The sequence below is a fragment of the Cellvibrio sp. ARAG 10.3 genome, from assembly GCF_051846955.1.
Classification (GTDB): domain Bacteria; phylum Pseudomonadota; class Gammaproteobacteria; order Pseudomonadales; family Cellvibrionaceae; genus Cellvibrio.
The window spans coordinates 1-57,671 of the sequence record NZ_JBPYCU010000006.1 but is presented as its reverse complement, the minus strand read 5'-3'; the positions used below and the strand labels follow the sequence as shown (position 1 = coordinate 57,671).

Annotated in this window: 47 protein-coding genes (1 of these 47 running past the window's edge); 23 read left to right on the top strand and 24 right to left on the bottom strand. The window is 51.2% G+C overall.

Annotation, left to right across the window (positions count from 1 at the left end; genetic code table 11):
- Window positions 1-452: the 3' portion of a LytR/AlgR family response regulator transcription factor gene (locus ACSV5M_RS09610; protein WP_439175825.1), read on the top strand. The gene continues 298 nt to the left of window position 1, outside the view; only the last 452 of its 750 coding nucleotides appear in the window; the start codon falls outside the window, past its left edge; it ends in the stop codon at window positions 450-452.
- 551 nt (window positions 453-1,003) lie between these two features.
- Here the strand turns inward: ACSV5M_RS09610 and ACSV5M_RS09605 are convergent.
- From ACSV5M_RS09605 to ACSV5M_RS09595, 3 genes are all read right to left on the bottom strand, one after another.
- Window positions 1,004-2,377, bottom strand: a complete 1,374-nt coding sequence (locus ACSV5M_RS09605) for a DUF3482 domain-containing protein (RefSeq protein WP_439175824.1) — start codon at window positions 2,375-2,377, stop codon at window positions 1,004-1,006.
- Window positions 2,377-3,426 carry a DUF2868 domain-containing protein gene (locus tag ACSV5M_RS09600; protein WP_439175823.1) on the bottom strand — a complete coding sequence of 350 codons (1,050 nt, stop codon included), beginning with the start codon at window positions 3,424-3,426 and terminating at the stop codon, window positions 2,377-2,379. Before ACSV5M_RS09600 ends, ACSV5M_RS09605 begins: the two co-directional genes overlap by 1 nt.
- Window positions 3,427-3,603: 177 nt before the next feature.
- Window positions 3,604-4,842 (bottom strand): glycoside hydrolase family 26 protein, encoded by a 1,239-nt coding sequence (locus ACSV5M_RS09595; protein WP_439175821.1) that lies wholly within the window; start codon window positions 4,840-4,842, stop codon window positions 3,604-3,606.
- Between the two features lie 244 nt (window positions 4,843-5,086).
- Between ACSV5M_RS09595 and tsaA the strand changes: the two genes are divergently transcribed.
- Complete coding sequence (gene tsaA / locus ACSV5M_RS09590; protein ID WP_439175819.1) at window positions 5,087-5,803, top strand: tRNA (N6-threonylcarbamoyladenosine(37)-N6)-methyltransferase TrmO; 717 nt, start codon at window positions 5,087-5,089, stop codon at window positions 5,801-5,803.
- An 8-nt stretch (window positions 5,804-5,811) separates the two neighbouring features.
- Here tsaA and fabF read toward each other — a convergent pair whose 3' ends face one another.
- On the bottom strand, window positions 5,812-7,086 hold the full coding sequence (gene fabF / locus ACSV5M_RS09585) for a beta-ketoacyl-ACP synthase II (protein WP_439175818.1): 1,275 nt from the start codon (window positions 7,084-7,086) through the stop codon (window positions 5,812-5,814).
- A 108-nt stretch (window positions 7,087-7,194) separates the two neighbouring features.
- On the opposite strand from fabF, the gene ACSV5M_RS09580 reads away from it, so the two are divergent.
- From ACSV5M_RS09580 to serA, 3 genes are all read left to right on the top strand, one after another.
- Window positions 7,195-7,812, top strand: a complete 618-nt coding sequence (locus ACSV5M_RS09580; RefSeq protein ID WP_439175816.1) for a TetR/AcrR family transcriptional regulator — start codon at window positions 7,195-7,197, stop codon at window positions 7,810-7,812.
- A gap of 69 nt (window positions 7,813-7,881) precedes the next feature.
- A complete protein-coding gene (locus ACSV5M_RS09575; protein ID WP_439175815.1) occupies window positions 7,882-8,598 on the top strand; it encodes a DUF4197 domain-containing protein in 717 nt (238 codons plus the stop codon).
- A gap of 149 nt (window positions 8,599-8,747) precedes the next feature.
- Window positions 8,748-9,977, top strand: coding sequence for a phosphoglycerate dehydrogenase (serA, locus tag ACSV5M_RS09570; RefSeq protein ID WP_439175813.1), 1,230 nt, complete (start codon window positions 8,748-8,750; stop codon window positions 9,975-9,977).
- Window positions 9,978-10,172: 195 nt separating this feature from the next.
- Here serA and ACSV5M_RS09565 read toward each other — a convergent pair whose 3' ends face one another.
- Window positions 10,173-11,117, bottom strand: a complete 945-nt coding sequence (locus ACSV5M_RS09565; RefSeq protein ID WP_439175812.1) for a DUF368 domain-containing protein — start codon at window positions 11,115-11,117, stop codon at window positions 10,173-10,175.
- Window positions 11,118-11,194: 77 nt separating this feature from the next.
- Complete coding sequence (locus ACSV5M_RS09560) at window positions 11,195-12,169, bottom strand: alpha/beta hydrolase (protein ID WP_439175811.1); 975 nt, start codon at window positions 12,167-12,169, stop codon at window positions 11,195-11,197.
- Between the two features lie 318 nt (window positions 12,170-12,487).
- Between ACSV5M_RS09560 and ACSV5M_RS09555 the strand changes: the two genes are divergently transcribed.
- Both ACSV5M_RS09555 and ACSV5M_RS09550 read left to right on the top strand, forming a co-directional pair.
- Window positions 12,488-13,651, top strand: coding sequence for a helix-turn-helix domain-containing protein (locus ACSV5M_RS09555; RefSeq protein ID WP_439175809.1), 1,164 nt, complete (start codon window positions 12,488-12,490; stop codon window positions 13,649-13,651).
- Window positions 13,652-13,725: 74 nt separating this feature from the next.
- Entirely contained in the window at window positions 13,726-14,310 is a 585-nt protein-coding gene (locus ACSV5M_RS09550) for a GNAT family N-acetyltransferase (RefSeq protein ID WP_439175808.1), read from the top strand.
- 156 nt (window positions 14,311-14,466) lie between these two features.
- Here the strand turns inward: ACSV5M_RS09550 and ACSV5M_RS09545 are convergent, their stop codons facing one another.
- The 12 genes from ACSV5M_RS09545 to ACSV5M_RS09490 form a co-directional block, all read right to left on the bottom strand.
- Entirely contained in the window at window positions 14,467-17,232 is a 2,766-nt protein-coding gene (locus ACSV5M_RS09545) for a putative glycoside hydrolase (protein WP_439175807.1), read from the bottom strand.
- 88 nt (window positions 17,233-17,320) lie between these two features.
- Complete coding sequence (locus tag ACSV5M_RS09540; protein WP_439175805.1) at window positions 17,321-19,852, bottom strand: glycoside hydrolase family 3 protein; 2,532 nt, start codon at window positions 19,850-19,852, stop codon at window positions 17,321-17,323.
- A gap of 767 nt (window positions 19,853-20,619) precedes the next feature.
- Entirely contained in the window at window positions 20,620-21,405 is a 786-nt protein-coding gene (locus ACSV5M_RS09535) for a cupin-like domain-containing protein (RefSeq protein ID WP_439175804.1), read from the bottom strand.
- Window positions 21,406-21,411: 6 nt separating this feature from the next.
- Complete coding sequence (locus ACSV5M_RS09530; protein ID WP_439175802.1) at window positions 21,412-22,116, bottom strand: SapC family protein; 705 nt, start codon at window positions 22,114-22,116, stop codon at window positions 21,412-21,414.
- Window positions 22,117-22,157: 41 nt separating this feature from the next.
- The gene (locus tag ACSV5M_RS09525; RefSeq protein ID WP_439175800.1) at window positions 22,158-22,883 is read right to left on the bottom strand and encodes a DUF6445 family protein; all 726 of its coding nucleotides are present in this window, start codon (window positions 22,881-22,883) and stop codon (window positions 22,158-22,160) included.
- Window positions 22,883-24,376: a tryptophan halogenase family protein gene (locus ACSV5M_RS09520; RefSeq protein WP_439175799.1), complete on the bottom strand. Its 1,494-nt coding sequence runs from the start codon at window positions 24,374-24,376 to the stop codon at window positions 22,883-22,885. Before ACSV5M_RS09520 ends, ACSV5M_RS09525 begins: the two co-directional genes overlap by 1 nt.
- Window positions 24,377-24,419: 43 nt before the next feature.
- On the bottom strand, window positions 24,420-25,433 hold the full coding sequence (locus ACSV5M_RS09515) for a cupin-like domain-containing protein (protein ID WP_439175797.1): 1,014 nt from the start codon (window positions 25,431-25,433) through the stop codon (window positions 24,420-24,422).
- Between the two features lie 5 nt (window positions 25,434-25,438).
- Window positions 25,439-26,167, bottom strand: a complete 729-nt coding sequence (locus ACSV5M_RS09510; RefSeq protein ID WP_439175795.1) for a SapC family protein — start codon at window positions 26,165-26,167, stop codon at window positions 25,439-25,441.
- Window positions 26,168-26,178: 11 nt separating this feature from the next.
- Window positions 26,179-27,756, bottom strand: coding sequence for a tryptophan halogenase family protein (locus tag ACSV5M_RS09505; protein WP_439175793.1), 1,578 nt, complete (start codon window positions 27,754-27,756; stop codon window positions 26,179-26,181).
- Window positions 27,757-27,924: 168 nt separating this feature from the next.
- Window positions 27,925-30,984, bottom strand: coding sequence for a TonB-dependent receptor (locus tag ACSV5M_RS09500; protein ID WP_439175792.1), 3,060 nt, complete (start codon window positions 30,982-30,984; stop codon window positions 27,925-27,927).
- 618 nt (window positions 30,985-31,602) lie between these two features.
- Window positions 31,603-32,493, bottom strand: a complete 891-nt coding sequence (locus tag ACSV5M_RS09495) for a hypothetical protein (RefSeq protein WP_439175791.1) — start codon at window positions 32,491-32,493, stop codon at window positions 31,603-31,605.
- A 36-nt stretch (window positions 32,494-32,529) separates the two neighbouring features.
- A complete protein-coding gene (locus ACSV5M_RS09490; RefSeq protein ID WP_439175789.1) occupies window positions 32,530-34,998 on the bottom strand; it encodes a glycosyl hydrolase in 2,469 nt (822 codons plus the stop codon).
- 547 nt (window positions 34,999-35,545) lie between these two features.
- On the opposite strand from ACSV5M_RS09490, the gene ACSV5M_RS09485 reads away from it, so the two are divergent.
- On the top strand, window positions 35,546-38,737 hold the full coding sequence (locus tag ACSV5M_RS09485) for a di-heme oxidoredictase family protein (RefSeq protein ID WP_439175788.1): 3,192 nt from the start codon (window positions 35,546-35,548) through the stop codon (window positions 38,735-38,737).
- A gap of 76 nt (window positions 38,738-38,813) precedes the next feature.
- Here the strand turns inward: ACSV5M_RS09485 and ACSV5M_RS09480 are convergent, their stop codons facing one another.
- Window positions 38,814-40,433: an autotransporter domain-containing protein gene (locus ACSV5M_RS09480; RefSeq protein ID WP_439175787.1), complete on the bottom strand. Its 1,620-nt coding sequence runs from the start codon at window positions 40,431-40,433 to the stop codon at window positions 38,814-38,816.
- Between the two features lie 59 nt (window positions 40,434-40,492).
- On the opposite strand from ACSV5M_RS09480, the gene ACSV5M_RS09475 reads away from it, so the two are divergent.
- From ACSV5M_RS09475 to ACSV5M_RS09460, 4 genes are all read left to right on the top strand, one after another.
- Window positions 40,493-41,698, top strand: coding sequence for a hypothetical protein (locus ACSV5M_RS09475; RefSeq protein ID WP_439175785.1), 1,206 nt, complete (start codon window positions 40,493-40,495; stop codon window positions 41,696-41,698).
- A 139-nt stretch (window positions 41,699-41,837) separates the two neighbouring features.
- Entirely contained in the window at window positions 41,838-42,608 is a 771-nt protein-coding gene (locus ACSV5M_RS09470) for a hypothetical protein (RefSeq protein ID WP_439175784.1), read from the top strand.
- On the top strand, window positions 42,598-43,029 hold the full coding sequence (locus ACSV5M_RS09465) for a hypothetical protein (protein ID WP_439175782.1): 432 nt from the start codon (window positions 42,598-42,600) through the stop codon (window positions 43,027-43,029). Before ACSV5M_RS09470 ends, ACSV5M_RS09465 begins: the two co-directional genes overlap by 11 nt.
- Window positions 43,030-43,150: 121 nt before the next feature.
- A complete protein-coding gene (locus tag ACSV5M_RS09460; protein ID WP_439175781.1) occupies window positions 43,151-43,540 on the top strand; it encodes a hypothetical protein in 390 nt (129 codons plus the stop codon).
- An 80-nt stretch (window positions 43,541-43,620) separates the two neighbouring features.
- Here the strand turns inward: ACSV5M_RS09460 and ACSV5M_RS09455 are convergent, their stop codons facing one another.
- On the bottom strand, window positions 43,621-43,914 hold the full coding sequence (locus ACSV5M_RS09455; protein ID WP_439175780.1) for a YciI family protein: 294 nt from the start codon (window positions 43,912-43,914) through the stop codon (window positions 43,621-43,623).
- Window positions 43,915-43,944: 30 nt separating this feature from the next.
- Window positions 43,945-44,520: a TetR/AcrR family transcriptional regulator gene (locus tag ACSV5M_RS09450; RefSeq protein WP_439175779.1), complete on the bottom strand. Its 576-nt coding sequence runs from the start codon at window positions 44,518-44,520 to the stop codon at window positions 43,945-43,947.
- Window positions 44,521-44,820: 300 nt separating this feature from the next.
- Between ACSV5M_RS09450 and ACSV5M_RS09445 the strand changes: the two genes are divergently transcribed.
- The 4 genes from ACSV5M_RS09445 to ACSV5M_RS09430 all read left to right on the top strand — a co-directional run bounded on the left by ACSV5M_RS09445 (window position 44,821) and on the right by ACSV5M_RS09430 (window position 49,222).
- Entirely contained in the window at window positions 44,821-45,207 is a 387-nt protein-coding gene (locus ACSV5M_RS09445; RefSeq protein ID WP_439175777.1) for a BRCT domain-containing protein, read from the top strand.
- 146 nt (window positions 45,208-45,353) lie between these two features.
- Window positions 45,354-46,229 (top strand): HamA C-terminal domain-containing protein, encoded by an 876-nt coding sequence (locus ACSV5M_RS09440; protein ID WP_439175776.1) that lies wholly within the window; start codon window positions 45,354-45,356, stop codon window positions 46,227-46,229.
- Window positions 46,219-48,738, top strand: a complete 2,520-nt coding sequence (locus tag ACSV5M_RS09435; RefSeq protein WP_439175775.1) for a DEAD/DEAH box helicase — start codon at window positions 46,219-46,221, stop codon at window positions 48,736-48,738. Before ACSV5M_RS09440 ends, ACSV5M_RS09435 begins: the two co-directional genes overlap by 11 nt.
- A gap of 160 nt (window positions 48,739-48,898) precedes the next feature.
- The gene (locus ACSV5M_RS09430) at window positions 48,899-49,222 is read left to right on the top strand and encodes a hypothetical protein (RefSeq protein ID WP_439175774.1); all 324 of its coding nucleotides are present in this window, start codon (window positions 48,899-48,901) and stop codon (window positions 49,220-49,222) included.
- 22 nt (window positions 49,223-49,244) lie between these two features.
- Here the strand turns inward: ACSV5M_RS09430 and ACSV5M_RS09425 are convergent, their stop codons facing one another.
- A complete protein-coding gene (locus ACSV5M_RS09425) occupies window positions 49,245-50,663 on the bottom strand; it encodes a heavy metal sensor histidine kinase (protein ID WP_439175773.1) in 1,419 nt (472 codons plus the stop codon).
- The gene (locus ACSV5M_RS09420) at window positions 50,660-51,340 is read right to left on the bottom strand and encodes a heavy metal response regulator transcription factor (protein WP_439175772.1); all 681 of its coding nucleotides are present in this window, start codon (window positions 51,338-51,340) and stop codon (window positions 50,660-50,662) included. The genes ACSV5M_RS09425 and ACSV5M_RS09420 overlap by 4 nt, the downstream gene beginning before the upstream one ends.
- Window positions 51,341-51,540: 200 nt before the next feature.
- Between ACSV5M_RS09420 and ACSV5M_RS09415 the strand changes: the two genes are divergently transcribed.
- From ACSV5M_RS09415 to ACSV5M_RS09385, 7 genes are all read left to right on the top strand, one after another.
- Window positions 51,541-52,653, top strand: a complete 1,113-nt coding sequence (locus tag ACSV5M_RS09415; RefSeq protein WP_439175770.1) for a catalase family peroxidase — start codon at window positions 51,541-51,543, stop codon at window positions 52,651-52,653.
- Window positions 52,650-53,246: a cytochrome b gene (locus tag ACSV5M_RS09410; protein ID WP_439175768.1), complete on the top strand. Its 597-nt coding sequence runs from the start codon at window positions 52,650-52,652 to the stop codon at window positions 53,244-53,246. Before ACSV5M_RS09415 ends, ACSV5M_RS09410 begins: the two co-directional genes overlap by 4 nt.
- Before the next feature lie 189 nt (window positions 53,247-53,435).
- Entirely contained in the window at window positions 53,436-53,912 is a 477-nt protein-coding gene (locus ACSV5M_RS09405) for a carboxymuconolactone decarboxylase family protein (RefSeq protein WP_439175767.1), read from the top strand.
- The gene (locus tag ACSV5M_RS09400) at window positions 53,909-54,394 is read left to right on the top strand and encodes an RrF2 family transcriptional regulator (RefSeq protein ID WP_439175766.1); all 486 of its coding nucleotides are present in this window, start codon (window positions 53,909-53,911) and stop codon (window positions 54,392-54,394) included. Before ACSV5M_RS09405 ends, ACSV5M_RS09400 begins: the two co-directional genes overlap by 4 nt.
- Window positions 54,395-54,653: 259 nt before the next feature.
- Entirely contained in the window at window positions 54,654-55,172 is a 519-nt protein-coding gene (locus tag ACSV5M_RS09395; RefSeq protein ID WP_439175765.1) for a YdeI/OmpD-associated family protein, read from the top strand.
- A gap of 87 nt (window positions 55,173-55,259) precedes the next feature.
- The gene (locus ACSV5M_RS09390) at window positions 55,260-55,790 is read left to right on the top strand and encodes a hypothetical protein (protein WP_439175764.1); all 531 of its coding nucleotides are present in this window, start codon (window positions 55,260-55,262) and stop codon (window positions 55,788-55,790) included.
- A complete protein-coding gene (locus ACSV5M_RS09385) occupies window positions 55,783-56,013 on the top strand; it encodes a hypothetical protein (protein WP_439175763.1) in 231 nt (76 codons plus the stop codon). Before ACSV5M_RS09390 ends, ACSV5M_RS09385 begins: the two co-directional genes overlap by 8 nt.
- Before the next feature lie 73 nt (window positions 56,014-56,086).
- Here the strand turns inward: ACSV5M_RS09385 and ACSV5M_RS09380 are convergent, their stop codons facing one another.
- Window positions 56,087-57,385, bottom strand: coding sequence for a peptidoglycan DD-metalloendopeptidase family protein (locus tag ACSV5M_RS09380; RefSeq protein ID WP_439175762.1), 1,299 nt, complete (start codon window positions 57,383-57,385; stop codon window positions 56,087-56,089).
- Window positions 57,386-57,671 lie beyond the last annotated feature (286 nt).

The following is a 57,671-nucleotide window of genomic DNA, read 5'->3' as shown; positions in this document are numbered from 1 at the left end:
AACCGGTAGACGACGAGCGCTTGCGTCTCACTTGCGAGCGCTTAAACGCGCGCTTGCAGAGCCAACCGGAAAATATCGAAGCCCTGTTAAAAAACCTGCTGCAGTTTGAAGAAGGCCAAACGCCGAATTACCTGCGCTGGATTCAGGCCAGCGTGGGTAATAGCTTGCGCATGATCAGCACCCAGGAAATTTTATTTTTTCGCGCGGATGATAAGTACACCCGGGTGCAAACCGAGAAAGCCGAATTCCTGATTCGCAAGCCGTTAAAAGAGTTGGCATTGGAGCTGGACCCGCAGGAATTCTGGCGGATTCATCGCGGGATTCTGGTGCGCGTTGATGCAATTAGCGAAGTCACCCGCGATTACCGCGGGCGACAGATTGTGCATGTGCGCAATCATCCGGAGCACCTTGAGGTGAGCCGCAACCATTCGCATTTGTTTCAGCAGATGTAGCGGATTTTCTAGCGAGAGCGGAGTTGCGAAGTATCGGGCGAGACTCGCCGTACATACATCCCTGTAGGCTCATCACCGACATCCGTGTCGGTGATGGTCTCGCCCGATACTTCGCAACTCCTCATGTGCTATTCGGACAGATGTGGTGGTACTTTTTTAACGACTAGTCCGGTATCTAGCTCCGCAACCCCTGAATCGCACGACGAACAACGTGAAAAGCTCTTCATTCCATTGTTCTTCGTATCCAGCTCGCTCCAGATAACCGCCAAACGAGTTATAAAGCTTTTCTGCCCAGTACTGTGAGCTACCTTCGCAGGGAAGAACCAAACCACCTTCAGCTGATCGATTAACCATTGCCCAGAAAAACTTACTCAGATGGATTACTGCCTGCGCCCATTTCAGTTCCAATCTACCAGCACTCGATAAAGCGGATTGCGGAGTGCGATGTGGGCCCATCACCGACATGGATGTCGGTGATGGGCCTACACGGACGTATCTACGGCGTGTCCCGCATCGCACTCCGCAATCCAGCCAATGGCACGTTCAGAAATTCACTCCCTCTCCCCCACAACCTTCTGCAACTCCCCCATCACCCACTTCACCAACGCATCCTGCTGCTTCGCTTTCCATTGATCCTGTTGCAAGAATTTTGCCCATTGCAACAACTGCACTTGTTCCTGGCGCGACCAATCGGTGGCGCTGGTGCGGAGGGTAAGTGCGCCGCGTTCGGCGTGAGGGCGGTGCCAGAGTTGGCGGGTGACGGTGAGCGCGCGAGCCATGACGACGAGGGGGAAATTGGGATGCTGCACCGGGCCGGCGAATTCTTTTTGTTGTGCCAGCGGTAACCAGCCGAGGCGCTTTCCGGGGAGTTGCCGTGCGGCGAGCCAGCCGCCGACGGAGCCGATAACGCCACCGGATAATGCACCTAATAAAAATGAACTACCGCCTAAACCGGCGTCCACAATCAAACCAGTTGCCGCGCCGGCGGCGCCGCTGACCAATAATAATTCGCGTTGTTTTAAGCCCCATAAATACCAGGTTTCGGTATTCATTAGCGTATCGCTGCCGAGATCCCACTGTGCGTCATTTTCAAACACGAAATGATTGTGACCCCAGGCGCTGCTGATGTGTTTGAAAAATTGTTTTTCCTGTTCATCCAATGCGCGTCGTAAACGTTCTTCGGCCTGGCTCAATCCACTTTTATCTAACAGCGTTACCGGTTCACGCCGATTGATTTGTTCGCACCAATAATTGGCGAGATTAAAACCGACATCCTGCAAACGTTGCTGATCGCGCTCGGCGAGGCCCGTGCATAATTCGCTGATGGATTTGCTCCACTCCGGCAACAGTTCGCCCATGGCACGAAATAACGTTAAACGTTCCGGCACACTGGCGGTAAGCGGATTGAATACGCGTACCCACTGGAAAAATTGCGTGAGCGTGCGCTGCCATTCATCCAGTGCGCGCGGCTCGCCCATGGGGTTGATCACGGCCATGCGCGGCTGGCCAGTCCAGCGCAGGATTTCCATCTCCGCTTCATCGGCGGGGCTGACCGCTTGCGCGCCGTCGACAACATACAAGATGCCCGCGCCGGCCATGATGGGCGTGAGCAAGGCGACTTCATCCGGAAATTTTTGTGCGTGGCCCGGTTCGCGCAGAAATTGTTTGACACGTTCGGGGCGATTGGCGGAGCTGACCTCCGCGCTTTGCAACCAACTCAGCACCTGGCGCGCGCGTTGAAAACCGGGCGTATCCGTTAATTTGAGCAACACGCGTTGGTCGAGCAAAAATTCAAAGGTGTCGGCGCTGGTGGTGGTGCCCGATTCGGCACCGATGCGCACGCTGTCGTTTTCAGTGAGCGTGGAGACGATGGAGGATTTGCCCTTGTTGGGATGGCCCACCACACATAAATGAGGAATAGTCATCAGGTGGTTTCCTTAAGCCAGACAAGTTGTTGTTGAGTGGCGAAGGCGCGCCAGCTGGCAAGATGACGCGCCGGGTCCGTGGTGGCATCACACACGGCTTGCAATGCCTGTCGGGTGATGCCGGCGGTGCGCGCCAGTTGAATCAGGTCGCTCAGTTCTCCCACCGGCGAGCGGCTGGCGTTGACCCGCCATAACAGGCTGTGCGGTTTGTCGGCGAGCAGCGCTTTGAACGCGGCCTCATCGTGTTGCCAATCGGCGACGCCTAACACGGTGCCGGCATCGCTGCGGATTTCCCATTGAACAACCATCGCGTTTTGCCAATCGGTCGGTGACGCTTCACTGACAGCACTTGCTGGTGTTGTCGTTACTGTCAATTGCGGCGCTCGAACGTTCACTTCGTGGCCACGCAAGTGACGCAGCCGCATGGCCAGTAATCCACGCAACACCAAACGCGGCAACAGGTTGTAACACAACAGGCTCGCCATCAAAAACGGCCACCACTCACCGGCGGCGGTGATGTTGTCATTCGGCGCGATTCTGATATAGCGGGTTGATTCAATAACGCTCGCATCCGGCACTGCCGCCGGCCACAGCCACTGCCAGGGTGTCGCAATCGTTTCAGTCAGCGCGAGGACCGTCTGTTGCTCATCAATCAGCGTCGAACTCCAGCCAAACGCCAGGTCCGTAAACAGCAACAACAACCAATAACCGACAAGCATGCCCACGCCGATCAGCAACCAGAAACTTTGCAACAGCGCCAACATCTCCAACCGCTGGCGTTTTGACGGATGCCAATGCACCGTGCGATTGCGCCATTGGAATAACCAGGGTCGGCCACTCCCAAAGAACATCGCCCACAAGGACGCAACAGAACCCAACAAGGGCAAACCCGCCCACAGCAACCAGATCCACAACACATTGATTCGCCCGCTCGGGCTGTAACTGAGCGAACCGGCCGCAATGCCCATTCCCAACAACAGGGCGACGAGCCACAACAACCAGGAAACCTGTGGCGGCAGTGTGAGGGATGGGGTGTTGGTCAATTGCATATCCGGGCCAGTCAGCAAAAGAGGCGATAGTAGCAGTATTAACGGGTGAGAAAACCTTGGCCGTGCCACAGCCCTTGAGGGAACGAGGGGTTGAAAACGCGGTGAATACATCCCTGTAGCTCCCTCACGTCGTCCTTGACGTGAGGGTTTCAACCCCTCGTTCCCTCAAGGGCTCTACTAGAGTGGTGCCACATACATATCTGGCAATTCGTTCTCAAACAACACCAGCGCATGACGGGAAAAATGCAGGAAATCCGCTGCGCCTTCGTGGCCTTCGTAAGGCACATAAAAATGATCGCGCCCTTCACGCTCGCGGTTGGCGTTGCGCCAGACCATCATGTAGGCCAGTTGTCGCGTGGTGGCGTTGGCTTTGATCGCCGGTAAGACGGTGTCTGTCCAAAACTTCGGATTGGGCAATTTATCCTGGCCGCCTTCGGTCAATGCGGCGATTTTGCCTTTCTCGTTGGCGATCTCAACAATCGCTTGCAGGCTGCGCGCGAAATCCTGTTTTTGTTGTTCTGCCGGGGCCTCGTTGGCGGGGTGGCCGAGATCCCAGTAGTTGTCCAGGCCGATGATGTCGACATAGTCGTCGCCGGGGTAGCCGTAGAGATAGTCGCGTTTGAAGTGGTTGATGTCCGTGCGGCTGCGGTCGGGCGAGAAGGCGTAGATCAGGTTGTGCACCTTGTTGTCATCGCGCAGGTATTCCACAGTGAAGCGCCAGAGCGCGATGTAATCTGCTTCGCTGGCGTGGCCCTTGCCCCACCAGAACCAGTCGCCGTTGTGCTCGTGCCAGGGGCGGAAGATGAGCGGAATGTAATGCTTTTCGCCCTGCTCATCGGTCAGCGCCAACTGCTCGTTAAAGACGATAAATGCATCCAGATACGCCTTGAGCTGTTCATGTTTGCTGCCGCCGGGAATGATCTCGGCCACAGTGGGCCGGGTATCCCAGGCATTGCCGCCGGTGGCCGGGCTGTTCATGTGCCAACTGATGGTGGTCACTCCGCCGCGCTGGTAGGCCGCCTGAATCCAGCGGCGCATGCGCTCGAAGTTAACCTTGTCGAGATTTTCCGGCGCACCCAGTTCCAGATTGCCGATCTCCCAACCATAGAGCGCAGGGTGGGAGCCGGTCACATCGCGGGCGTCGGAGCGATCTTCGTCGCCCTCCCACAGCACGCCATAGGCCAGCGCATCCTGATGGCCGAATAACACATGTTCGGGGCTTAATCGATGCAAATTCTGGTAGAGCGCGCGGGTTTGTACGGTAGCTTTTGCGTCTACGAGAGACACAGTGTTAGCCGCGTGCTCTGGATCGGACTCCGCGCAGGAGATAAGAATAGACAGGCTCGCCAGGGCGAGAAAGCAACGGATGAAAAAACAGGGTAGCCATTTAGCAGTAGCAGTGTGGGTTTTGATCATGGGCAAACTCACGCAGATAGTTATGTTTAATGTTCTCCAAAGATGTGCTTTATGATTTTTTCCAGGGACGCGCACAATAATTCCCCGGATTTGCCTGCTGTTGGACGCCCATACTACCAGCAAGGCCGAGGTGCGGCGCCAACCAAATTGCTAAAAGTTTTTTCCTTTACCCGTTGCGTATTTTTCACTTGAGCGGGCTCGGTGAATTCCGTAGCCTTGCGGCTTTCACCCTGCGGATAACCCCATGGAATTTACCTTCCCCGCCATCGGAATCGTCCATTCCTGCTTCAAGGAAAAGTTTGGCATCCCCCGTCAACCGGGATTGGTGCCGCTGGCGCGCGCGCAACTGGAATTGCTCCCGCCCTTTGATGATCCCGCCGCGCTGGACGGCCTGGAAACTTGCAGCCACCTGTGGATTCAATTTGTCTTCCACGCCAACCGCCGCGAAGAGTGGAAACCCAGGGTTAAACCGCCGCGCCTCGGCGGCAACAAAAGCCTCGGCGTCTTCGCCACCCGCTCGCCGGTTCGGCCGTCACCGATCGGTTTATCGGTGGTGCGACTGGAAGGTATTCATCAGGAAAAGGGCAAGCTGTGGCTGGCGTTATCGGGGGTTGATCTGCTCGACGGCACGCCGGTGCTGGATATCAAACCCTACGTGCCGTATGTGGATTGTGTGGCGGATGCGGTGAACGGGTTTGCGGCGGAAGCACCCTCACAAATGGCGGTACGTTTTTCTGCAACGGCACTGGATTTCTGCGCGGATTATCTCCGCAGCAAAGGGCTGGATCTTCAATCATTGCTGACGCAAATCCTGCAACAGGATCCGCGCCCTTCGTACCAGGCGCTCGACCCCGACCGGGTGTATGGCATGCGTCTGCTGGACCTGGATATACGCTGGTATTACGCAGCCCAGAACGCAGAATCCTTCGCCCTCGTAACGGACATCGTCGTCACCGGCTGATCAGCTTGTTATTCATTGGGCCACTTGCTTACCAGCAACGCCGCATTCACACCACCAAAACCAAAGCCGTTGCAAAGCGCATGCAAAACACGCTGCTTTCTGCTGTGCAGCGGGATGAAGTCCAGATTCTGAAAATCGTCATCCACCTGTTCTAGGTTCAGCGTCGCAGGTAACCGATCTTCTATCGTCGCCATCACCGTAAAGATACTCTCCACTCCACCGGCGGCTCCCAGCAAATGCCCGGTAGCTGATTTGGTGGAGGACACCGGCACCTGCGGCAAATGCTCGCCAAACACCGCGCGCAAACTGGCCACTTCAGCACGGTCGCCCACCGGGGTGGAAGTTGCGTGAGCATTCACGTAATGAATATCTGCCGGCTGCAAATTGGCCATCGCCAGGGCGCGCCGCATGGCCGCTGCCGCACCGGCACCGTCTTCGGGTCCCGAGGTAATATGGTGTGCATCGCTGCTGGTACCATAACCACTCAGTATCGCCAGCGGTGTCGCACCGCGAGCCAGTGCATGCTCCTGGGTTTCGATCACCAATAACCCGGCGCCCTCGCCCATCACAAAACCATTGCGCTGTGCATCAAAGGGGCGCGATGCGGTGTGTGGCGCGTCGGCTTCTGTCGACAGCGCTTTCAATGCATGAAAGCCGGCCAGGGACAGCGGATCAACACAGGCTTCTGTGCCACCGACCAAAGCCACCCGGGCTTCACCGCTGCGAATCAGCCGCATGCCATCGCCAATCGCCTGAACACCGGCGGCGCACGCGGTTACCGGCGTGCCCAAGGGGCCTTTAAAACCATAACGAATAGAGACATTGCCCGCCGCCAGGTTGGCGAGGAATGCCGGTACGGTAAATGGCGACAGCTTACGATAACCCCGTTCATCCAGGGTTTTTTGTGCCTGGGTAATGATGGAAAAGCCGCCGATGCCGGTGCCGATAACGGTGGCTGTGGCCTCCTGGTCCGCCAGACTTTGCGGATGCCAGCCGGCCTGGGCCAAGGCTTCCTGCGCCGCTGCCAGGGCATAAAGTGAAAACCGATCCAGCTTTTTACGCTCTTTCGGCTCAATGACCGCATCGGCATCGAACCCGGCTTCAGCATCCCGGGTAATGTCCGGCACCAGACCGGCGATGCGGATGGGGAAGTCGCTGGTGTCGAACCGATCAATAAAACCGATACCTGACTGACCGGCAATCAACCGCTGCCAGACCAGCTTGACACTACAACCGAGAGGGCTGACCATGCCCATACCGGTGACTACGATGGGTGAATTCATGAAATACCTCTTGTCTCGCTATCCGCTGTGGTGTTGCGCAAAAACCAGACGGATCACTCTACTAACCACCACCTTATGATCAAGATCATATTCAGACACTGATATCCCATGCCCTACCCCAAAGACCAGAAAATCAAATCCCGCGCCCGTATCCTTAAATCGGCCACGGAGCTGTTTTTTCGCTATGGTTTTCAGAAGGTGTCCATCAACCAGATCATGAAAGAAGCGCGCATGACCCACGGGGCGTTTTATGCGCACTTTGAATCCAAGGAGGCGCTGTTTTCTGCGTCTTTTCTGGAAACCCTGAAAGATCGTGGACGGGCGCGATTGGTCAAGGCGCCGCTGCCGGTGAAAAAATTGATCGCACTGGCAACCAGCTACCTCAACCTGCGTCAACAGGAAAACCTGGAACCGGCGCCGGAAACCCTGCTATTCAATGAAATTGGTCAGCACGACGAACGTATCCGCCCGCTGTTACAAAATTCCTACGATCACCTGCGCAAACTGCTCGAGAATCGTATTACCGCCATCAGCCGTCTGCAAAAACTCGAGATTAACCCAAGCCTGATCAGCGACCGCGCCCGCGCGGTGCTCGCCTCACTGGTCGGCGCCATTACCCTCGCCCGTATGCTCCCGGACGAAACCGAACGCTGCGCCATATTAAACGCTGCACAAACGCAGATTCTGGCGTTGATGGGTGTGCAGCCACGGCAGCTTGAACGTTAACGACATACCGGCAGGCGCTTTTATCACTTTCTCAATTCCATCGACCCGTTCCATCACAAGGACACCCTTATGAAAGCCCTGAAAATCCTGTTACTCGCCGTGCCCCTGTCCCTCGCCGCCTGCAATGCCAGCATGCCGGAAATCCTGCAAACCAGTGCCGACGTGGCCAGTGCCAGTGGTTACGGCAACCAGGCGCAATTGGTACGCGGCATCAAGGACGCGCTGGAACTGAGCAGCGGGCGCGCCGCCACTAGCCTGTCGCAAACCGGCGGCTACAGTAATAATCCACTGTACCGCATAGAATTGCCGCAATCAGTCCAGCCTATCGCCAGCACCCTGCGCCAGTTCGGCTTGGGCGGACAATTGGATAAGGTCGAAGCACTGATGAATCAGGGCGCGGAAAAAGCAGCGGTTGAAGCGAAGGATGTCTTTATCAGTGCCGTGCGTAATATGACGGTGACCGATGCGCTGGGTATTGTTCGCGGTCACGACACGGCGGCCACGGATTATTTCCGCCAGCAAACCGAGTCCACCCTGCGCCAGCGCTACCTGCCCATCATCCAGCAGAACCTGCGGCAGGTCGGATTTTATAACCAGTATCAACAGCTGCTTGGTACCTATAAACAACTCCCCATCGCCAACAAGCCGGACCTGGATCTGGAACAGCATGTGTTGAACCAGAGCCTGACGGCGTTATTCAAGGAAGTGGCTACTCAGGAAAAACTGATTCGTAAAGATCCGGTGGAGCGCGGCAGCGCCATCATCGGTGCCGTCTTCAGCAAGTAGCGGTATTCAGGACGTAATTGGCGCCGGGCGGCGCGCAGCCACAGGCTGAGCTGTGCTATCATGCCGCCCGTTTTTATCCCCCCGTTTCCACTCCCGATCAGAGATTCCCGTCAGGCGCGGGCCACAGTATTGCCAGAGGTCAGACTTTCATGAGCAAGACGTCGTTAGACAAAAGCAAGATCAAATTCCTGTTGCTGGAAGGCGTTCATCAGTCAGCGGTTAATACGCTCAACGCCGCCGGTTACACCAACATTGAATATCTGAAGACCGCGCTGGGCGAAGACGAGTTGATCGAGCGGATTCAGGATGCCCATTTTGTCGGCCTGCGTTCGCGCACCCAACTGACCCGCCGCGTGTTCGAAAACGCGCCCAAGCTGATCGCCGCCGGTTGTTTCTGCATCGGTACCAATCAGGTCGATCTGAAAGCGGCGCAGGAACACGGCGTTGCGGTATTCAATGCGCCCTACTCCAACACCCGTTCCGTCGCCGAACTGGTGATCGCCGAAGCCATCCTGTTGCTGCGCAACATTCCCGCCAAGAATGCCGTGTGTCATCGCGGCGGCTGGGATAAATCGGCTATCGGCTCTTACGAAATTCGCGGTAAAACCCTGGGCCTGATCGGTTACGGCTCTATCGGCAGCCAGACCAGCGTATTGGCCGAAGGCTTGGGCATGAATGTGTGCTTTTACGACGTGATTACCAAGTTGCCCCTGGGTAATGCGACCCAAATGCGCAGCCTGGATGAGCTCCTGAGCACGGCTGATATCGTCAGCCTGCATGTGCCGGAAACACATGCCACACAAAACATGATCGGCGCGCGGGAAATCGGTTTGATGAAGAAAGGCGCGATCCTGATCAATGCGTCGCGCGGTACCGTGGTGGATATTGATGCACTGGCCCAGGCAATCCGCATCGGTCACTTGTCGGGCGCCGCCATTGACGTCTTCCCGGAAGAACCCAAAGCCAATGATGATGAGTTTGTCAGCCCCTTGCGCGGCCTGGACAACGTCATCCTTACCCCGCATATCGGCGGTTCTACCATGGAAGCCCAGGCGAATATCGGGGTGGAAGTGGCAGAGAAGTTAATTAAATACTCCGATAACGGTACCACCACCAGCTCGGTTAACTTCCCAGAAGTGGCTTTGCCCGGTCACCCGGATGCGCATCGCTTGCTGCACGTTCATGCCAACGTGCCGGGGGTGATGTCGTCTATCAATAAGATCTTCTCCGATTTCAACATCAACATCGTCGCGCAATATCTGCAAACTAACGAGAAGGTTGGTTATGTGGTGGTGGATATTAATTCACCGTACAGCGAGGAAGCGCTGGAAAAATTGCGTAACGTAGAAGGGACAATTCGGTGTCGGGTGCTGTTTTAACTTAAGCACTACCCACATCGACGCCGGCACAGCTTGAGTTTGGCGTTAGGGTGTATGTTTCGAAACCCTCAATTCAGGGATGAATTGAGGGAGCTACAGGGATGTATTCATGCGTTTTCGAAACATACACCCTAATGACAAACGGATTACGGAGTACACCTCAATCACCTGCAGACAAGTAAATAAAAAGCCGCGTTACCTCTTCAACCGATGCGCCACGTACTCGGTTACCACCACCAATAAAATTCCTGCCAAAGCACTTAAACACGCCGCAACTAGCATCGGCTCGACGCCTGTTACCGAGAGGTATTCAAATGGGCTCAGGTTGGCTTGCTGAAGGACGACTGTGTTGCCATCGCTATCTACCGTGGTGGTCAGCACCTGCTTCCAGGGCCAGGTGACGTAGAGCGAGCCCACGAGAAAGCCGATCAGGGTAGCCAGGGTCGCGCTGTGGTAGCTCGCCAGAAGCCAGGAGAGGAAGCGGGAGAAGATGATCAGGCCGCAGATACAGCCTAGGCCGAAGGCGAGGAGTTTGCCGATTTCGAGGTTGTGGATGGCGTTGAGGAAGACCGGGTATAGGCCGACGAGTAAGAGGATAAAGCTGCCGGAGATGCCGGGTAATATCATTGCGCAGATAGCCACAAACCCGCCGAGGAACAAGATCCATGCGTAGCCTGGCAGCTGCGCGGGGGCGAGGTTGGAGATGGCATAGATAAAAGCAGCGCCGAGCAACAGGGCAATCCAGTGGGACAAGCGCCAACTGGTTTGGGATTTACCGAGCAGGTAAATTGAAGCTAACACCAGGCCGGAGAAGAATGCCCATACCAGGATGGGATAGGTTTCCATGGCAATCAATACGATGGCGGCGAAGGTCTTCAGGCTGACGAGGATGCCGCCGAAGAGGGCGACGAGGAAGTTGCCGTTGATGTAGCGCCAGGTGTTGGCGAGGCCGTCTTTCTTGAGCATCAGTAAAACGGCGGGGGTGCAGCGCTTGAGGGAGTTTAACCATTCATCGTAAACGCCGGTGATAAAGGCGATGGTGCCGCCGGAAACGCCCGGTACAACATCCGCAGCCCCCATGCACATGCCTTTCAAAAAGATAACCAGATAATCCTTGATACTGCGCTGTTCTTGCGTCAAAACAGTTTCCTCACGTCAGTGAATTCAAGCGGCAGATGCCCCCGCTGGACTCGCAGAGTCAAGGCATTCTACCGGTTTCACTCGTTGAAGAAATAGCTTTGGAGATAGGTGAAGAGCTGCGCGCGATATTCTGTGCTCTCGTTAACTAAATGGTGCCCCGCATCGGCGATCAATTTGATCTCGGCGTTGGGTAATTTTTCACGTAATTGTTCCAGGTTGTAGCGCCATTCCACAGTTCGATCACCGGTTCCCTGTACAATCAGCATCGCTTTATCCAGCGGTTCGAAATGGCGGAAACCTTCGGCCCAGGCTTTCATCGCAGTAATCCAGACCACCGACAGGTATTGAGACTGCAGTGGGTCGCGGCGCGCGATGAAGTCGGCAAATTCCGGGTCGTGGGAGCTGGGGGTAAAGCGGCGCGGCACATGGCTGACGAAGCCTTTGAGCAGCCGATAGAGCATACGGCCGGAGCGCCAGCCACGCGGTAAAATCAGCGGCGCACAGAGCGCGAATTTGGCGAAATCATCCGGTGAGTAGCGCCAGCAATAGTTGAGTAATACCGCACCGCCCATGCTCTGCCCCAGAGCAAAACGGTGTTGCGGTAAAAGATCCCGGGTGCGCTTTAACAGATCGGCCAATACATCGGCGTAGTGGTCAAAGGAATCAATCGACGCGATCATGCCGCTGCTAAGCCCGTGGCCGGGTAAATCAAAGGCCAGTACGGCATAACCTTGCTGCAGGGCCAGTTGGATGGGGTGGTGATACACACCGACGTGGTCGTAATAACCGTGGACAATGACGACGGTGCCTTTGGGATTTGCCGGTAACCAGTAGTGAGTAGCCACCCGGAAGCCACCGCTATCGACCCGACCGAAGCCGTGGATCACCTCGGGAAATTCCCTGGCAAAGTTGATGCGATAGTAGTTGAGGTAGGTTTGTGGGTCAGCCTCCAGCGGCCACCGACTATCCTGCTCGGCCACGAACTGAAGTGGCGGTAACTCCTCTGCCAAACGAAACAGCAGTTCTTTATCGAGTATCATGGAATCGGACACTCAGGCCTCTCTGGGTAAAGTAGTGTTAAACAAAATCACAGGCCCGGGCTTCCGCGTAAGACTTGATCCTTTGGATGCAATTCTGTGGAGGCAAAGGGCTTTGGCAAAAATTCCCCCGTGTCGGGGATAACAATGATTACCTGACTATGCCCCGCGATAATGCAGCGCATACTGTAACCGGTTCATAAACATAACGCGACCTGAGCAGTCAGCTTGTGTCGCTTCGGTACCGTGATGACACTGACGACAGTCAAACGCGCTTGATCTATAATTCGCGGAGTATAACTATAACGATCACTGACAAGCTGTGGGACTCTCATGAAAGCGCAAATTTTTAATATCCACGACGTCGTCTTGTTGATGACTGTGGCAGAGTGTTTCTTGTTGGCAATCTTCCAGGCAGTACTACCGGTAACCAATCGACTCGCCAGTATTCTCCTCAGTTGCTTTCTGCTCTGCGTCGCCGTCGGCTCAGCGTGCGTCCTGATATTGTGGAACGGTGATGTACATATCCACCCGGTCTTTGATCGTCATTTCCTGCCCTACTTTCTGGTCACAGCACTGATTCTTAAAGGACCGGCGCTGTACCTTTATGTCGCATCGCTAACGCGCGAGTCGTTTCACCTGCAGCCGCGCCACCTGTGGCATTTAACCCCGGTGGTCGGCGCAATGTTGTGGCTGGCAATATTCCGCATCGACAGCCTTGACTTGAGTTTCCGCTCCATTGACTCCACCGAACTCTCACGCAGCCTGGTGGATTGCGTATGGCACGTGGTAAAAGCCCTGCCGTTTATCTACGGCATTGCGGCAGTATTACTCACCAAAAAATATCAATCGCAACTGAAAGATCAATATTCTGATTTTTCCACCACCGAACCCGGCTGGCTAAAGGTATTAACTATCGGCTTTCTGGTGAGCTGGAGTCTGAGCGGCATCGCACACATTATCGCGCAAACCGCTTCACCGGATGTCTCCGACAGCTTCGGTATTGCCGACAATTACGTGACGTTTATTTTAATCAATGCATTGTTCACCTACAGCCTGGTGTACGCCCATAAATTGCTGACCACCAAGCACGAACCCATCAAAGATAAACACGACGAAAAGCTGACCGACAGCGCGATTGAAAAAGTGCAACAAGGCATGGAAATTCAAAAGCTTTACCTCAAGCACAACCTGAATATTGAAGAATTTTCCAAACGTATTGATTTACCGGTGAAGGAAGTGTCTGCGGTCATCAATAAACACTACGGTACCAACTTCTTCGAATTTATGAACACTTATCGGGTAGAAGAAGCCAAGCGATTGTTAAGTGATGAGAAGCATGCGGATATGACGGTACTGGATGTGTTATTGCAATCCGGTTTTAACAGTAAGTCTGCATTTCATCGGTTTTTTAATCGCTTAGTGGGTGTATCGCCGACCGAGTTTCGCAAGAACGGAGCGCCGGATGCGACGTTGAAGAAGGCGGCGAATGAGTAATTCTTCGCCATAATGATTTGTCGGATTACGCCTTTGGCTAATCCGACCTACGGTGGATATAGGGACTTGTGAAGATGGGATTTGACAGGATTGTTTTGGACGGGGAATTTGTTCGGCTTGAACCGCTTACTCGGGAGCATCTTTCTGGATTATGTGATGCCATCAGGGACGGTGCCTTATGGAACCTCAATTTAACCCTGGTCCCCCATCCCAACAATATCGCGCAATTTTTTGATTTTGCTGAAACCTCTTTTTGCCACGGCGATGGTATCGCTTACGCCATCATTGACAAGCAAACCGATAAGATCGCCGGCTCAACACGATTTATGAAGGCCAACCTTGCCTACAAACGTGTGGAGATTGGTTATACCTTTCTCGGCCAATCCTGGCAGCGTACACGTACCAATACCGAAGCAAAATTTTTAATGCTGAGTCATGCATTTGAGCAAATGCGCATGAACCGCGTGGAGCTATTGACTGATTATTTAAACAATACATCACGCCAGGCTATCTTGCGTTTGGGTGCAAAAGAAGAAGGGATTTTACGCAGCCATATGGTAATGCCAGACGGGCGTGTGCGGGATTCGGTGATCTACAGCATTATTCAACATGAGTGGCCGGGAATAAAACAGCACCTGGCGTTTTTACTTAATCGATAACTTGTCGGATTACGCCTTCGGCTAATTCGACCTACGGGGATGCCGCTTTTGTAGGTCGGATTAGCGCAAGCGTAATCCGACAAAGCAATTCAGCACTCAGCATATCCTCAAAAAAAATGCCGGGAAAACCCGGCATTTTTGTCTATTTCACTGATGTTATTCAACTACAAATCGAATATTGTCAAAAGACACGTCCATTGGGCCAGACGGTTCTATAACAAAAATATTAACAATCGATGAGATGTTCGCCATGCCCGGACAACAGGGAACAGAGTTGCCATTGTCAATCAAGTCTGCAATGCCTATACGAAACTCACTCCATACACCTTCAACATCAACGGGAACAGGAGCATCGCTAACATTCGGCCACTCACTATCCATTTTAATCAACAGTGTACTGCCGGCATCTTTGCTGCTGACTTTGTAGTCAAAAACAATCTCACCTTCTGCAGACCAGGCACTAAGATCTACCGGACCTGCTGGCACATTGAAGTAGGCATTACCACTTGCGGCAGTTTTGACAACGTTGAACACATTACCACGATCTACCTCAGCAATTGCTGACGTGGTGATATTGGCACCATCAAAAACACCAACCTGAACACCTGCGACCACAGCATCCTCGAAGATGTTGAACAATGGCAACGGAGCAAATTCATCACCGCCGCCAGCATCACCGATTTCCAAACGGATGTTATCAAACAATACGTCCATCGGACCTGTTGGTTCTATAACAAACATGTTGGTGATAGCGCTCAGGTTAGCGATGCCCGCCTCCAAAGAGTTTCCGCTAGCTATCAGTGCGGCGACACTAATACGAACTTCTGACCATTCACCGATTTCACCGAGGGTGGCTGTTACATCACTGGTTTGAGGCCAGCCGCTATCCATCTTCACTAGCAGATTAGCAGCAGCATCTTTGCTATTTACTTTCACATCAAAAACTAACTCTCCGCCTGCTGCCCAAGCACTTAAATCGGTAGCACCGTTAACTATATTGAATGATATGTTCCCTGCACCAGCGCCTTTAACCACACTAAACACGTCGCCTCGACCCGCTTCAGCAAGTTCTGATGATGTGATTGCGCCCGCTGGATTGTAACTTTGGATCTGAAGTCCCTCGGCAACAGAATCATCAAAGAGAGTGAAGAGTGGTGGTGCGGCAAATTCGCCTTCGTTCTCCGTACCTTCAATACGAATATTGTCAAAAGATACATCCATGGCACCGGAGGAATCGATAACAAATATATTGGTAATATTGGCGAGGCTTGCCTTACCACCAGCCTGCAAAGAGTTACCGTTGTCTATCAGATCAGCCAGGGTGATTTCAAACGATTGCCATGAACCAACTGTGGCAGTGGGCAAGCCGACATCGCTCACGCTTGGCCAACCACTGTCCAGCTTAACAAGCAAGGTGCTGTCATCAGCAATGCTGTTGATCTTGTAATCAAACATTAATTTGCTGTCTGGTGACCAGTTGCGCAAATCCGCCGGATCACCATCTACATTGATGTAGGCATTACCAGTGTTGCCGGTTTTAACCACGTTGATCACATCACCACGACCGTCTTCTTCAATTTCCGCGTAAGTCACAATACCTTGCGGGTCGTAACTGCGCAATTTCAAACCTTCGAACAGGTCATCCCCAAAAATGGTAAGCAACGGTGGGCCGTCCAAGTTAACCGGGCCAATGCCAGGGCGTTCGTTACCGGCAATCAATTCTGCTCCTTCGTCAATCGTGGCACAGCCTGTACCGGTTGACGGGGACGAGCCGCTGCACTCATAAACGCGCACGTAATCCACTTGCATGGTTTGCGGGAAGGCTGTCGCATCAACGCCACCTTCATTGGTGTTGGCAGCCCAGGAGCCGCCTACAGCCAGATTGAGCAACAAATGGAATTCCGAATGCTCATCAAAGGGCGCGCCGATAGGAGCATCGGTCAACACGCCGTCAACCATGTATTGGGAATACCAGCCGTCCTGACGATGGGTGGCGTAGTGAACACCGTCTACATACCAGCGAATTTCGCCCGCTTCCCATTCCAATGCGTATTCATGGAAATCGTCGGCCGGATTCAGCCCATCCGGTAATTTATAGGAAGCACCGGAATTCACGTTACCTGGCCATGCGCGGCCGTAATGCAAGGTGCCATGTACGCGAGCTTCGGGTGTTCCTTCGGGAACGCCAGCTTCATCTGAATCGGCTTTCAGGTTGACCGCTTCCATGATGTCGATCTCGCCACCACCGGCCCAACCGCCGTAGGGTGAGTTTGTGGGCAACATCCAGATGGCTGGCCAGGTGCCTTGACCCGCAGGTAATTTCGCGCGGATTTCAAAACGACCGAAAGTCCACTCTGCCAAGTTTTTGGTACGCAAGCGTGCGGAGGTGTAAGGTAAGGTGGCCGTTCCGGCGCCTGCACCCTCAGGATCATTCGGACCGGTAAAGTCTTCACGTTGTGCAACGATTGTTAACACGCCGTCTTCAACATAAGAGTTAACCGGACGATCGGTATAGCATTGCTGCTCGTTGTTACCGCCACCCCAACAATTGACTTCGTGATCCCATTTGCCTGGATCAATCGTGTCACCGTCGAAGTTGTCTTCCCATATCAATGCCCAACCAACTGAACTACTGGAGCTGGACTCACTCGATGATTCAGAACTGGAAGACTCAGAACTGGAAGACTCAGAGCTCGCGACCTCAGAACTTGAAGCCTCACTGGATGCTTCAGAACTAACGGCAATACTCGATTCTGAAGAGCTGCTGGACGCAGGCTCACTTGACGCAACAACACTGGAGCTGCTTGAGCTGCTCGGTGTGGAGGAACTGGAGCGATTGTTATTGGAATCGCTGCCGCCACAACCGGCCAGCGTCAGACAAAGCACGCTAAAGCAGGTGACTAAAGGAAATGTTATTTTCATGATTACCTCGTTATATAGTTATCGGTAATAGCCCGTCGACACCGAATCGACGGGCCGGGTCACTCTGTGGATACAGATTTAGCTCCGATTACTCGCAGCTAATCGCCGCATCCACGTTTTTCTCGATACGCAAGTTGTAGAGTGATAAATCCAACTTGCCTTCTGTCACCAGGTAGAACGGTGACAAAATCATGTCCATTTTTGCGCGATCTGTTGCAAGGCAATTCAATGCAACCGATAGCGTGGTCCATTCTTTTTGCGGCAGGGCTTGCAGGTTTTCTGTGATGGATTTTTCGGCCATACAATCCTGGCCGCAGAAAATACCGAGGCGCACCTCTGCGGTGGGTTTTTCATCCACTTTTACATCAAACACCAGCGCGGCATTGGCTTCGACGTAAGAAGAAAGATCGGTGCGCGACTGCGCAAAGAAACCGGCGCTACCGCGGCCTGTACCGTTCCACTGCATACGACGGGAATCTTCCTGCACATTGCGATCCACAGCGCGCAAGGTAATGGTGTCGAGGCTTGCGGTACTGCCAGTGACATTCATCTGATTGTTGCGGCCATCAGCAATCACCAATTGCCAGGGCTCCAACGGACGGTTGTCAAAAATTTTCAGCACCGCATCGGTTTGCATACTGAGGTTGGCTTCTTCAGACAAATCATCACCCAGATCGTCTTTATCTTTGTAGGTCAGGCCATAGCCATACGCGAAGAGCGGTGCGTAATTTTTCTCACCCACGTTTAAAGGTGACTGCGCCGGTGTTGCCGGCCAGGAGAAAGAGAGTTTGCCTTTGAAGTCGTGCTGAACTTTTCCGGCTTTATCGGTAAAGAGCACATCGGCAACACCCGCACCTTCAGAGCCGGGATGCCAGATGGCGACGAAAGCATCGGATGCATTTAATTCACGATTGACCCACAAGGGACGACCGGTAATAAACAGGGACACCACGGGAATGCCATCTGCTTTCAGTTTTTTAAGTAACGTCAGATCGTCGGTATTGTTGTAGGCGAGATTTTTTACATCGCCTTGCATCTCGGCGTAAGGATCTTCACCAAAGACCACAATCGCCACATCGGGCTTGCGGGTGTAGTCACCGTTTTCGCTGAGTGTCGCTGTGCCGCCCGCGGCTTCAACAGATTGAGCAATGCCCTGATATACCGAACTGCCACCGGGGAAATCCGCGTTGGTGTTACCGGTACCTTGCCAGGAAATTGTCCAGCCGCCGGATTGTTTGCCGATGTTGTCGGCACCATCACCTGCTACCAGTACATTGATGCCCGGATTTAACGGCAGAAGTTGATTGTTATTTTTCAACAGCACGAGGGATTCACGCACAGCCTGACGGGCAACCGCGCGATGCGCGGGTGCGCCAATCAGCTCTTGCCTGGCCGCAAAGGCGCGCGTAGACGGCGCACCTTTTTCAAATAAGCCAGCACGGATTTTTACCCGCAGGATGCGACGCACAGCATCGTTTAAACGCGCTTCGCTGATCTCGCCGCTTTTCACTTGCTCAAGGGTATTGGCATAGAGCACTTTCCAATCCGCATCGGGCGCCATAAAGATATCGAGGCCCGCGTTGATGGCTTGCGGGCAGCTGACTTTGGTACAACCGGGCACAAACTCATGACCGTTCCAGTCGCCGACCACCAGACCGTCAAAACCCATGCGGTTTTTCAGGATATCGGTCAACAGGTATTCATGGCCGTGCATTTTTTTGCCTTGCCAACTGTTGAACGATGCCATTACCGTTTGTGTGCCGGCTTCTATCGCTGTGACATAACCTTGTGCATGCACCGCGATGAGTTCCGCCTCGCTGATGTCCGCATCGCCGCGATCTACACCGGCCAAGGTGCCGCCATCAGCGATAAAATGTTTGGCGGTAGCAATCACGCGATCTTCCGCCATGAATTCACCGGTATTAGCGCGGCCCTGCAGCCCCTCTACCATCTTGCCGCCGTAGGATTTCACAATCGCAGGATCTTCCGAGTAGGACTCGTAAGCACGTCCCCAGCGGTCATCACGTGCCACAGCTACGGTAGGCGCGAAGTTCCAATCGATACCGGTAGCGGAAATTTCCCGTGCCGTGACTTCACCGATTTGACGAATCAACTCCGGATTGCGCATTGCGCCCAGTCCAATGTTGTGCGGGAAGATGGTTGCACCGATCACGTTGTTATGACCGTGCACCGCGTCTGTACCCCACATGATGGGGATAGCAATACCACCATTGCTGTCGTCCATGGAGGCGTTGTAATAGGTATCCGCCAACGCAACCCAGTCTTTCACGGTTGCGTATTTGTTGTCCCCGGGGAAAGCGCCACCACCATTGAGCACGGCGCCGACGTGGTACTTCTTGATATCTTCCGGCGTGATCTGACGCAGCTCCGGCTGCATCAATTGACCGACCTTATGCTCTAGCGTCATCTTCGCAAGCAATGCGTCAATTCTGGCTTCAACCGCCGGATCTTTAGCAACAGCACTGGTTACTACCGGCCACTGTGCGGCTGCTTTTTGCGCTGCGGCGGGCTTATCGACCGACTCTGTCTTGGTACACCCCATCAGCGCGGTTAGAACAATCACACTGCCACTGACCATGACCTTTAACTGCTGCTTCATAAGCTTCTCTCTTTTCTGAATCATCTTGATAACGATAACGGCGCGCACCTGACAAAAATTGCCCCCGGGGCAGTTCCCCGGGGGCCAAGCAAGGAGAGCTAACAAGATCGCATGGGGTTGGCATAATCCCAGCCTCACCTGTTAACACCCGAAGGTGACCTGACATCACCTCAAGGTTTGGGTACAGCTCCGCCCGGATAAAAGCGGTAGCTGGAGATTCTCATTACTGATTCGCCATGGATTGCTTAAAAAGTGATATGTCGGTTCCGATTACACGCGTTATGTTTTTTATGTGTCACATTGATGGAGACTTGATAGGGAGATGATTGCAGCGGCACTCTTGAGTGTCGTCCCACTTTGTGAAAGCCCATCAACATGGGCGCTTCACTTTTCCCGGATAAAAATGGGAACCGGATCAAGCTGGGGACAGGTCTGCGTTCGACGTAAATCAGTACGCGGATGAATAAAAGCCAACCAACCCTACCACTGGCTTTTAAACAACCTGTGCAACGGTTGCGTGCTTGTTGACTGGAACAGTCAAACCAATGGATATAAGCAAGATGAGCGAATAGAGGCAGAGTTGGGCAGTTACGTCGCGCGCTTGCGTAGTGAGGCAGCAAATTTTTATCACGTGCCAGCCATTTTCATCAAAGTGGGAAACGCTGGATATCAATACTTACCACCTTGATCGCACAATGGGAATGGTGAACAGTTATAAGAGGTAAAGTATTCGGGTCCGTATTTTTCGTTTCGTTATAACGAGGTTATTAATTAGACAGTTCAGGCGGATCGCCTTTCCACCAGAAATTTACCAGCACGTTGATTGGCTCCAGCGCTTCAACGTGATGCCACCAATGGGTGGGTATATACAGCGCGTCGCCTGGCCCCAATTCCGCTACTTGCACCTGCTCAAGGGCGTGGTGAAACAAAGGAAACTTCTCAAAATCCGGCGAATGCAAATCCACCAGACTGATGGGCCGGCCAGCGGGTGTCATATCCGCCGGCCCCATGTACAGGTTGGCTTCCTGATCGGGTGGAAACAATGTGAATCGGCGACGCCCGGCTGCCACGCATGCAATATTTTCTGAATCATCGTTGTGGGTTGCCACCGTGACGGCATTGCCGATCCAGATTGTTGGCTCAATGGTACCATCCAGAAAATCCATGCGCGTTTCAGCTTCCAATCCCGGCAGATATTCCGGCACGACTTTGGAGCCAATGTAAAAACCGGGACACGGGGCCCTGGTCGACAACGCCGCTAAAATATTCAAGGCTTCGCGAAGTTCGCCGTTCATGCGATCAAAGTTAAAGCCGCTCATATCTGCCTTGTAAAATAATCGGCCTTTTGCGGACACGGGCGCGATCATCGCCTGAAAGGCTTTTCCCTGGTCGAATTGCAGCAGGTATTCGGACAACGCCGCCATTCCCTGCAAACCGGCTTGCACCAGAGGCCAGTTTCCTACCAGGTTACGCAATATAACAGGCTGTTGCCCCGCCCGTATTTTCTCGCGAAGCGCTTCATCGGCGATCTCGTTCCACACTGGCACCAGCATAGCGGGTTATCTCATTGCCTTGGCCATGCGTTTTAAGATTTCATTCACCGAACCGATAGAATGAATATGGGCATAAGTCCATGCCGTCCAGCCTTTATAAAACCAGTCGACGATTTCCTCTTCTGTCAGCGCCTCGTGAAATTCCTTTTCGTTCACAACAAAAAAGCTGTCGAGCTTGACTTCTTTATCTGCCAGCTGCACAACGGCTTGCGAGCGGCTTAATAAACCTTTTACCTTTAATGCGCGGGTATAATCCAGTGTCATCCGGTGGGCTTGATCCAGGGTATCAAGATACTTCAGGGTATCCAGCAGTAAGGGCGTAGGCTCACCGGCATCGTCAAATAAATGCTCACCGCCAGCCGCATTAAAATGCGGTGCGGTTTCATCAATCATCACCACGCCTTTGTTTTCCGCCAACGCAAAGGGATAGCGTTTAACAAAAGAAGGAATATAAGCTCCCTCCCAATGATCACCCAATTGATGGCTTTGGGTTGTCAGCGACAACAGCGCAACGGGTAAAAAGCCACCGTTACCCGTTTCTGCGAACATCACCGGGTGACTGCGACTGCAAGGAAAAAATTCCGGACCAGACACGGGTACCGTGTTGACTTTGGACGCAAAGGGATAACTGTCTGATTTTTTATAGGTCAACCCACGGTGTTTTTCTTTATCAAGCGGAACGGGTTTTTCGTAGAATAATAATTCGGCCATAATTGGTGCCCTGGTTGAGTATTGAAAATCTTCTGCCGTAATCAGTGAAAATCGATAAAGATATTCGCCGTTAATCGGCCATGTTCCGGGTCGCTGCAAACGTCCACCGCTTCAGTCACCAATCCGCTGTGAAGCAAATTACCGGGATAAATCACCAGCCGGTTGGCTTTATAAGCTACACCGGTAATCAGCTCGTAATGGTTTGTACTGCCATTGATATATTTTTCTTCCGGCAAACCTCTGACTGCCATAAAGGCAGAGGCGGACTGTTTATAAATGTCGATACGATCATTGGTAATACGTTCAAATCCGGTCGGACGATGGCGAAAAAAACCTGTGCCGCCGAAGTCGCCCTCATTAAGGTAGTGCAGTACGGCATAGTAATGTGGATTGTGCGTGTCAAAGTGAGGTAATCGCTGCAACGGGTTTAGCTCTCGCGCCGGTGTAGTCAACAACGAATAATAAGCGAGCTCCACATGAGGATTCAGCGCTTCGGGAATGACATAGTGTTTATAAAGCAACGGCGTGACCGCAGCCATCACCGCATCAACATATGCTACTGGCAATGCTGTGCGAATACCGGGATACCCGGTTTTGCCGTCCTCGGCGTAATTCGTAACATCGCAAGCTGCACGTTTAATTGATGCAACATCACCTGCGAAGTTATCAATAACAAGCACGCGTGTCTGCTCGTGACCCACGACAAACGCGTCTTGGGTTTCCACGCTGAACGCAGCGTATTGCACATCAGGAACCAGAGGTTGCATTACATCACTTTTGATTTGCAATAATAATCAATAAATTCATGGTGCGCAGGCAGCCGCTCCACCTTTTGCTCGGTAGACTGCTTCAACTCCATCAGGAAATCGCGCAGGGCATCATCCGTCATGGAATCAACAACCGGGTGATAGGTTTCCGGTGTGACGCCCTGGCCCAGCATGACCTGGACCCAGGATTCCTCGGCGAACAGATCCATTTCTTTTTTGAACACTTTGCCGGTTTCACGGAAAAGCCGAATGCGATGAGTCAGTGACTCGGGTACATCCATATACTTGCAATAGCGCCAGAAAGGCGTGTCTTCACGGTCGGTGACATGATAGTGGAGAATAATGAAATCGCGGATATTCTGGACTTCTTCGCGCGTCTGGCGATTGAACTCGTCGACTTCTGATTGTTTGATACCGTCGTAAGGAAACAATTGAATAAACCGGGTGATGCTTTTTTGAATCAGATGAATACTGGTAGATTCAAGGGGTTCAAGGAATCCGCTCGACAAACCGACCGCCACACAGTTTTTTGTCCAATGCTGCTTGCGCGTTCCGGTGGTAAATTTAATGACGCGCGGGTCGTTCAACAGTTTTCCTTCCAGATTCTTTACCAATAATTGCTTTGCGTCCTCGTCGGAGCCATAGTCACTGGAAAATACCAGACCATTACCCACACGGCTTTGCAAAGGAATTCGCCACTGCCAGCCAAACTCGCGCGCAATAGAGCGCGTGTAGGGCAAGGGTGGACGTACGGTTTCAGTCTGGACAGCAATAGCACTGTTGCACGGCAACCAATGGGACCAATCTTCGTATTCGGTTTTTAGTGCATCGCCGATTAACAAGCCACGAAAACCACTGCAATCAATAAAGATATCGCCTTCTACCGTCTCTCCGGATTCCAGCGATAGTGATTCTATATAGCCGGTATCGGGATGAAGATTAACGCCGGTTATCTTGCCTTCCTTGCGCGTCGCACCGAATTTTTCGCTCACCTCGCGCAGGAATTTCGCATATAAACCAGCATCAAGATGGTAAGCGTAGTTGACGCCATTCTTGGGCATGACAGCGAATTTTTCTTTGCGGCACGCCAGATGTTCAGCACAATAGTTGCCGTATTCCGTCGCATCTATGCCGCGCTTTTGTCCCGCCAGCCAAAAGTGCTGGAAGCCTGCTGCCCAATTGCTTTTGCCGGCAAAACCAAACGAGTGCACATAGTTTTTGCCCACATCGCGCCAGTTTTCAAATGAAATACCCAGCTTGAAGGTGCCATTTACGCGCGCCATAAATTCTTTTTCGCTCAACTCCAACACCTTGTGGAGATTGATGATGGGCGGAATAGTGGCTTCACCCACGCCCACAGTAGGGATTGCATCGGATTCAATCAGCGTTAAATCAATGCTTTTGCCAAAGGATTTTGCCAGTAAGGCAGCAGAGATCCATCCGGCAGTACCACCACCGGCTATTACCACTTTTTTCAAGGCTAATTCTTTCAAGGCTACACCTGTCGTCGTTACATTATTTATTGGGCAGATGGCACTATCGCTTCAAAAGCGCCGCCAGATGGGATCTTATTTTGCGAGCGACCAGCTCATCTGTGGGTGCCAGAATCCCCTTGATTTGCGGGGGTAAATGTTGACTGACCGTTTCTGGTTCATCAAACACGTAGTAATCAAACATTTTTTTCCAGATATCCCGTTGTTCTTTGGGTAAACCGCGCAACCCGAGCAATGCGTGATGCAACACATTTTCGGGATTGCCCATGTAATCCGGCACATTACGCCACCAGTAATTAACCAACACATTCAAACTGGTGTGCGCTTGCACGTGATGCCACCACATACTCGGGATGTAAACCGCATCCCCGGCATCAAGTTCTGCCACCACACTGGCGGCCAACGCCTGTTTAAAACGCGGGTATTTTTCGAAGTCCGGTTGCAACAGATCAACCATGCTGATAGCTCGCCCTGATGGCGTAATGTCCAGCGGCCCCACGTACAGGTTTTCCAGTTGTTCGGGTGGAAATAACGTGAAGGTCCGTTTACCCACCACATTACACGCAATGTTATCGGGGCAATCATAATGCGCCGCGATAACGCTTCGATTGCCCAACCAGATACTGACCAGTGGATCAATATGATTTAACCCGAGGTCATTTTCCGCGCGAAAGCCCGGCAGCCATTCATCGACACGGGTAGAACCAATATAAAACATCGGCGCATCAGGTTGATCATGGTGCTGCTCAAGCAACGCCAGGACATTGTTCAGGTTGGCTTCAGAGCGCTGGAAATTAAATCCGCTATAGTCTTTATTAAAGAATATTTTTCCTTGTATCTCCGGCTCGCCATAGTAATAAGTGACCGGCCTGCCGCTGTAGAAACCACGCAAATATTCACTGACCTGGCGATCCGATTGCTGCGCTTTTTTGACTATAGGCCAATCAGCTACAATGCCTTTTAACAGCAGCGGTTCCCGGGATTGAAAAATCCAATCCGGAATCTGTTGAGGACTGCAACCCTCAATGGCTTTTACTGTGTTTGAACCATCAGTCATAGGTTCTATTCAGCTTCCCGTTGGCTTTTCAATTTAATCAGTTTATTCATGTTGGCAATCGAGGCAACAGCCATATAAATAGGCAAGAGATAACCCTGCTCATTTAACTTGCCCAGCACGTCGCCACTCAATTTATTCAGCACATCTTGATTGATGGTATAAAAACCCAAAAGCTGTGCCTGCCGGCCCGTGGTCAGAGTAATATCAAACGTAACCGGCTCCAGCAGGTTGTGCTCAAGCAACACCTTATCAAACCCTTTACCCTGTTCATTCCAGACATGGATAGTCTCCAATAAGGACGCCATGTACTCCAGGTACTCGCTGTTGCCGCCTTGCTCAAGGAACAGTCGCTCGCCTTCAATCTCGCTGACTCGCGGACTGTCCATGTTGATATGCATAACACGGTTTTTCTCGGCTTCGCTACCGGCAGGATTGCGCTGAAAACCGATAAGGAAAGGATGTCGCTGCATCATCAAGGGAATATAGCTTGCATCCCAGCCCCGCTCACTCAGAAAGAGATTTTCCCCTTCTTCAAACCCAAATAACGCCACGGCGTTATAGCCATCGTTTTCTTTACTTTTTTGAAACAGGATCGGGTAGTGCGCCTGAATAAAATGAAATTCCATGGGGAAGGTGTTCGTCAGCATAACGCCATCGCCCAAGGCTTCATCTTTGCGGGTAATAACACGGGTGTTCTTATGTTTGACGCTATTAACCAGTTCAATATTCTTCATAGGAGATCATCTTAATTTATGTGTTGTTTAATCGAATCAACCGGCTGGTTCATCTTCGAGAGATGCATCAACAGCTCGCGATGCCCTGGCAACCGGCCAAGCAAGCGACGCGTTTGCCGGGCATTTTTCTCAAAGTATTGCTGTGCCAGATGCAGTTCTTTCTGGCCAGGTTTTTGGTACCCGGCGACAAGGTCCTGCGAGAAGTCCATACCATACAGCACATACTGAAAACTTGCCGAGGAAAACAATTCTTCACGCTGCGGGCAATCGTATGCCCAAGGCGGCTGATAACGCCATAGACACAATAAGTCTTGCAGGCTGTCCGGTATGCTCGCCGGATTTTTATTTTCCTGCCAGTAAGCGGAGTCCGTTCTTGATGATAGTACATAGTGGAGTTTCAGAAACTCAATTACACGCTGCCAATGGTAGCTGAATTTATCGTTATAGCGCTTCGCCAAGGGTAACATCATCTCGAGAGTTGCCGGCATTTGTTCCGCCAGCATTTTAGCCGCCAGCTCGATCATCACCAGCGCAGAGGCTTCCAAAGGTTCGATGAAACCCGCTGATACGCCAACGGCAACACAATTTTTTACCCAAAACTTTTCCCGATGACCCGGTGCGAAAGAGATCTTGCGAATATCGGTTTGCGCTGCCGGACTATCGGTGGCTTGCAGGTAGGCCATCAGCTCTCGTTCGGCATCGGCGTCGCTGGTAAAACGTGAGGAATAAACGTGACCTATTCCGCGACGGCTCTGCAAACCGATATCCCATATCCAGCCAGAGGACTGCGCCGTCGACTGCGTGTAACTTTTTATCGGGCTTGCATTATCTTTATACGGAACCTGAACGGCGAGCGCCGTATTGTTAAACAGGATGTCACGTTTATTTACAAAGGGAACACCATAATGCTGCCCCAGCAACAAGGCCGCGAAGCCGGAACAATCGACAAATAAATCGCCACTGATATCACCGGCTTCCCGGGTTTTCAATGCGGTAATAAACCCTTCGCTATCCGACTCCACGGCGGCTACATCCGCTGAAATATAGCGCACACCCAAGACATCACAGCAGTGCTGCTTAAGAAAAGCAGCAAACTTTCCCGCGTCCAGGTGATACCCATAATTCAGCAGATAATCGTATTCCGGCGTGCTCGCTTCTTTGGGCGCCAGTTGGCTGTCACATACCAGGCTCTGCGGACACACGGCTTCTGCAAAAGCGACCTGATCACGGAATGCGGGCCAGATTCGCGCCAGGTTCATTTCACCCCAGGCTTCCGGCAAGGTAAAGGGATGGTAGTAGGATTCCCGCTTGCCCGACTGCCATCCGACAAAGCGGGAACCCTGTTTAAAACTTGCATCACAGCAGCGAATAAAACCTGCCTCTGCAATGCCCATGGTTTTTAAGGTATCGCGCATTGAAGGCCAGGTACCTTCACCGACCCCGAGAATATTTACGGTGGGCGACTCAACCAGCGTAATCGATACATTCCGCCCACGCCCCTGGGCATGCGCAGCTGCCAGAGTACCCGCCGTCAGCCAACCGGCGGTGCCGCCTCCGACAATGACAATCGATGTTACTGGCTTACCCATACAACTCTTCCTGCCTGCGAATCGCTTTTTACTAAGGATAGGCGCTTATTTACGCAAGCGTTTGAATTTATTCTGATTAAAGTTATGCCTTGGCACGGTAAAAAAAAGCCGCTGAATATTCAGCGGCTTTTTCGAGCCTGAAAGGCATCCCTGTACATCAACTACACGTTAGAAGGTATAACGCGCACCGATGTTGTAGCGTGGACCGCTGGTGTAAACACCGGTGGTGTACAGGTCATGACGACCGTAGGTACGACGATATTCATCCGTAATGTTGATACCCTCAAAGAATATCGTGAAGTTATCATTGATGTCGTAGCTGGCATTGAGGTCGATTTGTTGATAATTCTCAACATAAGTCGGGTTAGCACCTGTGCCATCAGCGGTTCCATTCAGGTAGTCATCACGCCAGTTGTAGCTCAAGCGCACTTGTATACCATTCTTTTCATAGAAGGCGATAAAGTTGGCGCTGTCGCTCAAACCGGTCAATGCAAATTGCGGATCGACGATATTGCCGTCGTCATATTCGGTATCGGAATCAGTGATGGTGTAATTAGCAACAACACCAAAACCGGTATCCCAGAAGTTATGCTGAACAGCAAATTCCCAACCATCAAAGGTCGCTTCCTGCTCATTCAGGAACTCTGTGATGTTGAAGATCACATCTGGATCACCTTCCACACCATATACCCACGCCGGGTTTTTGGTCAGGTCTACACTAGGGTCGCCATCAGGTGTGTTGGCAACGATGTAGTCCTTAACGGCAGCAGTACTCCACTGATTGTTAGGATCAGCAGCAACAGCTGCGTCACGACGGCTACCTTGCGATGGGTCCGGCGCATTAAAGATCACTTCCGGCGATACAGTTGTACCGATAAAATTCTTAACATCTTTTCTGTAGTAACCGACCGACACATAGCTAGCTTCGTCGTAGTACCACTCCACAGACAAGTCGAAGTTATCGGAGATAATCGGCTTCAGATTCACATCGCCACGTGTACCACTACCACCTGCACTACCGGGGAACATGGATTGAGGTGCAACACCACGACCAATAGACAGGGCGCTCATCTGATTCCACAGCGGACGACCAAGGCTGCGACCATAAGATGTGCGAACCACCACGTCATCGGTCACGTCGAATGCCAGGTCAATACTTGGCAGGAAGTAGTCGTAGCCACCCTCACCTTGCTTGACCGGCGTAACTTCGTAATCGTCAGCAGCGAGCAGATACATCTCGTTACCGCCAATCCACACAACTTCACCGGTATATTGCAACTCAATGGGTGTTGCGAAAGAACGAGTTTCTGTGTCTTCCCAACGAATGCCCAATGCACCACGTACCGGGATACCGATATCGTATTCTGCATTCAATTGAACCCAGGCACTGGTGGAGTCTTCTTCAATTAAACGAACATCATCAGGCGTGGGGTTCATACAGTAGTAAGTGCTACCGTTGGAGCAGTTAGCAAAACCACCGCCATCATCCAGGTTAGCTGCAGCATATTCGACCACTTTATTGAAATCAGCGACGAAACGCTGACCCAGCAATTGATCATGGCCATTACCACTGACATTGTCGAAGTAGCTGGCAATGTCTGAAACTTTGTAGCCATCGAGCGGTACGTCACCTTCATCACCCAGCCCACCCCAAGTATCACGCTGGTTGTTTGCAAAGGTGGAGCGGTTGGTTTGCTCGATCCGAGACACGCCGAAATCAAGGCTCAGGCTGTCAACGAATTCAAAGTTACCTTTGAACTGGAATTGATCGATTTCGTGCAGCATGCGTGCGTTGCGGAAAGAACTACCGGTAATCTGGAGGTCTTCGAGACGCGCGGTATTACCACCATCACTATTCAAAATACCAACATTCAGCACCGGCAGATCTGAACCAAGATAAACAGCAGAGCTATCGCGAACAAACGCAGACGTGGTGATTACGTTGCTGTTACCGTATTCGCTGTCTGGTTTGGATTCAGCATCTGAGCTGTGAATATCAAATTCAAGCGTTAAACGATCTGTTACTGACCACTCAACATTCAAACCGATAGACTCATTCTCATTAACGCTGGAGTTAAAGCCGGCACCGAAGGTTAAGTCAGCGCCTCTGTCCCCAGTCAAACCAAACTCTTCGTACATCAACGGTACTTCGACTACGCCATCACCGTTATCGGTCCAGGAGGTCCGACGGTTTCCACCGAAGTTAAACCAGGCGCCTACATCAGAGAATTTAGAAGACTCTTCTTTCTTGGAATAGGTGTAATCCAGAGTAGAAGTAATATTTTCGGTTGGTGCAAACTGCAGTACCAACTGTCCGTTCAGACGCTTGCGCTCGTATTCGTTGAAGTTGTAACCCGCTTGTTGCGGCACACCGTAAACATCAGCAGGAACAACAACTTCCTCACCATCCATAACCGCTGGGCTTGGGGGATTGGTATGGAAGTTAGTGTCTTGCAGGTTGGTGATTGCACCCCAGCCATCAGAGCCAGCCGGGAAATAACGCCAACCGGTACCGATTTGTGCATTGGCGTTACCACCTTCACGCTCCTGGTAGCTCATGGACAAGCCAACACCGAAGGTGTCATCGGCAAAGGTGTTGCTATAGATACCGGAAATTTCCGGCGTCAATGACGGATCTTCTGCTGAATCGTCGTAAACACCTTTGACGCCCGCAGAGAACTGCTGGCCAGGATTATCCAATGGGCGCGCAGTCTTGATGTTAATGGTCGCACCCACACCACCGGCCGGATTTTCGGCGCGAACCGTTTTAAACACTTCAACGCCGCTGATGCCTTCAGACGCCAGGTTAGAGAAGTCAAAGGAGCGCGAACCCGATACGCTGGTTGCTTCGATAGTGGTACCGGGCATCTGGCGACCGTTCAAAGTCACCAGGTTATAGTCGGGGCCGAAACCACGCACGGTGACTTTGGAGCCTTCACCATTGCTACGGTCAATCGACACACCGGTAATACGTTGGAGGGATTCTGCCAGGTTGGTATCAGGGAATTTACCGATATCTTCAGCGGAGATCGCATCTACCACACCTTGCGATCCGCGTTTGATATCCATAGAACGCTGCAAACTACCCCGAATACCGGTAACGACGATTTCTTCAACCATCTCGCCGCTTTCTTGCGCGATAGTGGTACCACTTAGCCCCACAAGGGCATAAGAAGCCACTGCCGTCGCAATAAGTTTCTTCTTGAAGCCTACTGTTTTTTTGTTCATGAAATTCTCCGGTTTCTTATTCGTCTGGAATTATTTACCCGGTACTGCCGCACACCCCTACGAGAAGGGAACCTTGGTTGCAGAGGTATGGACGCCTTTGGGAATAGAGGCGATTTTTTTATTTAACAATCCATAACAACCGAGTTACTACTGAGTAAAGTTATTGCGTGTTGGTTGTTTATTAGACGTTAACTAAACCAACCCCACTCTAACGCTAGGCGATGTTTCCACTCCCTGCCAGCAGCGTCGTCCCACTTTGGCGGCTAATACCAACATGAACTATCTCACTTTTACTTTTTTAAAGTGGGAAAACAGATTTTTTCTTAATAATCAATAACTTAAAATAGTCACAAACCTGCGCCAAAATAAAAGTGGGAAGTGTAAAGATAAATTTTTTTCGCCTTTTTCAGCATTAATTCCCGTTATTTTCTTTTTCAGGGACAGCACTATCAGCGCGTTACAGGTGTGAAATTTCTCTGCGCAATGACGAGGCAAAAGCAAAACGTTTTTTAACATCGCGCACCAATTGTTTTCATTTGCACTGTACAGAAATCGTGCACCACGCCGTGGCATGCAACCTGATAATGCAGGCGGCCCTTACTGTCACGAAGACAAAAACTAATCGCTCAACAGATCGGATTCGTAGTCAGCCAGTGCGTCCGGCAACAGCGGATTTTCCAAGGTAATGAGTTGGCGATTTTTTAACTGTAAACGCTCCGCCAGATTGCCGTAGTGACGCTGAAAAATTTTATCCAGCTCGCCATTTTTAATAATGATTTGCATTCCCTGATCAATGCGCCGCGCCAGCTCTTTGTTTTCCGGGTTGACGTAAAACACCAGCGGGAAAGGGTAGTAGAGCAAAAGTTGTTCATCGGTTTGCAAACCCTCGGGAATGGCGGCCCGCTCCTGATAAACACCCTCTACTTCGTTTGCACCGAACGAAACATAATCAAATTGCTTGTCGCGCAGGCGAGTGAACAGATCATCAAAGGTGCCTTCCTCTACCACGGGATATTTGTTATGGCGGAACAGCGCCGCATCGGCCCAGCCGAAGGGAATACCCAAGCGCTGCTGTTGCAATTGTTCGGCGGTGCGGATGCCGGCAAAGGTATCGCGATCAGCGGTGCGGATGATCAACAGGCGATAACCCAGCAAGCCTTTCATCATGGGATGGGGAATCAGGATCTTGTCCTCCTTGGCCAGCTTGGGATTGCCCGCCACCGTACCGAAGACATCGAAACCCTTGGTGCGAAATATCGCTGCTTCATCCGCCGGGTCGGGATAATCGGTCACATCCTCCACCACCGGGATTTCGCCGTAGCCCTTGCGGGTAACCTCCAGCGCCGCGTGCAATACATCGCGCTCGTAGGCCTGGCGGGAGCTGGTTTTATTGCCATTCCAGAATTTAATGACAGTGCCCTGGGAATTTGAGCTGGTGTAATGCCATAAAAACAGCAGCGGCGAACAAATCAGCAAGACAGAGACGATATAAAGGGGACGAATGCTCATGGTTTTCCTCTCACCAAACGCTTTTTAATAAACATGTCATTGACCTGATACCGCACAGGTTGCGGGGGCAGGCGCTGAGTCCGGAGCCTGATCACTGGTTTTGATCCGAAAACTGTTGCCGGGCACGGTCAATACCATGCCATCGGAAAAGGTGACTTGCGTGGGTGCGCAGTGGACGTTGTAGGCGATGTAGGTCATCAAGCCGTCTTTATCAAAGGCCACCGCCGTCGGACTCGATGCCGTTAGTTCATCGGTGCCGGTAGCCACATGACCCAACTGTTTGTAAGTGTGAATCCAGTGGTAGGTATGGGCCTTGGTTTCGCCATCTTCCGGGTGATAGTCAAAGGCCCGGCTGGCGAAGTCAGCGGCTGCAGCGGCGCCGTCCGTCATGGCCCAGATATTCCACCAGACATCCGGCCACTGGTTGGCAGGCAACCCGGACGGCTTGCCGTTGCTCGACTCGGACAACCCCAGGGTCACGTAATCTTTCAGGTAATCCGCGTGCTGCCCGATATGCAGCACCAGCGGACTCAACGGCAAGCCCTGGATGCCCAGGATGTGGGCGTAAGCCTCACTGAACCAGGTGGTGAACACATGGCCGTTGCCCCAGATAATCGAGGTGGTGGGCTTGGTATATTCCGGCGGGAAGTTGTCGTAGTCCGCCCCCTTGCCGGTGTGACGATCAATATTGTTCCAATATTCCCAGTAGGTCGCGGTCGATGAGGCATGCAAGTAAATGCCGCGATCTACCAGCGCTTGCTGCCCGGTTATCAAGCCGTAAAGAATGATAGCCCCGTAAGCGTTAGCCGCCTCGGATGTGGATTCGTTGTTGTTGCCGAGCACAAAGTTGGCGTTGCCCGAGGCCCAGGAAAAGCCATAAGCGGGGTCGAAGTTGCGCAGGTAGGGAAACAGGGGATCGTCGCGCCCGGCCGCGTAGTCGCGGATCAGCAATTCCACCATCGGGCCATATTGCCTGGCGCTGCACCAGTCAGGCTCCACGCGGCATACCTCGGCGGCGGCGCGGACAAAATAACCGTAGTGGAAATGGTGGTCATTCAACTGCTGGTGCGCAAAGAAGGATTCGTTAAAGCCCAGCAGGGTGTTCCAGTCCTGGTCATACACAAAGTATTTACTGCTATCCAGCTCGCCGCTGGTGTCCGCGCGAAACCAGTCTTCCATCTCCCGCTTTAGCCAGTCGATCAGTTGGTCTGCCTCCGCCACCATGTCGTGATCGCGGGCGATAGCAGCCAGCTCTGCGGCTCGGCCGAGCATCTTTCCGGTCCAGTAGGTGTCCTTGTGGGTATTCCATTGTGCCGGCCCCTGATTAACAAACCCGGTAATCAATGCGCGCAATTGCGCCGGATCGTAATCGCCGATTCCGGCAGGGAAGAAGGGCAGCACCCCCACAAAAGGCAGGGTGTAGCTGAACTGGTCGGTGGCAGCAAAGCGGGTCAGGCCGCGTGCGCTGCGTACCTGGTAATCGGTAGCGGTCTGGGTGGAGTTTTTCCAATGGAGGGGCAGCATCCCTGCCAATGTAGTGACCGAATCTCCATTAAAGCGGTACTGATGTGTCACGGTAACCTGGTTATTGCGGCGATTGACGGCATAGTCGATGCGCACTTCATCCACCCGTTGCCGGCCGTGATCCGTAAACGTCCTGATCATGGCCTCGTCCGGCGTGCCCTTGCTCAACGGCAGGAGCGCAACGGTCAACTGCTTGCCGTGGCCAGCCCGGATTTCGTTACCCGCCACACCACTGAAACGGGTGCTCTCATCACCCACCAGCAGAAAATAGTGGCGGTTGCCCGCCACGTCGGTCCAGAGCCCCAGGGTGTTTTCGCCACGGTGGAAGATGCCCTTCTGATCGCCGTTGGCGGCATGGGTCCGCAGGATAAGTTCACCGTCCAGCGCGGTGAAGTACACGTAAGGTGAGCCGTGGACAAAGGTGGCTTCCATCACCGGTGTGGCGTCGCTGCGCCACTGCACGGTCACCGAGCCATCGCTGAAATCTTTGAGATACGCCTGGAGTTGATTGCCCGCCGAGTTACCCACCGCCATGCCGTCGAAGACCTCGCGATAAGGTTCGGGAATGCGGTAAGCATATTCTTTGTCGCCAGTGCGTAAGCCGCTGGGAATACCGAGGAGGCGCGCACCGCGCTCGCTGATCCGCGCGGTGATGGGGTCCGGTGTAATGTAACCCGCCTGAGCGGTATTACCGGTGGTCATTTCGCCGTGAAAGGCCACCGAACCCCACCAACGGTGGGTCATAGTGGGTCGGTCGGCAGCAGGGGACACCAACTGGGGATACAGGCGGGTGGGCGCAGCGCAATCGCGCACCTGGGGCTCTACCACCCCGGCATTGAGGATTTGACCTCCATCACATTGGTAACTGGCCGGATTGATCACGCGGCTGACATTGCCCGCCCCATAAGATGTAAATACGGACTGACAGCCTTGCGTGAGCATCAACGCACTCAGCAGGAGTGCCGCTCGTATCTTTATCACTACATACGCCCTGATTGTTATGCGTTATTAATATGGCAATTGACCGTTACCGGGGAACATCCTGTCCTGGCATGTGAATTCTTGTTGTCTGTTGAACTATTTTTAACGGCGCGCGAATAAACGTCGTCCCAGATTGACTTTTTTCTGCAACATGGGCTGTCTCACTTTTCGACAAAAAAAGGCGGGAAAGACCGTCTAACGCAAGCGTGGTGTGGGTTTGCGCAGAAAGCAGGACTTTCCTCTTTTATTGCTGCATGGCATTCGCCAATCATAGAGTCCACTTTACCCAGAGAGCCTAGTGGGACGACGGCGCATTTTTTGCCCGTTAGGCTGGTTGCAGGAGTGGAGTTAACTCCCATCGGTCTATCCCCGCCCAGGATGTATCTGGAGGTATCGGCGGGGCCCAGAGTTAAGCGACGGGCACAGCAATGAAGCTGACGATAAGAGGTAAATGACGCCTGGACGCGAAGAACGTGCGCACCCCGACAAGCTTTCGGTCGTCGGGTATTAACTCGAAATAATAATGTCTAACAACGAGGAACATCAGATGTGTCTAAAGAGACTAGGCAGCCGTGCCTTCTACTTGCTCATCCTGTTTGCCTGCGCCAGTGTTAACGCTCAGACAAATCTGGCTCTCAACGCTCCTGCCTCTGGCAGTACCAATCTCCAACCAGGCAACTATGCCACTGACGGTAACGCCAGCACCCGCTGGGAATCCGCTCACGGTATCGACCCGACCTGGCTTACGGTAGATCTGGGATCACAAAAAAGCCTGGCCTCAGCCCAAGTGGTCTGGGAAGCAGCCAACGCCGAAAACTACCTGATTCAGGGCTCCAATAACAATGCGGATTGGACCACCTTGAGTATCTTTACCGGTGGGGCTTTCGGTAATCGTACGGATAACCACACGATCAGCGGCAGCTACCGCTGGGTGCGCATGCACGGCACCCACCGTAGTGTCGGTAATAATTGGGGTTATTCCATTTATGAGTTCCGCGTGTTCGGTGCGACAGCATCCAGCTCGTCGTCCAGCAGCACCGCCGGTAACTGCAACCTGGGCTGCGTGAATACGCTCAACGGCAACACAATGCGCGCCACCGTTAGTGCCGGCAACATCGTGGATATCCACTACCGCGTGAATGGCGGCTCACAACAGAATTTCGGTATGACGCTGAATAATGGTGTGTGGACTTACGACATCACCAACTTGCCGGCAGGGGCAAGCGTCAGCGTGAGCTTCACCATCATCACCAATGGTGTGGGCAATACCACCGCATGGAATACCTACACCCTGGGCAGCACACCTTCATCGTCCAGCAGCTCTTCATCCAGCAGCAGCTCATCCAGCTCGACCAGCACACCGAGTGGTACCAACATCACCGGTCTGGGCGGCACCATTACCGCGCAGTACAACAACTCACCGGCCGGTGAAGGCGTTGCCAACCTGATCGATAACAATGTGAACACCAAGTTCCTGACCGTGGCCAGCTCGTCCTGGGTACGCTACCAGGCACCGGCGTCTTATATTGTCACCGGCTACACGCTGACCTCGGCGAACGATGCACCGGAGCGCGACCCGCTGAGCTGGACCCTGCAAGGTTCCAACAACGGCAACACCTGGACCACCATCGACAGCCGCTCGGCGCAGGACTTCCCCAGCCGCCTCCAGACCCGTGCGTTTACCTTTAACAACAGCACCGGTTACACCTACTTCCGGTTCAACTTCAGCAACAACAGCGGCACCATGACGCAACTGGCCGAGATGAAGCTGTACGGCACCCCGGGTGGCGGCAACAATAACTCTTCATCAAGCTCATCCAGCAGCAGCGTACCGCTAGGCAACATCGTGCCCTTGTATAACTCGTCCACCCCGCTGGAGCCGGCGATCAAGGTACAACAGGGCAATCAGTTGATTACCCGCATCGCTGACCGCGCGCGTGACCGCCATGCCAAGGAAAGCCACTTCCAGGCCTATGATCACTGGTTGAGCTTTTACTGGGAGCACCGCACCGCGTCGATCGAGATCATCGAAACCCAGTTTCCGGATGATACTGCCACCATTCGTATGAATGTCAGAACCCAGTGGCGCCTGAACGATACCGAAGCAGAAAACCGTTGGTTCTACCGCGGTATCGGCACCGTGGCGGAATACTGTGATAACGGCACTATGGTGGTGGTTAATGACCTGAACTACTACAAAGAAAGAACCGGCAACTGCCGCACCGGCCAGCCGATCCGCAAAGGCGACAAACTGGAGTTTGAACTGAGCCAGTTCCTTGATCCGAGCGTACCGCGCGGCCGTGCGCCTTACTATGGCACCACCTACCTGTACATCGTCGGTGAAGGCATTGTGCCCTGGGATATCCTGCCCGGCACCTTCAATACCCCGATGTTCGGCGGCGGCACCAAAGATTCAGTGAAGATTCCTGCGCAAGCCTGGCTGGGCGGCGGCACCACCCTGCCCTACGACCATTCCAACGAGCCGGATAACCACTACATCCAGATGGCCACCAACCTCGGCTACAACAACGGCCAGCCGTTCGTTCTGGGTCGCCGTGTACACCACACCTCGTTCGTTGATGGTACCCATGACGAGCACCTGGAAAACGGTGTGTTCGATGGTATGCCCGGCAAAGCCGGCCCGCATTATGTGAACGACCGCTGTACCGCATGTCACGTGCGCAATGGTCGCGCCGCACCGGCCAACCTGGGTGAGCCGTTAGATAAGTGGGTATTCAAAGTCGGTGACGCCAACGGTAATCCGCATCCGCAATTGGGCCGCACCTTACAGCCCAAATCGTCCGGCGGTGCCGCGAGTGAAGGCGTCGCGTCTTTGCAAAGCTGGAGTAACGTGGGCGGTTTGCGCGCACCTAACTACAGCTTCAGCGGTGTACAACCTGCGACCTTCTCCGCACGCATTGCACCCTCGCTGGTCGGTATTGGCTTGCTGGAAGCGATTCCGGAATCCGCCATCCTCGCGAAAGAAGACCCGAACGATGCCAACGGTGACGGAATCTCTGGCCGCGCTAACCGCGTGATTGACCCGGTTACCGGTCAAACCCGTTTAGGTCGCTTCGGCTACAAAGCCGGTACCAGCAGCGTTAAACATCAGGTGGCGAGCGCACTGAACAACGATATGGGTGTGCGCACCTCTGTGCTGCCCAACCCGGATTGTGGTTCTGCCCAAAGCGATTGTGGCCCAAGCGGTTCCGAGTTGTCTGACACCCACCTGAACAACCTGGTGAAATACAACTCGCTGCTCGGTGTGCGTCCGCAACGCAACATCAACGATGCAGCAGTACAACGCGGCAAGACCCAGTTCACCAACATCGGTTGTGCCGGTTGTCACACGGCGTCAACCTACCAAACCAGCGCCAACCATCCGCTGGCCGAGCTGCGTAGCCAGACTATCCAGCCCTATACCGACCTGTTGTTGCACGATATGGGTCCGGGCCTGGCAGACAATCTGGGTGAAGGTCAGGCGTCCGGTTCCGAATGGCGTACCGCGCCGCTGTGGGGCCTGGGCTTGTCAGCTTGCGTCACCGGTGGTGTAACCAACGCCGGCCAGGGCCAGCAAGTCTGTACACCGGTTCACAGCTACCTGCATGACGGCCGCGCCAGAACCATCGAAGAAGCCATCCTGTGGCACGGTGGTGAAGGTGAAGCCTCCAAAAATGCCTACCAGGCATTGGGCAGCTCACAAAAACAAGACGTACTGCGTTTCCTGGAATCCCTGTAATCCCCGTGCGACGGTGCCCCTGCGCCGTCCACAACTCGTCTCGCCCGGGCAGCAATGCCCGGGCTTTTTTATGGAATTAAAACTCCCAGTTAACCCCACCGGTAATCTGATACGCACTCGTATTCGCATAACTGCTCACGACCTTACCGGAGATAAATGTCGATACGCCGTTAGGTAACACGAACGCGGTACTGACATCCCATTGATAAAACAGGCTGTCCGCCGAATCTCCGCGCAACTCAAAATTACCCAGCGCATCAGCGTCCGTCAGATTAAACCTGATGTAGTCATTACTCAGATACGCCTGATTCACCGCGCTGAAACGTACGCTCGGGATCATCACCCCCCAATCCATCGCAAAGGTATAGCTGGTATCCAGACCGAGACTGGTGTTGAGCTGTTCGTGGGTTTGGTCTTCGGCAGACGTTAGCCAGGGTGAATCACCGGTTTCCGCAAAAGCATCCACCTGCGTGTTGAGGTAATCCAGACGCACAAACGGTTTGAGCGCCCAGGCACCGGGTTGCCAGTTGTATTCAAACTGCGTGCTCACACTGAACTGATCGCTGCCGTAATCGCTGTTGGCGACCGAGACATCCGGGAAGCGGATGATGCGCTGTGCTTCGGTATCGCCAGAGGCATAACCCATCTGCAGGTCGAGGCTGAGCGGGCCGCTGTACCAGGACAGAAAGCCGGTGAGGCTGATGACATCGGAATCCAGTGTGCCGCCGTCGTTAGCGAAGTCGACATCGTAAGAGGCCCAATCCACCGCCGCACCCAGATTCAGGTTGCTGTTAACGCGATAGCCCAAACCGAGCAACACACCTACAGCTTCGGATTCATAACCCGCTTCACGCCAGGTCTGCTTGCGTTCAAAGCTTTCCATCTGGACCGAGGTCAGCACCGTCCAGGGCGAATCAAAACCATCGCCCGCTGCACCGCCGGAGGACAGTATATGGTCATTAAAACCGACCACGGCACCGCCACTGCCGCTACGCATCTGCGCCATACCCTGGTAAATGCGCGAGGTTTTATTGCGGCTGTTTTCTGCCAGCAACCGGCTCTGAATCAAGGCTTCATCCGGTGCGATTTCAGCCATGATGGCATTAAGATCGCCCTCCGCCGCCTGGGCATACAACAGATCGCAATTGCTATCCAGCCGCGTGGACAACTCACCGGCATTACAGGCATCTTCCAACATACTGGCCACGGCCTTGTTACGCGCACCGTCTACATACAACTCGAAGGCAAAACTCGGTTCTGGTTCTGGTTGCGGCTCCGGCTCTGGTTCGGGTTCGGGCTCCGGCTCAGGTTCTGGCTCGGGTTCCTGCTCAGTGACCTCTACGGTCACGACAGTCGAGCCACCGTAACCGGAATCGTCCACCACAAAATACGTAAAGGTATCGGTGCCGACGAAATCTTCGCTGGGCGGGGTATAAACAAGCTGATTGGTTTCACTATCAAAAATCACCGAGCCGTAGCCGGTGGATGTGGAATCAAAACTGTCGATAAAGAGATTGTTGTTCTCACTGTTATCCGAGGTATCGTTGGCCAATACATCAATGGCAATCGAGCCGGTGCCCTGTATCATGGTCGCCGTGTCGGGATTGGCAATAGCCGTTGCGTTAGCCTGCTGCACCGCCGAGGCTAACAGTAGTAACGGGATGGAATGAAGTGGATTTGTACTGCGTTGCTTCATACAAAATGTCCTTTTGTCGAATGAATTGAAATAAAAAAAACGAGGAGCGAGTACCGCAGATGGCCACACAACATCAAGGAAAAACCATATTGTGCACCTGGGAAATCGGGGGCGAATTGGGACATATTTCACGCTATTCTGCAATAGTCAAAGCGCTGGAATCAGACGGGCACCACGTTGTGCTTGCGTTAAAAGATCTGTCGCGCGCTTACCCGTTTTTTTGCACCACCAAAGCCACGCTGATGCAAGCGCCGGTGTGGCTGCCCAAGGTCACCATGCAACGCCCTATCGCCTGCCTTGCCGACACCTTATTGTGCCTGGGCTACCTGGAAACCGATCCACTCGACTGCCTGGTGCAAGCCTGGGAAAGCATTGTTAATAGCGTTAAACCGGACCTGATGATTTTCGATTACGCGCCCACCGCGATGATCGCACTGCGCCACACCCGAATTCCCAAAATATTAATCGGCACCGGTTTTGCCGACCCCATTCCCGGCCGGCCTATTGTGGATTGGCGACCCTACCCACAAGACGATGGCCTTATCGCGCGACAGGAAGAGCGCGTGTTACAGCAAGTGAACGCTGTACTCGCACGTCGCCACCAACCCACGCTCGCGCAACTCACCGACTTATTTGCGGTAGATCGCGTAGTCATCAGCACTTTTCCGGAACTCGATTTGTATAGTGAACGCGACAACGCCGACTACTGCACCGGCCCCACCGCGAAATTGGTCGACACACCGGTGAAATTTGCCAGCGACGCACGCCCGCGCATCCTCGCCTATTTAAAACCGGCGCACCCGAATATCGAATTGCTGGTCACCGCCCTCGCCCGCTGTAAAGCCAACGTATTTATCGCCTGCCCCAAAGGCCCGGCAAATTTATTTACGCCCCATGTCAGCGAACGCTTTCAATTCAGCAACGAACTGGTGGACCTGCAAGGTGCCATGAGTGAGGTTGATGTCTTTGTCGGCCACGGCAATGCATCATCCGTGAAAGAAAGCCTCGTGGCCGGAAACCCCACGGTGGTGTTACCGATTCAACTCGAACAATTACTCACCGGCAGAAAAGTGCAGCAAGCCGGCTTCGGTGTGCTGGTAGAAAAAATACCGGGGCTGGATGAGATGGTAAAACTCCTGAATGACGTGTTGATGAATGGTGATGCTTACCGGGCGAATATTCAGGGATTATTGGAACGGCACCCGGCGCCGCGGTTGTGTGTGGCGGAGGCGGTGGAAAACGCGGTGACGCAGTTACTGCGGTAATACGGCAAATAAGTAGCAAGAAGTAGATGTACAACACAAAGTTACCCACAAACAGCTAAGGGAATTGCGCGCAGTACATCAACGCTCTAGTATTTCACCTTAAAATAATTTCCAGGCACCCGCTGAAAAGGATTCTCTAATGCTTGATTATCACTCCTCGACTAAACAGCCATTATCGATTCCCTTGTCTTTGCTCTCACATCCTGTTGAAGGCAATCCAGAGCGGCCTGTAAATATAGATTTACCCGCATCTGATCTGATACATGAAATATTGCATTTCATGCAGATCGGAGAAGGAGTCGCGATTATTGTCAGCAGAGATGAAGACGAAAAGAAGGAGCCCTGCAAACGTATTTACCTACACGCCTTTACAGGCGCGCGCGACGAGGCATCGGTGAAAGCATTTAAGCAGTCCATGGCTGCCCATAAAAAAGCAGGCACCATGGGTCCGAGTGGTGAAGAATGCCTGCTTTACACAGGCCATGTCGGCATTTCTTTCCAATCCAAAAGCCCCGTCTATGGCTTTAACCCCGACACTGGCGACCTGCCGGGCTGGTTAGTAATAGAAAGACTGAAGGAAAAATCGAGCTCATTCGATCCCTATCCAGGCGTCGTCACCGATGACAGTGCCGTATTTAATATGGCTAAAGCTCGTGGCCTGAATTATAAAATTCTTGAATATGTCTTTCCTGAATCGGCTTACAATGAAATCTATGAAGCCTTTAATAAATCCAAAAGCAACACGGGGTTAACCTATAGCTTTCCCGGTCAGGGTGGTGATTGCAATTGCGCTACCTGGCCTCAGGAAATCGGGTTGCCAATTCCTTGTAGCAGGGGGCAAATGAAGGAATATATTGCCAGCTTTGATGATAATGAAATTCGGAAAATGGGAGAATGTTGTGATAAATAATCAATTTGATACAGAGATTAAGGCACTGGCTGATGCCGCCAGAAAAATTCACGGTGCGCCTGAAAATCAACAAGCGGCCTTGATTCAGGATTACGTCAAGCAATTGCAAGCCCTCCTCAAGCAAGGCTGGAACTATGCATTGGGAAAAGAAAATGAAATTCGGGAAGACTTGCTGCCACCACAATATGTAGCGCAACGCAACCAGGTCATCGAAAACCTCCAGATCAAACTGGGCCGTTGCGCTGAAAAATACCGTGCAGCAATACCCAACTCCCCATCCGACAAACAAGCCCTGGCGGACTATTACGAAACCTACAATGAGTTGATTCGCGTTAACGGCGGTATCATTGCACTGGACCCGGATGCCGAGCTACCTGATGACCTGATGCCAAAGGACTATGTGGACTACTGGCTCACCTGATGCAACCAGAAGCTTTTTCAGCAGTGGCGCACATCACATACACTTTTATGCTGGCCGTGCCATAATCAGCGCTGTCGTACAGTCAAGCTTTTCCAACCATAACTACATAGGAGCTAATAAGATGCAACGCAAGACCTCTACCCTATCCGCCGCTGTCATTGCTTTATTCACGCTGTTGATCATCGCCCCGCTGTCGTTTGCGGAATCCAACGCGATTGCCACCATGGCGCGTATTCTTACCGAGTTGAATCACTACCCGTCCGCTGAGCAAAAAGCAACCCTGGCGGCGATCAGCAAAGATGAAAGCAACAGCGAAGCCACGCGCGCGATTGCTGAAGCGATTCATAACGTTGAACACAAAGCCAAAGCTGATGATGTTGCTACACTGAAAATCGTCAGTGAAACAGAATCCACTACTGAAGAAGAAAAACAGCTGGCGGAAATTGTGATGAACCTGAACCACAGCGTTAATGCAGAAACCAAGAAAGCACTGGAAGCTTTAGCGAAGTAAAAAATGATACGAACCGAGATGGTGTGAAGTACACCATCTCGTTGCAGTTCCTCAGTTACCCTTCTTATAAACGCTTTTATCTAAGCAACCTGCGCAACAAACTCAAGCCGTGGATCAATTCTGGATGGTGTGATCTCAATGATTTCCGCGCTGACAATATCTTCAATGACAAACGGATCTTCATCCACACGCGCTTGCAGCGCCGCCAGGTTGGTGTTATGCGCCAGAATTCCACCCCCCAACGCTAATTGAAGGCTACCGGCCATTAAAAACACCCCTTCATCGAAACCGCGCTTGATCCATGCCTTGTGGGCTTCCATATGCTGGCCTGCTTGTGATTTATTGGCAGAAAATTTTAACAACACGATGAACATAGTATTCCCTCCTGGGTTTATAACAACGATCTAATTATTTGCTTGCACGGATTCCGCTATCCAAGCGCACATTTGCTCGACCTCCCGCTCAATAAATTTTTTATCAGGAAACGCATTCGCCAGTGTCGCAACGCCTTGGCTGCGGGCCAGAATATGCATCGACATATCATCCGCCTTTTTTCCAAACCCCAGCTGCGCAAACTGCTTACCCAGCCAGGAACGAAACAAGGTAAACAATTTATTCGCCTCATCTTTGGAAGCATGATCAAGCTTGGCCAGCTCGGAGCATAAAGTGCCCACCGGGCAACCGTAACGCTCGATTTTGGTTCTGTTCATCATAAGGATGTGAATAAAACAGCGGATGCGCTCCTCCGGCGACTCGGCTTCACGCTCCCATTGCTCCAGCAACGCCTGCGTATTCGCCATGCGCCTATCGATCACAGCCGCAAGAATTTCATCTTTGGTTTTAAAGTGATAGTAAAAATTGCCACGCGAGATCTGCACAGCGTCCGCAATATGCGCGAACGACGTATGCTCGTAACCCTGTTGATAAAATAATTGATCCGCCGCTGCGACAATTTGATCGCGCGTTTTTTTATCTCGCATGGATACCCCTTTATAGATCCCTACATAAGCCTTTTGCCGACAGACCACCCCGCCAAAAAATAGGACAACCGTCTTACAAGGAATAAATTAGGACGGTCGACCTAGAATGTCAACCATCAATTGCCCAGTATGTGTAATTCCGTGTAATTGCTTTTTTCAATAAGCGGATCGGCAATATAAAAACCGGAAAAGCCATAACAAATTGTTATGTAAAGCCGTGCTTCACTACTGGCATGTAAAGCAGCAATAAGCTTTACTATTTGGCAGTACGATATTGGGATTCAGACAAGGCGTGTTGTTATGGACATCTTCACTCGGTTTAACCGCAAAGCTATCCAAGACCGGCAGACAGATATGCTGGGCGAACTGACCAACCCCACCACACTACCCATCAATAAACCGCAACCTGCCATCACCTTTCCCGGTATCACATTCCAGTTCACAGGAACCTGCGCTTTTGGTACGCGTAGCCAATGCCAAGCCGCTATTGAAACGCTCGGCTGCATTAACTCCGACAGCGTAACTAAATCATTAAATTATCTGGTGCCGGGCACCTATGTGACAGATAGCTGGGCGCATGAAACATTCGGGCGGAAGATAGAAAAGGCCATGGCGCATCGGGATAGTGGGGTGCCGTTGGTGATTGTTACGGAAGAGCATTGGATTGGAGAGGCTGGTCTTGCTTGAAAGATGGTACCGCTGTGTGCCCAAAGCGGACATATCATTGAATTATTCAAACGTATACGTTTAGAAAAAGAACCGAAATTTAGCAGTTTCGATAATCTATGGCGGCTGCTATCTGCTTTTTGAGCGTGCCAAATTTGGATGGGAAAATGAAATACGACCATTTGTTGTCAAATACTAATTCAATGATGAATCAAGTCTATTGGTTTCAACAGGACATCAAGCTTCCAAAAGCAGCCTCGCACAGAGGCGTCTCGATACGTCACGTCGATATAAAGGAGATGCGCTCAAGTTTTATTAGAGAATTAAAAAGCACTGCTTTGAACTGGGTTTACTCTAGCAATAAGTATAAGACTTTATTTGAAGAAGAAATGTTATCTAGAAACGGAGATGCTCAGAACGCATGCTCATACCTAATGCAAGTAGCAGATCAGAAATTTCGTAAAGGAAACCCTCAAGGGCAATATGGGGAACTACTTTTATTTAACTTTATTCAGCATTTTTTCCGAGCCCCTCCGTTGTTACGCAAGATGCCCATTACAACAAATCCAAGCTTGGAGAGAAATGGAGCTGATGCGATCCACTACAGAGAAGATGCGGCGGAACAATGCTTTATACTTGGAGAATCAAAGTGCTACGAATCAAAATACAGATTCAACGAAGCTTTACAAGTATCTATAGATAGCATTGTAACGTCATTCGAGAATCTAGAGAACGAACTAATATTATACCAATTTGATGATTTTATTGACCCAGAACTTATAGATGTGGCAAAAAATCTGAAGGATGGAAAGCTTACCTCTCCAAAATTTGAATTGGTCTGCCTCATTATTTATGAGGAAAACAGGGATATCTCCGCGAATAGCCAAACTGAAATACAGAATAAAATTGAAGAATGTTTGAAATATCGTTGGGCGAATACACATAAAGACTTATACAAAAACGTAGGTGATCCAATAGTAAGTCGTATCCATTATGTTGTTTTTCCAAACTGGTCGTTGAGAGAGCTATTAGATGAATTCTAAGAAAAACATGGAAATGGCAAACAGAACTGTATTGCGGCATTTACTGGAAATCGAGCTTGAAAACTATGCGATAAAACTGAAACTAACAAATTCGCCAAAGAAAGTAATTTCATACGAGTTAATGCTTGATACTCTAAATCTTCTAAATCAAATTACCACTGGTGATCAGTCAGATTTCAATCGTCAGGTAGCCATAACGGCAGTTGCATTGCTTTGGACACACTCCGACCAAGCGATCAAAGAGAATTTGCGTAAAATATTAACTCCTATATTAGCGACTATTGGATTCTCTCCAAGCAACATTATGCTGGATGAAAGCTTACGTGAAAATGGTATTTATTCTTCCTTTGATAGCTACATCAGCAAACTTAAAATACTTGTAAATGATCGAAAAAATCAGATATACGTTGGTGAAAAATGTTATACCTTGACCTCCTTTCAGTCAGGGCTATGGAGATCTATTGAGAACCATAAATTACTTGGGATTTCTGCCCCAACGTCAGCAGGAAAATCTTTTTTAATATATTTAAAAATTATAGATTTGCTACATAAAGGTGCGGAAAGAATAGTCTATGTCGTACCGACATTAAGCTTGATTAGTCAGGTCACATCCGACATATCGAAACTAATGCATGAACATCGAGTATTAGGGATAGATGTTTTGAATTCCTTTGAGGAAAATTTAAATAGCTTTATATACGTTGTAACTCAAGAAAGGGCTATTTCAATTTTTTCTGAGGGTCACGTATCTGATTTAGATCTTTTGGTGGTCGATGAAATTCAAAATCTTGAAAAGGTTTCGTATGAAGGCAGCGACCGCTCGAAAATATTATATGACGTCCTGATTGACATAAAAAATGATGCCAATGTGGCGAAAATTATTCTGAGCGGGCCTAGACTTAAGAACATCGGGAGCCTAGGCTTTCGTGTTTTTGGTGAAGTTTCGCGCGAAGAGCAAACGGACTCACCTCCCGTTCTGAGTTTGACCTACTCAATATCAGAGAACAAGAAAAAGTATTTTCTTAATTTGTATTCGGTGCTTTTTGATGCACCACTACAAGTTTTGATAGAAAACAGTTTCCATATTAATGGTCTTGGAAAGTCGCTGTACAATGTAAATTTTAACAATTACCTGAATCAAGTTCTAGATTGCCTCAAAAACGATGTGAACGTTGTGTTCTCTCCAACCTCAAATCAAGCGAGAAAGTCTGCTAGTGATTTTTCAAAATTTAAAGGGAAATCAAATAACAAATGGTTAAAGAGCCTTTCTGAATACTTTAAAGGATCTGTTCATCCTAAGTATGAATTGGCAAAAATTGTAGAGTCGGGTGTGGCTTATCATACCGGAAAGACACCCATGCATGTTAGAAAGAGCATTGAATATGCTACATCTAAGCAGTTAATTAAGTGTCTATTTTGCACTACAACTTTGATGCAAGGAATGAACCTGCCCGCTAAAAATGTTGTTATTCGCAATCCCCATCTTTTCATAGCAAAAAAGAAGGGTAGCGCGTCACTTTCCGCATATGAATTTGCAAACCTCAGAGGTAGGGCAGGCAGGTTATTAACAGATTTTATTGGTAGAACAATAGTGCTGGACGAGGGTTCTTTTGAACCCAGCGATACGAGCTCAGAAGCATCCAATCTCTTTCCTGAAGAGCACAAAGATATAAAAACGGGATACCAAGATATATACGATCAGAATTCTGAATACATTCAAGAAAAACTTGCAAATAATGAAGTGGCAGAAGATGGTTCATCTAAACACTTAATTACTCACATAAGACAAATGCTTTACCGCTATGGTAAAGAACATGGCATGTCTCGACTGAAGGATGTTGGGCTAAGTCTAACCTCGTCTCTGTTAAATACTGCGATTAAAGGATTGAATGAGTTGACGGTGGATCGGGAAGTAGTCCTCGCAAACCGGTATTGGGACCCTATAGATATTAACCGGCTTTCCGATAAATATAATGCGGTTAATCAGCCATTAGTTGCAAGCGTATATGAGCAAGGAATGTGTCAAAATTTTCTAATCTGGATGATGTTTTTACGAGAAAATTTTCCATATTACTTCAACCGCTATTTGGCGGGTGTAGAAAGCGATACTTATCTTTATGGTGTAGCAAAAAGTGCAGAAAGCTGGGCAAGGGAGACCCCTTTAATTGAAATATTACAATCAAGGTTCAACGCTAATGAGGCAGCTATTGACGATAAAATTGATTCGGAAATCGAAAAGCTGAGTAAGTATGTTAGTTATGGATTACCTATGCTATTAAAGCCAATTTCAGACCTTGGTCGCCAAAAAGGCAGTCTAATTTCCGTCATTGAGCTCGGAATGTATACCAAGGTAGCTAGATATTTGGCCGATAGAGGGGTTCCGAGAGAAACCGCCATTAAGGTCAGCAGGGCTCACGGCACAAAAAGTGATGCTGTTCTAGATAAAGCAATTCTATCCAAGGCACTGAATTATTGGGAATTGCAGCACGTTCAACATTTGCTTAACTAATGAGTCTTCATCTATCTGCGTCTTCTCCTGTCCGAAAGTTGAATTAAAGCATAATCATTAGATCGCTCCCGCATCAAACTGAGATGTTGAAACCATCCATTAAAGTCATATATGTGCGATTTAAGATATATGCCAGACTGATTGATCTATAGGAGATAGCATGGAAAAGGCAGTTTGGGTTACATCCTTTGTAGTAAAGATATTACGGTCAAGCCCTTTAGCTATGGATGATTCCGAATATGCCGCCGCCGAGGCAGCGTCTTTTGCGGATTCAGCTGAAGATGCGCGCTCGCAACTCTTGTCGCAACTGGAGAATGCAAAACTTGAGTTAGTCGAAATCCATCAAAGTGCTCCCTTCAATGGCGCCAAATGGATAGCCGACAGCAAGTATAGGGATGACATTCTGCAATTAGTCGAGGAAGTAAAATTTTCCAGTGCTTTTAGATTTGGTGTGTTTAGGGAACATGAAGGGATGGATGCATAAACGGAGGCTACACAGATTCCCGCTATTGTCGCTGTATGGTTTTGCCCGGAAATTCCAACGTAAATACAACAGCACTTTCCCCAGCAAGATAAGCAACACTGGCAGTACCTCCATGAAGATGCATGATGGCGCGCACAATGGACAAGCCCAAACCATTAGATTCGGTGTAAACACTGCGTGATGCGTCACCACGATAAAAACGGTCAAAGATTCGATCAGTATCTATTGGCATAGACGCATCATATTGGTTTACGACAGAAATGGTGTCGGCTACTTCGGTTTGTGCACTGGTGAGCCGAATCCTCGTACCCGGTTTGCCGTAGCGTATGGCATTCAACACTAAGTTATTCACAGCACGGCGCCACATGATTAAGTTGGCAAACATTTTGCCGCTTGCAGTGACCTCAAAGCACATGTGTTTTTCCGCTGCCAAAGGTTCGAAATATTCGGCGATCTTTTCCAGCTCGGTTGGAACATCAATCTCTACCTGGTCGGCAACCGGGTTTTCCTGATCGGCACTCGCAAGAAATAGAATATTTTCTATGATGCGTGCCATGCGTGATAATTCTTCAACATTGGATTCCAGCACTTGCTCGTATTCAGCCGGGCTTCTTGTCTGTTGCAAGGCGACTTGTGATTGTCCCATCATGATGTTCACCGGGGTACGCACTTCGTGCGCAAGGTCGGCAGAAAACTGGTTCAGATGCTGGTACCCTTTTTCCAGCCTGTCCAGCATTGCATCAAATGCCGCTGTCAGCGCGCGTAATTCTGGTGGGGCATCGGTCATCCCAAATCGTACGGACAATTTTGTGGGTGTAATTTCAGCCGCTTTATCACGCATGCGTTTGATGGGGCGCAGCCCGCGACTAAGGATAATAAAAGCCAGTGCTGTGGTCAGTAGCGCTGTCAACACTACCGCTGCGATAACACGGTAAAGATAGGCGGACAGCATCCTGGATTCTTGTGTCATCACATAGGCAGCGGTAATTTCTATCCTATCCTGACTTGTACCGAGCATAGCCAGCGCTGTCACCCAGCGCACTTTTACGCTATCGGTCGTTGTGCTCGTGCGCAGCGCATCCAGACCTATCGCCTTATCTACCGGCACCACAGGCATAGAGGGGGGCAACAGGTTGCCCGGATTCACAACAATGAATGGCGCTTCATCGACACGTTTGAATATGCGCACATCCTGTTCATTGCCAAGCATGCTCTCGAACAGCTCAGGGCGCTCTTCCATTTGTTTGATGTCATACAACGCGTGAAATAGATTACGGAAGTGTTCGACCCTGCCGATCAACGCATAGTCGACGCGCGTCTCCATTGCCTGTTTAACTGAAACGTACAGATAGAAACCCAAACCGCTCACGACCAAACATGCAACAAGGCCAAATAAACCGGCGACCCGATAGCGTAATTCCCAGTTGTTCCAGAATTTCATGATGGGTCCGAGAACATATAACCGACGCTGCGCACGGTATGGATTAATTTTTTCTCAAAGGGCGCGTCTATCTTAGCTCGTAGCCGCTTCACCGCCACATCGACGACATTGGTATCACTGTCAAAATTCATGTCCCACACCTGCGATGCAATCACCGAACGAGATAAGGCTTCGCCCTGTCGTTTGATGAGCAAATGCAGCAGCATGAATTCTTTTTTCGTCAGCACGATATCCACACCTTGCCGCGTAACCTTATGTTTGACGGCATCAAAGTGCAGGTCGCCGATTTGGAATGTTTCAACATCCCGATTGTCCCGCGCTACACCGCGGCGAAGTATGGTGCGCACGCGTAGCAGCAGTTCTGCAAATGAGAAAGGCTTGACCAGATAATCGTCAGCGCCCAGTTGCAAGCCTTTTAATTTGTCATCAAGACGGTCTTTGGCAGTCAGGAAAATAATCGGCACATCACTTTTGGCCCTGAGTGCGCTGATCAAGGTCCAGCCGTCCATCACCGGCATCATCACGTCCAGGATGATCAGCTCATACTCGCCTTCCAGTGCCAGGTGCAATCCATCAATACCATTGCGGGCCACGTCCACTGAATAGCCAGCCTCCTGAAAACCTTTCTTCAGGTATTCACCGGTTTTTTGGTCATCTTCAATGACGAGAAGGGCCATGTAAATTCCTGCTCTGCGAATGTCTTACGATCAATTTTACAGGCTAGTGCCGCATAACGTGATGACAAATTTGTCATCCAAATGACACGGCAATTTCAGCAAGTACGTCTTAGGATATTGAGCAGTTCGTATAAAGCTGGTGCTTCAACCTATTCGAGCCAATACTAACGCTGACTCACGTCCTTTTGGGAAACGCTTCCATGCAAAAAAACACACCCACTTCTGATCTATTATCGCGGCGCCCCACATGGCTTCCGCTATTTGCTATTGCGTTCATCGTCGCCGCTATCGCGCTCGCTTTTGCGTGGGTGGCGGGATGGCTTACGCCAGATAAGCTTACCCCGGCGCGTTTCACCAATGCGATTGAGACCAGCAATGGACAAGTCCATTACGGTTTCCGTCGCGCGCATGCCAAGGGCGTGTGCGTGGCAGGTTATTTTGAAGGTAATGGCCAGGGCGTAGCGCTGTCCCGTGCGCGCTTGTTCGCGCCGGTACGCACGCCGTTTATCGGGCGCATGTCGATTGGCGGCGGCTCGCCCTATGGGTTGGATGCCAAGGCGCGCGTGCGCAGTATGGCGTTGCAATTCAATAGTGACGATGGCCAGCAGTGGCGCATGGCGATGAATGATTTCCCGTTTTTTGCGGTGTCGTCGGTTCAGGCGTTTTACGAGCAAACGGTGGCGAATGCGCCCGACCCTGCAACAGGCAAGCCCGACCCCGCTAAAGTGGCCGCGCTTGTGGCAGCGCATCCAGAATTTGCACGCTTTGCGGATTGGGCCAAAAACACGCCCTGGTCAACCAGTTGGGCGAATACCACTTACCACAGCGTCAATACGTTTCGCTTCAGCAACAGTGCCAGTGAGCAGCATCATGTGCGCTGGTCAATGCAGCCGCAGACAGCCTTCGTGGCTATGTCGCCTGAAGAGCGAGAGGCCGCTGACGATAATTTCCTGACAGAAGATCTCACGACGCGTCTCGCACAAGGGCCCTTGCGCTGGGAGATGGTTGTGACCCTGGCCGCACCGGGTGATTCGATTACAGACCCGTCGCAAACCTGGCCGGAAGATCGCCAGAAAGTGACGGTGGGCGCTGTGGTGATCGAGCGTGCATCGCCACAAACGACCGGCGCGTGCCGCGATATAAATTACGATCCGCTGATACTGCCCACGGGCGTAGACGGGTCTGAAGATCCATTGTTGGCAGCGCGCTCCGCTGTCTATTCGGTGTCATTTAATCGCCGCGAACATGATATTGCCACCGGCAAAGCGGATGCTGCCATCGGTCAAGCGTCGTCACAGGAGGCTTCACAATGAACGACAACGCAAACCATAATCACCTACCCTCGCGGCCTGCTCCGCGTCATTTCAACCTGACCGCGCGCGTTTTGCACTGGAGTATGGCGCTGATGATTTTGGCGATGTTGTTTATTGGTATCGGCATGGTTGCGTCGCTTAGCTTGCGCCCCACTCTGATCAGCCTGCATCGACCGCTCGGCATCGCTATCTTGTTATTGGTGATTGTGCGCTTGATCAATCGTCTTCGTCATCGCCCGCCACCTTTGCCCACCGACCTGCCCGCCGTGCAGGTGTTTGCGGCCAAGGCATCGCATTGGTTGTTGTATGCGCTGATGTTTGCCATGCCGTTGGTTGGCTGGTCTATGTTGTCGGCAGGCGGTTATCCGGTGACGATGTTCGGTGGTTTTACACTACCAGCCATCGCGCCCCACAACGCCACCGTTTATGCCGTATTGCGCAGCGCTCACACCTGGCTGGCGCTGCTGCTGTTTGCCACGGTGCTGGTGCATTTGGCGGCGGCGCTGTACCACGCCTGGATGCGCCGCGATGGGGTGTTTGCGAGTATGGCGCGGGGAGATGATCCAACCAATGCCAATTCAACCAGCGAATAAGTCCTGCCATCGCACAGATAAAGCAATCAGCGAGAGTCATGTTGCCTGTCCTGATTGCGGCGGGAAATCCTGTTCTGCACAATTATCTTGACCTTTGTTTAATCGCGGACAATAATTATCCGCGATACGAAGCCAGTTTGTTGGCCGACATGCCTTAACCCGAGGCTAGACACAAAGGAGCCCTCTAAAATGCAGAGACTTAACTATTTTTCTTTAGCCATGCCAGCCTTTCAGCACCTAGGTGGAATTGATCAATACTGCAAAAAAAGTGCTATGGATCAGACCATAATGCGGCTTGTTCAGATTTACGCTTCTCAGCTGAACGGTTGCGCTTTCTGTGTAGACATCCATTGCAAGGAAGCTAAAATTGCTGGTGAGCGTGAATTAAGAATTTACCATGTGGCAACGTGGCAAGACTCTCCACTGTTTAACGAACGGGAAAAGCTCGCATTTGAATGGACAAAAGCCGTAACGCTGATCAATCAAGGCCCCGTCTCTGATGAATTATTCGAGAGGATGCAACAGCATTTTAGCGATCAGGAGATCGTCGATTTAAATATGCAAATTGCATTTATAAATCTTTTTAATCGCTTCGCCGCGACATTTAAATCAGTGCCGGGTGATAGAGACAAAGTATTAGGACTAGAAAGAGCGAATCTTTCATGATTCTAGGCAATCAAGTCGAATGGGCACTTCACTGCGCGATGATTTTAGGGAGTGTTCCAGAAGGTAAGCTCCTAAGCTCTCGCGCTCTCGCCGAATTTCATGGTGTTCCGAAAGAATACCTGTCGAAGTGCTTGCAGATGCTATCTAGTGCCGGGCTGGTAAATACCACGTCGGGACCTTATGGAGGTTATAGCTTAGCGAAGTCGCCTGCCGAAATTTCGTTTTTAGATGTGGTCGAAGCCGTTGAAGGAAAAACGAAGACTTTCAAATGCAATGAAATCCGCAAAAACAATCCCTGTTTAGCCAAGGTCGATAGAAAGTTCTCAAATCTTTGTGCGATTGCAGCCATTATGTATGATGCCGACGAAGCTTGGAGAGCCGCACTTCGCAGTAAAAAGCTATCCGATATTACCGAAAATCTGGCAGATGGGGTTAGCAGAGAAACAATGTCTAACTTCGTTAGATGGATTGATGAACATTAGGTGGAAAAATGCCTACCTGGTGTCGCCGATACCGGCATCATCCAAATACCGATAGTAATTTTGGTTCATACTTCTGTTCTCTCACCCGACGAAATGGAAGCGCTCTCTGCTGCTTGCAAGACTCCTTACAAGGCATGGGAAAAAACCGGCAAATTGGCGGAGTTGGGCGGCCTATCAGATCCGCAAGCCTGGAAGAGCATCCGCTCATGAGAGCTTGAACCTATTGAAACCGGGAATTTGTGATATCACAGGTTGCGCTATGGCTAGCATTTCTTTTACCTCAACTATCGAAAAACGCGGAATTAATCCTTATGTACTTGTCAGCGCCGAACTCGCTGCGCAACTAAAGAAAAACTGGCGCAAGCCCCTTCCCGTGTTAGTGCAGGTAAACAGTAAGCCTGAGCCGCCGTGGCGTATCAATATGATGCCTGCGGGCGACGGGAGTTTTTATTTGTACTTGAGCCGTGAAGTGCTCAAAGCGTCCAACACCCAGGTTGGTAGCCTGGTGGACGTAAAACTGCAATTTGATGCAAGTTATAAACCGGGCCCCGCTCATCCGATGCCCATTTGGTTCAGTGAAGCATTAGAACAAAATCAACTTGCCAAACAGGGCTGGGATGAACTTACCCCGAGCCTTCAAAAGGAAATACTACGCTACCTGGATCGATTGAAATCAATCGAGGCGCAAACCCGTAATACGCAACTGGCCATACATGTCTTGTCGGGCGGTAAGGGACGATTTTTGGCGAGATCCTGGAATGAGAAGCCTGACTCGTGACGTTGTACTTAGCTTGCGCTATATTTGGAATAAACAACTATTACAGCGCCGGAGTCGGCAATAGGATTAAGTGAAAGGAGAAGTTATATGAAAGATGTTTTACTGGAAAGTGGCACCGTTAAGCGATTCTTTGCAAAAATAGACGGCTTAAGTCGGATATATGATGGAGAAAAGGATTTAGCTTTATTCTTGTGGCGTGCATCAAGAACTGATCAGCCCTGCGAAAACCCCTTGTATCCAGACTTTGTGCCAAGAGAACTCCGCAAAGGCCAATTTAGACCTGCGGACGTTACTATCGAACAGCGTAACGGCATTGACTACATCATCCCTAAGATTTCAAAGAAAACTTCTCGTGGCATCTGGAAAGCACAAGGTACATCTCTTTTTGATCGTCCCAATACATTTGTAGGAAAAAATTGGGAATACATAGAAATACCGGAAGGCACAAAAATCCCTGTCGGACTACTCATTATAAAAGACGATTATAATGAAAGGTTCGAAGCAACACACTATTCCATTGTTCCTGATCACGCAATGTCTTTAAAAGCATTCAAGCTATTAATTGATTCGCTATTGAAAAACATTGAAATTCGTAGAGGCCAGCAAAAAAATGCCTAATATTGACAATGATACTTTACTGGTATCGATTCAGTCTGTATATCAAAGCATAAAGCGCTATGAGTCTCTTCTTAGCTCTGAAACATTAAAAGACCCCGAAAATATTGAGGAGCTTTTACTCTCGTATGACGAAGCACTTGAGGTTCTGAAGAGCTGCTACGGAGAGCAGTTAGAGTTGGGGGCAAATTTGCCGCCTTTAGAGGCTATATTGTATTCAGAATAATGAAACGATAAATTTTAAAGTTACTTCTGCTCTGATGAATTGGGAGAATTTCGGGTTAGGGTGTGCATGGCTTTTAATCCAGTACTGGTATTTCCTGCTTCGCCACTTTAGCCCAAGCGTAAACGCCGCCCGGCATTTTAACCCGTGCAAAACTGCCAAACTGACCTAAGGTTGGTAATTTCTCTCCCGCAGAAAAATGACCCACAACTGGCGCGGTGTCATCGGGCAATGAAAAAGCCACGTAATTTTCAGTGAGCGTTAATTCCGACCTGGACGGTACCTCCGTCAAGCGTCGTGCAATAAATCCTTTTGTGCCGTTACGGGTCGTAACCCGCAACCAGTCTCCGGCGACTGAATCCACTTGTATTAATTCCGCACGCATTAAGGACGCGACGGTAGTAGTTTTTAGTGAAGGGCCGCTGCGCAGATTGGCTTTCTCCGGTTTAATCGACAACCAGCGCGGCGCCAGTTCGACGCGGGGTGGACTGTAGGTGTTTACCGATTTTTTCCGTCCCACCAGTGGCAAAGGATCAACCGCGCCCCGCGCAAATTTGTATATCCCAAAATGCAAATGTGGGCTGGTAGTGATCGCATTGCCGGTATTACCGACGGTGCCGAGAACGTCTCCTCGCCTGACGCGGTCGCCGGGGGACACCGCGATGGAGTCGAGATGCGCGTAATAAAAAGAACGCTGGTCCCCGCGGACCCACACATGTTTTCCACCAAGTGGTGTATTCCCCACGCGGGTAACGCGACCAGCCTCAGCGGCAATGACCGGCGTGCCACGCGGTGCAAAAATATCGATGCCCTCATGCCGTCTTGCTCCACCATCGCGATCAACACCAAAAAAACTCTGCACGGCATTTTCGCGCTCGGTATCAACAGGAAAGCCATAGCGTAGCGGTGACGTTATGGCGATATCCATTAGTCCCTGCGCCGTGTGAGATGGTTGTATACGCACCCGGTATTGGCCAGTATGTTCCGCCGCTATCTTGAGTTGCTGTTCCTTCGCCGCCATGCTGCCAATACGCCTGGGTTCGGTTGCTGCGTCCTTTACATAAAACACATCCACGAAGACCTCCGCGCGCGTATTAATAGACGGAAAAATATTGACCTGGATCAGCTCATCCATTTTTAAATCAAACGCAAAGGTGATGGGTTGTAGATAGTCCGCTTCAAGCAGGCGGCGCTCACTGTAGGGCAAGGATATTGGTAATGGCGCCGCTAAGGATTCCTCCGCTTCCATTCTCCAGCGCTCGGCAGTAGCCTTGAGGTTTTCGCGCAGCAATGCGGAGTAATAGGAATCGTGCGGCGACAGCAGCACCTGGTCTTTAAAATACAGCGCGGCTGCACCAAGAAGCACAATTAACATGATCAGAAGATATTTCATGCTGATTAAGACTGAGTGATAATGAATTAATTCACTTGCGAGGCAGGCACCAAAGTTATCTGGCACCATTACAAATAAGCCACACTTCCTGGAACGACCGGTAGATTATTTCGTTAAGAAAAAATCAATTGCACCCAAGATAATTACCCAGAAGGTGAAAAATGTCAGAGCTATCCGTTAAAAACGCAAAATGGACTTCCCAGATTTCACTAGACACCTAAAAGCCTCATAATCTAATTCCAAGATGAGGTGTCTATGTCAGGCAAAC

Coding starts and splice junctions, on each gene's coding strand:
- ACSV5M_RS09485 (WP_439175788.1), top strand. CDS start 35,546: ATGTGTCTAAAGAGACTAGGCAGCCGTGCCTTCTACTTGCTCATCCTG.
- ACSV5M_RS09510 (WP_439175795.1), bottom strand. CDS start 26,167: ATGAAGAATATTGAACTGGTTAATAGCGTCAAACATAAGAACACCCGT.
- ACSV5M_RS09390 (WP_439175764.1), top strand. CDS start 55,260: ATGAAAGATGTTTTACTGGAAAGTGGCACCGTTAAGCGATTCTTTGCA.
- ACSV5M_RS09555 (WP_439175809.1), top strand. CDS start 12,488: ATGAAAGCGCAAATTTTTAATATCCACGACGTCGTCTTGTTGATGACT.
- serA (WP_439175813.1), top strand. CDS start 8,748: ATGAGCAAGACGTCGTTAGACAAAAGCAAGATCAAATTCCTGTTGCTG.
- ACSV5M_RS09545 (WP_439175807.1), bottom strand. CDS start 17,232: ATGAAAATAACATTTCCTTTAGTCACCTGCTTTAGCGTGCTTTGTCTG.
- ACSV5M_RS09475 (WP_439175785.1), top strand. CDS start 40,493: ATGGCCACACAACATCAAGGAAAAACCATATTGTGCACCTGGGAAATC.
- fabF (WP_439175818.1), bottom strand. CDS start 7,086: ATGAATTCACCCATCGTAGTCACCGGTATGGGCATGGTCAGCCCTCTC.
- ACSV5M_RS09460 (WP_439175781.1), top strand. CDS start 43,151: ATGCAACGCAAGACCTCTACCCTATCCGCCGCTGTCATTGCTTTATTC.
- ACSV5M_RS09430 (WP_439175774.1), top strand. CDS start 48,899: ATGGAAAAGGCAGTTTGGGTTACATCCTTTGTAGTAAAGATATTACGG.
- ACSV5M_RS09495 (WP_439175791.1), bottom strand. CDS start 32,493: ATGAGCATTCGTCCCCTTTATATCGTCTCTGTCTTGCTGATTTGTTCG.
- ACSV5M_RS09410 (WP_439175768.1), top strand. CDS start 52,650: ATGAACGACAACGCAAACCATAATCACCTACCCTCGCGGCCTGCTCCG.
- ACSV5M_RS09395 (WP_439175765.1), top strand. CDS start 54,654: ATGGCTAGCATTTCTTTTACCTCAACTATCGAAAAACGCGGAATTAAT.
- ACSV5M_RS09405 (WP_439175767.1), top strand. CDS start 53,436: ATGCAGAGACTTAACTATTTTTCTTTAGCCATGCCAGCCTTTCAGCAC.
- ACSV5M_RS09455 (WP_439175780.1), bottom strand. CDS start 43,914: ATGTTCATCGTGTTGTTAAAATTTTCTGCCAATAAATCACAAGCAGGC.
- ACSV5M_RS09605 (WP_439175824.1), bottom strand. CDS start 2,377: ATGACTATTCCTCATTTATGTGTGGTGGGCCATCCCAACAAGGGCAAA.
- ACSV5M_RS09435 (WP_439175775.1), top strand. CDS start 46,219: ATGAATTCTAAGAAAAACATGGAAATGGCAAACAGAACTGTATTGCGG.
- ACSV5M_RS09440 (WP_439175776.1), top strand. CDS start 45,354: ATGAAATACGACCATTTGTTGTCAAATACTAATTCAATGATGAATCAA.
- ACSV5M_RS09450 (WP_439175779.1), bottom strand. CDS start 44,520: ATGCGAGATAAAAAAACGCGCGATCAAATTGTCGCAGCGGCGGATCAA.
- ACSV5M_RS09480 (WP_439175787.1), bottom strand. CDS start 40,433: ATGAAGCAACGCAGTACAAATCCACTTCATTCCATCCCGTTACTACTG.
- ACSV5M_RS09540 (WP_439175805.1), bottom strand. CDS start 19,852: ATGAAGCAGCAGTTAAAGGTCATGGTCAGTGGCAGTGTGATTGTTCTA.
- ACSV5M_RS09595 (WP_439175821.1), bottom strand. CDS start 4,842: ATGATCAAAACCCACACTGCTACTGCTAAATGGCTACCCTGTTTTTTC.
- ACSV5M_RS09500 (WP_439175792.1), bottom strand. CDS start 30,984: ATGAACAAAAAAACAGTAGGCTTCAAGAAGAAACTTATTGCGACGGCA.
- ACSV5M_RS09535 (WP_439175804.1), bottom strand. CDS start 21,405: ATGCTGGTGCCAGTGTGGAACGAGATCGCCGATGAAGCGCTTCGCGAG.
- ACSV5M_RS09515 (WP_439175797.1), bottom strand. CDS start 25,433: ATGACTGATGGTTCAAACACAGTAAAAGCCATTGAGGGTTGCAGTCCT.
- ACSV5M_RS09580 (WP_439175816.1), top strand. CDS start 7,195: ATGCCCTACCCCAAAGACCAGAAAATCAAATCCCGCGCCCGTATCCTT.
- ACSV5M_RS09530 (WP_439175802.1), bottom strand. CDS start 22,116: ATGGCCGAATTATTATTCTACGAAAAACCCGTTCCGCTTGATAAAGAA.
- ACSV5M_RS09380 (WP_439175762.1), bottom strand. CDS start 57,385: ATGTTAATTGTGCTTCTTGGTGCAGCCGCGCTGTATTTTAAAGACCAG.
- ACSV5M_RS09575 (WP_439175815.1), top strand. CDS start 7,882: ATGAAAGCCCTGAAAATCCTGTTACTCGCCGTGCCCCTGTCCCTCGCC.
- ACSV5M_RS09525 (WP_439175800.1), bottom strand. CDS start 22,883: ATGCAACCTCTGGTTCCTGATGTGCAATACGCTGCGTTCAGCGTGGAA.
- ACSV5M_RS09470 (WP_439175784.1), top strand. CDS start 41,838: ATGCTTGATTATCACTCCTCGACTAAACAGCCATTATCGATTCCCTTG.
- ACSV5M_RS09415 (WP_439175770.1), top strand. CDS start 51,541: ATGCAAAAAAACACACCCACTTCTGATCTATTATCGCGGCGCCCCACA.
- ACSV5M_RS09600 (WP_439175823.1), bottom strand. CDS start 3,426: ATGCAATTGACCAACACCCCATCCCTCACACTGCCGCCACAGGTTTCC.
- ACSV5M_RS09425 (WP_439175773.1), bottom strand. CDS start 50,663: ATGAAATTCTGGAACAACTGGGAATTACGCTATCGGGTCGCCGGTTTA.
- ACSV5M_RS09505 (WP_439175793.1), bottom strand. CDS start 27,756: ATGGGTAAGCCAGTAACATCGATTGTCATTGTCGGAGGCGGCACCGCC.
- ACSV5M_RS09385 (WP_439175763.1), top strand. CDS start 55,783: ATGCCTAATATTGACAATGATACTTTACTGGTATCGATTCAGTCTGTA.
- ACSV5M_RS09400 (WP_439175766.1), top strand. CDS start 53,909: ATGATTCTAGGCAATCAAGTCGAATGGGCACTTCACTGCGCGATGATT.
- tsaA (WP_439175819.1), top strand. CDS start 5,087: ATGGAATTTACCTTCCCCGCCATCGGAATCGTCCATTCCTGCTTCAAG.
- ACSV5M_RS09550 (WP_439175808.1), top strand. CDS start 13,726: ATGGGATTTGACAGGATTGTTTTGGACGGGGAATTTGTTCGGCTTGAA.
- ACSV5M_RS09445 (WP_439175777.1), top strand. CDS start 44,821: ATGGACATCTTCACTCGGTTTAACCGCAAAGCTATCCAAGACCGGCAG.
- ACSV5M_RS09420 (WP_439175772.1), bottom strand. CDS start 51,340: ATGGCCCTTCTCGTCATTGAAGATGACCAAAAAACCGGTGAATACCTG.